This is a genomic window from Streptomyces sp. NPDC101393 (assembly GCF_044767385.1).
GTDB lineage: Bacteria > Actinomycetota > Actinomycetes > Streptomycetales > Streptomycetaceae > Streptomyces.
This window is the reverse complement of record NZ_JBIWNU010000004.1, coordinates 466,121-522,357: the sequence shown is the minus strand read 5'-3', so window position 1 is coordinate 522,357 and position 56,237 is coordinate 466,121. Positions and strand designations below refer to the sequence as shown.

Genomic DNA, 56,237 nt, shown 5'->3' with positions numbered 1-56,237 from the left:
GGCAGCGCGAAGGACGGCAGCGGCAAACTGGTCACGGGGCTGGGGGATCTCGACGCGGGTGCCGGGCGCCTCTCCAAGGGCAGCTCCGACCTCGCCAGTGGGGCGTCCACCGCGGCCGAAGGGGCGCACCGGGTGGCCGACGGTTCGGGGCAGGTCGCCCAGGGCACCCAGCAGCTGGCCGACACGGTCAACGGGGTCGTCGGCAAGGTGGGGCCGTTCATCCGGGCACACGGCAAGGAGATCGGCGAGGCGGCCCAGCTCGTCGCGGACGGTTCGCAGGCGGTCCGTGACCACCTGGACAAGCTCCCGGCCGCCGCCTCCACCGGGGCGAAGCTCTCCCGCGGCATCTCCGACCACCTGGACACGTACTACCGGCAGCGCTGCGGGAGCGGGGTGAGTCTGGAGGCCTCCTGCTCCGAGCTGAAGCAGATCAGGAACCAGGCGGCGACGGCGGCGGACAAGGCCGAAGAGGTCAGCGGGTACGTCCACGACCAGGAGAACCTCGACCGGTTGGGCCGGGATCTGGACACGCTGCACTCCCTGGCCGCCGAGCTGGCGCAGCACGGGCCCACGCTCGGCGCCGACATGGACGCCGCGGTCGCGAAGATCAACAAGCTCAACGACGGGGCGCACCAGGTCTCCGCGGGCGCCGGCAAACTGGCCGCCGGCAACGACCGGCTCGCCGGTGGCGCCGGTCAACTGGCCGACGGCGCACGGAAGCTGCACGACGGCACCGGACGCGCCGCGACCGGCATCGGCGACCTGGACTCCGGTGTGGGAAAGCTCAAGGACGGCGCGCAGACGCTGAACGGCGGCATGTTCAAGCTGTCGGACGGCAGCGGCAAACTGGCCGGCGGGCTGCACGACGGGGCGAAGCAGATCCCCGACTACGGCAAGAAGGACCGCGACGCGCGTACCCAGGTCATGTCCGATCCGGTGCAGCTCGCCTCGGACGCCGCCCACAAGGCGCCCAACTACGGCACCGGCTTCGCCCCGTACTTCATCCCGCTGTCCCTGTGGGTCGGCGCGATGGTGGCGTACATGCTGATCGCACCGCTCAACCGGCGGGCCCTCGCGATGGGGGCGCCCTCCTGGCGGGTCGCGGTGTCCGGGTGGCTTCCGGTGTTCGCCCTCGGGGTGCTGCAGAGCGCGGCACTGATGTCCGTACTGCACTTCGGGCTCGGCCTGGAGATGGTGCGGGCGGGCGGCACGGTGGGCTTCCTGGTCCTGGTGACGGCCTGTTTCTCGGCGATCGTGCAGTGGCTGAACGCCCAGTTCGGGCCGGCCGGGCGGATCCTGGTGCTGGCGCTGCTGATGCTCCAGCTGACCTCGGCGGGCGGCACCTATCCGGTGCAGACCAGCCCCGGCTTCTTCGGCGCCATCCACCCCTACCTGCCCATGAGTTACATCGTGGAGGGGCTGCGCCGGCTCATCACGGGCGGCGGCCTGGCTCCCGTCTGGCAGGGCGCCGCGGTACTCCTGGCGTTCACCGTGGGAGCGCTCGTGCTGACGTCCCTGACGGCGCGCGGCCGGCAGGTCGTACGGATGAAGGACCTCCATCCGGAGCTGAGCCTATGAGTGCGCACACCCCGGGGACCGGCACAATCGCCCCCATGGACAGCTCCAATACACGCCGCGACGCCACCCGGCGCAAACTCTTCGAGGCCGCGGTCACGCTCATCGCCGAACAGGGCTTCTCCTCCACCACGGTGGACGAGATCGCCGAGCGGGCGGGCGTCGCGAAGGGCACCGTCTACTACAACTTCGCGAGCAAGAACGTTCTCTTCGAGGAGCTGCTGCGGCACGGCATCGAGCTGCTGGCGAACTCCCTGCAGGCGGCCGCCGACGAGGTCGCCGACCGGGGCGGCAGCCGGATCGACGCGCTGGACGCGATGATCCGGGCCGGCCTGGACTTCATCTCCCGCTACCCGGCGCTCACCCAGCTCTACGTCGCCGAACTGTGGCGCACCAACCGCGCCTGGCAGTCCACCCTGATGGTGGTGCGAGAGCGGGCCATCACCGTGGTGGAGGGCGTCCTGCGGGAGGCCGTCGCGAGTGACGAGCTGAGCGAGGAGATCGACATCCCGCTCACCGCCTCGGCGCTGTTCGGGATGGTCCTGGTCGCCGCTCTGGACTGGCAGTCCTACCAGCCGCACCGGTCGATCGACGATGTGCACGCGGCGCTGTCGCGGCTCCTCCAGGGGCGGGTCAGCGGCCGGCCCGCCTAGCTTCCGCTCCGGGCCGGCCCCGGACATGCGTGCGCGCCGTACTGGTCAGGTACGGCGCGCACGGTACGGACGCCTGGTCGAACGGCGCCCGTTGAGGGCTCCGCACAAAAGAGTGCGCTGCCCTGGCGCAGATCGTTCCCCCACCGATCCGACCAGGGCAGCGATTCCCCCGTGCTCCCCGTGCTCCCCCGTGGAGCCCCCGTGTTTCCCCCGTCACGTCAGGGAGCGGGCCGTTCCGCCGCCCCGTGCCGGCGGTCCGGCACCGCTGCCCTTCCGTGGTCCCCACTCTTCCTTCCGAAGCGCTGCCGTCCCATCCGCGTACCTACTCATCTCGGGGCCTGAGTACCCGTACTCACGGCTGAGCACCCGTCCCCAGCCGGTCCCGGCCGGCCCGCGCCCTGGCCTACGATCTACGGCGTGTCCGTACTCCCGTTGGTTTTCACCAGTGGCTGGGCGAGCGGGATCAACGCCTATGCCGTCGTGCTGCTCTTCGGCCTGCTCGGCGCGACCGGCGTCACCGACGAGGTGCCCGCGTCGCTCCAGCGCCCCGACGTCCTGATCGTCGCCGCGGTGCTTTTCCTCTGCGAGGCCGTCGCCGACAAGGTGCCGTACGTCGACTCGGTGTGGGACACCGTCCACACCGTGATCCGGCCGGTCGCGGGCGCGGTCGTGGCGGCGCTGCTGGCCGGCCACAACGGCTCGCTGCCGGAGCTGGCCGCCGGCGCGGTGGGCGGTTCCACGGCGCTGCTGAGCCATTTGGTCAAGGCGGGCACCCGGATCGCGGTCAACACCTCACCGGAACCCGCGAGCAACATCGTGCTGAGCCTGGCCGAGGACCTCGGGGTCGCCGCGCTCATCGCGTTCGCGGTGTTCCATCCGGTGGCCGCGGCGGCCATCGCCGGCACGCTGCTGATCGGCGGCATCGCGCTGGTGATCTTTCTCTGGTCGCGGATCCGGAGATACCTGCGGCGCAGGCGGCAGCGGCGCGCGCAGAAGCGGCCGGCCACGACGAGCGGCGCGACCGGCGCGGTGCCACCGGGCTGAACCGCCCGCCGTGCGGGCGTTGTCAGTGGTCCCGGATAAAGTCGGCGGCATGGCACGGATTGTGGTGATCGGCGCCGGGACGGGCGCGATGGCGGCCGCGGCCCGGCTGGCCGTCGCGGGCCACCGGGTGGCGGTGTTCGAGCGCGGCGCGACGCACGGCGGCGCGATGCGGCGCTTCACCCGGGACGGCTTCGCCTTCGACAGCGGCCCCGGCCCCGCCCTGCTGCATCTGCCGGCCGTGCTCCGCGATCTGTTCGTCAAGACGGGCCGCGAGCCGCTGGAGAGCTGCGTCGAGCTGTCCCAGGTCGATCCGGCGAGCCGGCACCACTTCGCCGACGGCACCGCCGTCTCGCTGCCCAACGCCTCGCGGGCCGGCGTCATCGAGGCGCTGGACGGCGCGCTGGGCGACGGCTCGGGCGAGCGCTGGAGCGCCTTCGTCAACCGCGCCCGCGAGGCATGGGACGCCACCCGGCGCCCGCTCCTGGAGGAGCCGTTGTGGCCGGACTGGCGGGTGCTGGGGCGCGATCCGTATCCGGCGGTGCGCAGGCGTGGCCTGTTCGGCCGTGGCAAGAGCCCGACGACCGCGACCCTGGCCGAGGTTGCCCGCCGCGAGCTGGCCGACCCCCGTCTGGTCGCGCTGCTGGAGAGCCATGCACTGGCCTACGGCTTCGACCCCCGCGCCGTGCCCGTGGGCGCCGCCGTGCTGCCGTATATGGAGCAGACCTTCGGGAGTTGGTATCCGCGCGGCGGGATGCGGGCGCTGGCCGACGCACTGTTCGCGCGCTGCACCGCCCGCAAGGTGGAGTTCACCTTCGGCGCCGAGGTGACCCGCATCGTCGAGAAGGACGGCCGGGCGGCGGGCATCGAGCTGGCCGACGGCACCCTCACCGACGCGGACGTGGTCATCGCCGGTGTCTCCCCCGGCCGGCTGGCGCAGTTGCTGCGCGACGGGCTGCCGTGGGGTGCGGACGACGTCCGGCCCGACCCTGTCCGCGAAGCCCGTGCGCCGGGACGGCTGACGGTCGCGCTGGCGCTCGACGGCCCGCGCCCCCAGGGCACCGCCCATCGGACGGTGGTGCATGCGGCGGACCGCGCGGCCGAGCTGACGGCGGTGTTCGGCGACGGCAACAGCGCCGCACCCCAAGGACCGGGCCTGCGCCCGACGGTGACGGTGCTGCGCCCGGACGACCCGACGACCCGCCCCGACGATGCCCATGAGGCGGTGACCCTGACGGCGACGGTCCCCGCCCCGGGAGGGTCCCCGGAGGCCTCCCTCGCTTCCCCGGCCGCCGCTTTCGAGGCGCTGGCCGAGCGGATGACCGAGAGCGCGGAGGTGGCGGTTCCCGGGCTGCGGGAGCGGCTGCTGTGGCGGGAGGTGCTGCCGCCCGCCACCGATGAACCGGTGCCCGGCCCGGCGCTGGCCGGAGCGGGCGGGCGCTTTCTGCGGCCCGGCAACCGCACCCGGATACCGGGGCTGTACGCCGTCGGCGGCGGATCGCACCCCGGCGGCGGGCCTGCCCATGCGGGGATGTCCGGCGCGATCGTGGCGGGTCTGATCGTCAATGGCGACGACTGGCGCGGTTCGTCGTGACGGGCCGCCGCGCAGCGGCGGCCCGGCTGCGGCCGGCGCCTCAGTAGCGGTAGTGCTGCCCGTCGTACCCCTGCTCCTGGTAGGGCGGGTACGGCGGCTGTTCCGGCGGGAGTTCACCGTCGCGCTGCTGCGGGACCCAGACCCCGCCGGGCGGCGTCTCGCTGTAGCCCTGCCCGAGATTCTGCAGCGGCGGCTGTCCCGGCCCGTCGGACTGCTGCCCGCCGTAGGACGGCTGCCCGTAGGGGTCCGGCTGCGCGTACGGGTCGTAGGGGTCCTGCGGCGCGGAGTACTGCTGGGTGCCGATGTACGGGTCGGAGTAGGGCGACTGCTGTCCGAGGCCGTCGCCGTACGTCCCGTACTGGTCGGCGTAGGAATCCTGGCCGGCGGCGGGCCCGCCGTAGCCGCCGTATCCATAGCCGTTGCTGCCGCCGGCGCCGTCGGGGGCGGTGGGGTTGCCGTAGGCGTCGTAGCCGGACGGTTCGGGGTAGCCCGTCTGCGGGTTGCGGGCGTCGGGGCTGTAGATGCCGTATTGCCCGGTCTCGTCGGGCAGCGGCTGGGGGGCGTAGACGGCGGTGGCGTCCTCCTGCCCCGCGTAGCCCTGACCGCCGTAGCTGCCCTGGCCCGCGAAGGACTGCTGGGCGAAGACGCTCCGGTCCTGCTGGTCCTGATACGGGTCCTGGCCGGCATAGCCGTCATTGCCGTCGTAGGAGCCCTGCCCGGCGTACGTGGCCTGGCTCTGGAAGCCGTTGGCGCCCTGATAGCCGTTCGGGTCGGGGTAGCCGCTCTGCTCCTGGTAGGCGTCCTGGCCGGTGTACGTGTCCTGCCCCGCGTACGTGTCCTGCCCCGCGTAGGTGTCCTGGCCGGCGTAGGTGTCCTGGCCGTCGCCGTCGGCGGGTGCCGGGCCCGCCTCGAGGTCGGAGACCTGCAGGGTCGGCTCGGCGGCGGGCGCGCCGTTTGAGCGTGCCCGGCGCCGCCGGCTCTCCCCCGGCTTCCCGCCGAGCGCCCAGCCCGTCGAGAAGCCGCGGCGGAAGGAGAGCGTCACATTCGTCTGGCCGACGGCGAAGGCGATGGCGCCCACCGCGATCACGATCACCGAGGGGATGATGACGCCGACGACGACCCCGATGAAGCCGGTGAAGGCCAGCAGACGCCAGCGCAGCCGCGCCTTGTACTGGAGCAGGACCTCACCCAGCAGCCACAGCGCGACGGCGCCGAACGCGATGTAGAGGACCGTCCAGCCCATATACGCCCCTCTTCCGCCGCTCTTCGGCCACCGTCGTCAGGACTGCTGGTGCAGACCCAGATTCTCGTAGATTTCCAGCGTCGCCGTGGAGTGGTTCAGGGTAATGAAGTGCAACCCGGGAATGTCCTCGGCCATCAAGCGCGCACACAGTTCCGTGGCGTACTCGATGCCAATGGAGCGTACAGCGGCCGGGTCATCCTTGACCGCGAGGATCCGGTCGGCCAGCTCGGGCGGGAAGGCCGCGTTGGAGAGCTGGGCGAAGCGTTCGATCTGGCGGACGTTCGTGACCGGCATGATCTCAGGGATGATCGGCGTCGAACAGCCCGCGGCGGCGACCCGGTCGCGCAGCCGGAAGTAGTCCTCGGGGTAGAAGAACATCTGGGTGATCGCGAAGTCGGCACCCGCGCGGCACTTGTCGACGAAGTGCGCGACGTCGGAGTCCCAGTCGGCCGAGCGCGGGTGCATCTCGGGGAAGGCCGCGACGCCGACGCAGAAGTCGCCGGATTCCTTGATCAGCCGGACCAGGTCGGCGGCGTAATCGACACCGTCGGGGTGCCGCACCCAGTCGCCCAGGGGGTCGCCGGGCGGGTCGCCGCGCAGGGCCAGCATGTTGCGGATACCGGCGTCGGCGTACTGCCCGATGATGTTGCGCAGATCGGCCGTGGAGTGATTGACGGCGGTCAGATGCGCGACCGGGGTGAGGGTGGTGTCAGTGGCGATGCGTTCCGTGGCGCGCACCGTTCCCTCACGGGAGGTGCCGCCGGCTCCGTACGTCACGGAGACGAAGGTCGGCGAGACCGCCTCGATCCGGCGAATGGCGTTCCACAGGGTCCGCTCGCCCTTCTCGGTCTTCGGGGCGGCGAACTCGAACGAGTATGACTGCTTGCCGGAAGCCAGCAGCTCACGCACGGTCCGTGCGTGATCAGTCCTGGTGGAAGCTGTACCTAGGGCCATACGGGCAGGTTAACCACCGGTCGGGCACACACCAACCGGCACCGGCGTTATGCCTGGTTCGCCGGGTTGATGTCCACGCCTTGGACACCTTCCGGACAGCGCCCCGTCCGGAAATCGGCACCGGCCCGGGAGGCCCGAGCCGTCCGGTCCGGTCCGCGGGATCAGGCCTCCCGGGCCCGTACGCGCTTCGCCAGGTCTGCCGCCGCGGCCGCCGGATCGTCCGCCTCGGTGAGCGCGCGGACCACCACGACGCGGCGGGCACCGGCATCCAGCACCTCGTCGAGATTCCCGGCGTCGATGCCGCCGATGGCGAACCAGGGGCGCTCGGGTGCGCGCGAGGCGGTGTAGCGGACGAGGTCGAGTCCGGGGGCGTGCCGGCCCGGCTTGGTGGGGGTCGGCCAGCAGGGGCCGGTGCAGAAGTAGTCCACGCCCGGCTCGGCGAGGGCGGCGTCCACCTCGGCCTCGGCGTGGGTGGAGCGGCCGATGAGGACGTCGGCGCCGAGGAGCGCGCGGGCGGCGGGGACGGGCAGATCGCCCTGGCCCAGATGCAGCACATCGGCGCCGGCCGCGTGCGCGACGTCCGCGCGGTCGTTGACGGCCAGCAGCTTGCCGTGCCGGCGGCAGGCGTCCGCGAAGACCTCGAGATGCGTGAGCTCCTCGGCGGCCTCCATGCCCTTGTCGCGCAGCTGGACGATGTCCACGCCGGAGGAGAGCACCGCGTCCAGGAACTGCGGGAGGTCGCCCTGCCGCGTGCGGGCGTCCGTGCACAGGTAGAGCCGGGCGTCGGACAGGGCCTGTCGTGCGGTGGTCATCGGGCGGCTTCCCCCCAGGTCGGTGGTGTACGGGCCGGGCCTTCCGGCCCGTACACCCCTCAGATGCGAATGCGGTTACGGATGCTGCGGTTGCTGGTGCGGTTGCCGATCAGGAGGCGCACGCACCGGGCGCGTCAGACGGCGAGCGCCTGAGCCCGGCGCTTCACCTCCGTGCCGCGATTCTCGCGCAGCGCCTGCGCCGGCGTGCCGGGCAGGCTGTCATCCGCGGTGAAGAGCCACTCCAGCATCTCGTCGTCGGCGAAGCCGTCGTCGCGCAGGAGGTTCAGGGTCCCGGTGAGGCCCTTGACGATCTTGCCGTCCTGGATGAAGTCGGCAGGGACGTGCAGCGCCCTGTTCTCGCCACGGCGCACGGCGATCAGCTGGCCCTCCTTGACCAGCTGCCGGACTCGCGTCACCGCGATGCCGAACTCTTCGGCGATGTCGGGGAGGGTGAGCCAGGCGGGGACGAGTCCATCGATGTTTGCGTCAATCTCGGTCACAGGACAAGCCTGCCACCTCGCACTGACAGCCGGTAGCCGGGCATCGCCATCCGATGCCGCAGGCACACCGGCGGGTGACACCGGATGGCCGCCCGGTGACCCCGGCGGCACACGCCGGCACACGCCGGCACACGTCGGCACGGACAGTGCAGGGAGCGGACAAAGCAGGCAGGGCGGGCAGCGCGGCGCACCCGCCTACCGGACCGCCGACTTCAGCGGCACCGAAGCGTCCGCCGCCCGCTCGCGGTCGAGGGTCACGCCGCGCTCGATGAGCTTGCGCCCCTGCGCCAGATCCCGGGGCCGCCCGACGGCCAGCAGCGCCACCAGCCGGCCGTCCCGCAGCCAGATCACCGTCCAGGCGGCGCTCCCGGGGTCGCCGCGCCAGACGATCTCGTCGGCGCCCGAGTGGTGGCCCGCGTACTGCACGAACCGGCCGAACTGCTCGGACCAGAAGTACGGGACCGGGTCGTAGACCAGCCCTTCGGCCGGGTCGCGGGTGATGTTCTCGGCGACGATCCGGGGGCCCTGGAGCGCGTTGTCCCAGTGGTGGACCAGCAGTCGGCGGCCGTAGCGGGTGGACGGGAAGGAGGCGCAGTCGCCGACCGCGTAGACGTCGGGCACGGAGGTGCGCAGCTGCTCGTCGGCGAGTACGGAGCCGTCCTCGATCGACAGTGCGACGCCCGAGCCGACCAGCCAGCCGGTGGCCGGGCGGGCGCCGATCCCGACGACCACGGCGTCGGCGGGCAGCGTCACACCGTCCGCGAGGGTCACCGTGCCCTCAGCCAGGGACGCGACCCCCACGCCGGTGCGCAGATCGGCGCCGGAGTCGGCGTACCAGTCGGTCATGTAGGCGGAGACCTCGGCGGGCAGCGCGCCGGCCAGCGGGCGGTCCGCGGCCTCGACGACGGTGACCGAGCAGCCCGCCTCGCGCGCGGCGGTGGCGAACTCCGCGCCGATCCAGCCGGCGCCGACCACGACGATCTCGTGGCGGGCGGCGAGCACCGGGCGCAGCCGTTCCGCGTCGTCGAGGGTGCGCAGCAGGTGGACGCCGGGCAGCTCCTCGCTGCCGGGCAGCAGGACCGGGTCGGCGCCGGTCGCCAGCACGGCGTAGTCGTACGGGACGGGGCCCTCGGCCGTCTCGATGACGTGGTCGTCCGGCCGCAGGGCGGTGACCGGGCGGCTGAGGTGCAGTTCGATGCCGAGGGAGGCGAAGTCGACGTCGAAGGTGGAGCCGTCGGCCTTGCCGAGCAGCACGGCCTTGGACAGCGGCGGCCGGTCGTAGGGCTGGTGGGGCTCGTCGCCGAGCAGCGTGATCGCACCGCGCCAGCCTTGTTCGCGCAGCGCGACCGCGGTCTGCACCCCCGCGATTCCCGCGCCGGCGATCACGACGCGTGGCGTGTGGTCAGGGGCCTGGGGAGACTTGCTCTGCTCGCTCACACGATCACTGTAGGACGGTGTGTCTCGCCGCTCGCAGCAGCGCGCAAGGAGATCTCTGACACAGCGTCATGGTCGCTCACCCGCGAGCGGCGCCCCCGGGGCGGCTCCGGGCGGTCCCTTACGGCACGTCGCGGGCCCGTATTAGGGTGAGGGATACACGCACTCGCGGGAGCCCGGACGCACCGGGCTGAGAGGGAGGCTGGCCGGCCTCCGACCGTACGAACCTGATCCGGGTCATGCCGGCGAAGGGAGGAGCTGGACGCCCATGCCTCCACCTGCCTCATCATCATCGTCATCGACATCTGCCACCGGGCAGCCCGATGTCCTCGTCATCGGGGGCGGCATCATCGGCCTGGTCACGGCGTGGCGGGCGGCCGGCCGAGGGCTGCGGGTCGCTCTGGCCGACCCCGCGCCCGGTGGCGGTGCCGCGCAGGTCGCGGCCGGCATGCTGGCCGCCGTCACCGAGCTCCACTACGGCGAGCAGACCCTGCTGGGCCTCAACCTCGCCTCCGCACGGCGCTATCCGCAGTTCACGGCGGAGCTGGAGGAGGCGTCCGGGCAGCGGATCGGCTACCGGCGGTGCGGCACCCTCGCCGTGGCGCTGGACGCCGACGACCGCGCCCATCTGCGCGAGCTGCACGCGCTGCAGACCCGCTCGGGCCTGGACTCGCAGTGGCTGACGGGGCGCGAGTGCCGCCGCCTGGAGCCGATGCTGGCCCCCGGGGTCCGCGGCGGGCTGCGGGTGGACGGCGACCACCAGGTCGACCCGCGGCGGCTGGCGGGCGCCCTGCTGATCGCCTGCGAGCGTGCCGGGGTGCTCTTCCACCGGGTCCGGGCGGAACGGCTGACGGTCGCCGGCGGCCGCGCCACCGGCGCCGGACTCTCCGACGGCACGCTGCTGTCGGCCGGTCAGGTCGTGCTCGCCGCCGGCAGCCACAGCGGGCAGCTGGCCGGGGTGCCCGAGGAGGTGCTGCCACCGGTGCGGCCGGTCAAGGGGCAGGTGCTGCGGCTGCGGATCCCCGAACCGCCCGCGGGCGGCCCGCCGTTCCTGTCGCGCACCGTACGCGCCGTGGTCCGCGGCACGCCCCTCTACCTGGTGCCGAGGGAGACCGGCGAGCTGGTCGTCGGCGCCACCAGTGAGGAGCTGGGCTGGGACGTCACCGTCACCGCCGGCGGGGTCTACGAACTGCTGCGGGACGCCCATGAGCTGGTCCCCGGCATCACCGAGCTGCCGCTGGTGGAGACCTGCGCCGGGCTGCGTCCCACCTCGCCGGACAACGCGCCGCTGCTCGGCCCGACCGCGCTCGCCGGTTTCCAGCTGGCCACCGGCCACTTCCGCAACGGGGTGCTGCTGACCCCGGTCACCGGCGACGCGATGGCCGAGGCGCTGACCTCGGGCCGCCTCCCGGAAGAGGCCCGCCCCTTCTCCCCCGCACGTTTCTCCCCCGTGACGTCCCCGGGGGCCGAACCCGTCCGTGTCCCAGAGGAGCAGCCCGTATGAGCGTCACCGGCGCCCCCGCCCTGTCCGTCTCCGTCAACGGCGAGAGCCGTGAGATCCCCGGCGGAATGACTCTCGACCGCCTCGTCGCGACGCTCTCCAAGGCGCCGGGCGGGGTGGCCGCGGCGGTCAACGAGACCGTCGTGCCACGCGCCCAGTGGCCCACCACCGCGCTCGGCGACGGCGACCGCGTCGAGGTGCTCACCGCTGTCCAGGGAGGCTGATCCCCCATGACCCTCCACTCGATGACGGATACGGCGACCGCCGGGGGCGCGGCCCCCGAGGCCCGCGACGCCCTCACCATCGCGGGCACCGCCTTCCGGTCCCGGCTGATCATGGGGACGGGCGGTGCGCCCAGCCTCGACGTCCTGGAGCGGGCGCTGCTCGCCTCCGGTACGGAGCTGACGACGGTCGCCATGCGGCGGCTGGACCCGACCGTGCAGGGGTCGGTGCTGTCCGTCCTGAAGCGGCACGGGATCCGGGTGCTGCCCAATACGGCGGGCTGCTTCACGGCCGGCGAGGCGGTGCTCACCGCCCGGCTCGCCCGGGAGGCGCTCGGCACGGACTGGGTGAAGCTGGAGGTCGTCGCCGACGAGCGGACCCTGCTGCCCGACCCGATCGAGCTGCTGGACGCCGCCGAGACCCTGGTGGACGACGGTTTCACGGTGCTGCCGTACACGAATGACGATCCGGTGCTGGCCCGCAAGCTGGAGGACGTGGGCTGTGCCGCGATCATGCCGCTGGGCTCGCCGATCGGCTCCGGACTCGGCATCCGCAATCCGCACAACTTCCAGCTGATCACCGAGCGGGCGCAGGTCCCGGTCGTGCTCGACGCGGGCGCCGGCACCGCTTCGGACGCCGCGTTCGCCATGGAGCTGGGCTGCGCGGCGGTGATGCTGGCCTCGGCGGTGACCCGCGCGCAGGAGCCGGAGCTGATGGCCGAGGCCATGCGGTACGCCGTCGACGGCGGCCGGCTCGCGTTCCGGGCCGGCCGGATCCCGCGCCGCCACTTCGCGCAGGCGTCGTCGCCCACCGAAGGGGTCGCGGACCTGGATCCGGAGCGGCCGGCGTTCTGAGCACCCACCGCCCCCGGGCGCCCCTGGCGGGCGTTCCTGTCACCGTTCGGCTTCAGTACCGGCCCGGTGGCGCCCGGGGCGTTCGACCTGTCGGTGGTTGCTCGTAGACTCGTCTGCCGTGGATACGACCCTTCAGGACCCGCTCGTGGGCCAGCTGCTCGACGGCCGTTACCGCGTCCAGGCGCGCATCGCCGCCGGCGGCATGGCCACGGTCTACCGGGCCATGGACACCCGGCTCGACAGAGAGCTCGCGCTGAAGGTGATGCACCCCGCCCTCGCCACGGACGCGGCGTTCGTCGACCGCTTCATCCGCGAGGCCAAGTCGGTCGCCCGCCTCTCGCACCCGAACGTCGTGGGCGTCTTCGACCAGGGCACCGACGGCACGTACGTCTATCTGGCGATGGAGTACGTCGCGGGCTGCACCCTGCGCGATGTGCTGCGTGAGCGGGGCGCCCTGCAGCCGCGCGCCGCGCTGGACATCCTCGAACCGATCCTGGCGGCGCTGGGCGCCGCGCACCGCGCCGGCCTCGTGCACCGCGACATGAAGCCGGAGAACGTCCTGATCGGCGACGACGGCCGGGTCAAGGTCGCCGACTTCGGTCTGGTGCGCGCCGTGGGCAACAACACCACCGCCTCCACCGGCTCCCTCCTGGGCACCGTCTCCTACCTCGCCCCCGAGCAGATCGAGAACGGCGTCACGGACGCCCGGGTGGACGTCTACGCCTGCGGTGTCGTGCTCTACGAAATGCTGACCGGCGGCAAGCCGCACACCGGCGGCTCCGCCGCCCAGATCCTCTACCAGCACCTGCACGAGGACGTCGCCCCGCCGTCCGCGCATGTGCCCGGTCTGGCGCCGCAGCTGGACGCGCTGGTCGCGCTGGCCACCTCCCGTGATCCGCTGCAGCGGCCGCAGGACGCGGTGGCGATGCTGTCCGGGGCGCGTGCGGCCCGCGCGGAGCTGACCGATGTCCAGCTGGACGTCGTCCCCCCGCAGGCCAAGGAGGTCCCGGCCGAGGATGGCGACGGCTCCGAGCGTACGGACGTGCTGCCGCGGACCGGCGGGGTGCAGCTGCCGCTGCCCGGGGCCGCCGAGGGCGAGCTCAACCGCACCAGCCGCTTCGAGGTGCCGCCGGGCGATGCCCCGCCGCCCTCGGAGCGGACCACCCGGCTGCGCCCGGTGCCCGCGGCGCCGGTGCGGACGGGCCTGATCCAGCGCCACCGCATCGCCACGATCGTGGCGGCCGTGCTGCTGGTTCTCGGTGTCGGCGCCGGGGTCTGGTACATCAACTACGGCCAGTTCACGACCGTCCCCGCCGTCTTGGACATGTCGCAGGCGAAGGCCGAGAAGACGCTGCACGACGAGGGGCTGGGCGTGAAGGTGGCGCGCGGCTTCAGCTCCAATGTGGAGCGCGGCCATGTGATGGCCACGGACCCGGCGACCGGCGGGCAGATCCGCGGCACGGGCACGGTCACCCTCACGGTCTCCCGCGGCCCCGACATCGTCACGGTCCCGGACCTGTCCGGCACCCCGCTCGCGAACGCCAAGCGCAAGCTGACGGACCTGGGCCTGACGCCCGGCACCGTGCACCGCGCGTTCAACGAAGAGGTCGCCAGGGGCACGGTGATCCGCACCGACCCGGCCGCGGGCAGCAAGCGCCGGCCGGACACCGCGGTGGGGCTGACCGTCAGCCGCGGCGCCGAGCTGGATGTCCCCGGAGTGGTCGGCGACGAGCGGGCCGATGCCGCCGCCGAGCTGCGCGAGGCCGGGTTCAAGGTGAAGTTCGCGAGCGCGCCGGTGTTCTCCCCCGAGGACAAGGGGACCGTCGCCCGGCAGTCGCCCGGCGAGGACGCGACCAGGGGGGAGGGCGACACCATCACCCTCACCCTCTCCAAGGGGCCGGAGATGATCACGGTCCCGGACGTCACCGGTGACAACGTCGAGGACGCCAAGAAGAAGCTGGCCGGCCTCGGCTTCCAGGTCGAGGTGAAGAAGCCCTTCCTGTTCCCGCAGGACGAGGTCGACAGCCAGTCCGTCGAGGGCGGCGAGCAGGCGCCCAAGGGCGACACGATCACCATCAGGCTCAAGGGCGCGCTGTAGCGGGCGAGGGCCGTCCGGCCGGTGCCGGACGGCCCTCGCGCACCTGGCACCCTGGGTGGGTGAGCAGCTCCCCCTCCCCGCAGCGCGCCGAGCAGCGCGCCCGTGCCCGTAATCCGGTCGGCGGCCATGTGCCGGTGGCCGGCGGCCTGGCCAGGACCGGCCTTCCGTACGCCCGCGAGATGGGCGGCGAGACCGTGCAGGTCTTCGTGGCCAATCCGCGCGGCTGGGCGACGCCGCCCGGCAACCCCGAGCAGGACGAGGCCTTCCGGGCGGGCTGTGCGGAGGACGGCATCCCGGCGTATGTGCATGCGCCGTATCTGATCAACTTCGGCTCGCACACCGAGGCGACCGTCGACAGGTCCGTGGAGTCGCTGCGGCACTCCTTGCGGCGCGGCCGGGAGATCGGGGCGCTCGGGGTCGTCGTGCACACCGGCTCGGCGACCGGCGGGCGCCCGCGCGAGGTGGCGCTGGCACAGGTCAGGGAACGGATGCGCCCGCTGCTCGACGAGCTGACGCGGGACGACGACCCGTGGCTGCTGCTGGAGCCGACGGCCGGGCAGGGGGCGTCGCTGTGCGCCCTGGCGGAGGATCTCGGGCCGTATTTCGAGGCTCTGGACCGGCATCCGAAGCTGGGGGTCTGCCTCGACACCTGCCATGCCTTCGCGGCGGGCCACGACATGGCGGCGCCGGGCGGGATGAAGGCGCTGCTGGACGAGCTGGTGGAGGTCACGGGCGAGGGCCGGCTGAGGCTGATCCACGCCAATGACTCGAAGGACGTGGTCGGCGCACACAAGGACCGGCACGCGAACATCGGCGCCGGGCACATCGGCGCGGACCCGTTCGGCGAGCTGTTCGGCCATCCGGCGACCGACGGTGTGCCGCTGGTGATCGAGACGCCGGGCGGCAAGGAAGGGCACGCGGCCGATGTGGCCCGCCTCAAGGAGCTGCGCGCGGGCGCTTCCCTCACTCCTTGATTGGTACCCCATGGGGGTATACGGTTCCTGCGGTCGGGCAGGAACCGATACCTCTCGCTGGGGGCACCTCATGAAGCAGCCGCATCACGGGCACGACGAGCACGAGCACCCACGCGCGCAGCGTTCCGGCAGCCGCCCGGTCAGCTGGGCGACGGCAGCCAGGGCCACCCTGCACTGCCTCACCGGCTGCGCCATCGGCGAGGTCCTCGGCATGGTCATCGGTACCGCCCTGGGCTGGCACAACATCCCGACGACGATCCTCGCGATCGCGCTGGCCTTCGTCTTCGGCTACTCCCTCACGCTGCGCGGAGTGCTCGTGGCCGGCGTGGACCTGCGCACCGCGATCCGGGTCGCGCTGGCCGCCGACACCCTCTCGATCGCCGTCATGGAACTGGTTGACAACGGCGTGATCGCCCTGGTCCCCGGCGCGATGGACGCGCAGTTGTCACAGTGGCTGTTCTGGGCGGCGCTGGCGTTCTCGCTCGTCCTGGCGTTCCTCGTGACCACGCCCGTGAACCGCTGGATGATCGGCCGCGGCAAGGGCCACGCCGTGGTGCATCAGTACCACCACTGACCCGGGGCGGCGGCCCGCCTCAGAGCTCCGGGCCGTCGCCGGGCCCCTCCTGGTAGGAGTAGCGCTGTTCCTGCCAGGGGTCGCCGAGGTTGTGGTAGCCGCGCTCCTCCCAGAAGCCACGGCGGTCCGCCGTCATGTATTCGATGCCGCGGACCCACTTGGGGCCTTTCCAGGCGTACAGATGCGGAATGATCAGCCGGACCGGGAAGCCGTGTTCGGCGGTGAGGAGTTCACCGGAGCGGTGGGTGGCGAAGAGGCACTTCTCCGCGGCGAAATCTTCCAACCGCACATTCGAACTGAATCCGTACTCGGCCCACACCATCACATGGGTGACATCCGGCGCGGGCGGCGCGAGGTCCAGGATCGTCTGTGTGCGCACTCCGCCCCATTCGGCGCCGAGCATGCTGAATTTCGTCACGCAGTGCATATCGGAGACGACCGTGGTGTACGGCAGCGCGGCGAATTCCTCATGCGTCCAGCAGTGCTTGCCGCCGTCCGCGGTGGCACCGAAGGCCCGGAATTCCCAGCGCTCGGGGCGAAACTTCGGGACCGGTCCGTAATGCGTCACCGGCCAGCCCCGCTGCAGCCGCTGCCCCGGAGGCAGCTGGGATTGCTCCTCTTCGCGGCTTTCCGGCTGACCCATGCCCTCCATGTTGTCAGACCGGAAGGGGTGCCGATGACCAGGGAGCCAGCGATTAGGGCAACTCATACTAAGCGTGCACTTACTGGACGGCCCGCTCCGCGCGGTGCAAGGATGCGCCGCACCTGCCCAGTTCTCGCGCGGAAGGAGCCCGCTGCCATGCAGGGCGACCCCGAGGTCATTGAATTCCTCAACGAGCAGCTGACTGCCGAGCTGACCGCGATCAACCAGTACTTCCTGCACGCGAAGATGCAGGAGAACTTCGGCTGGACGAAGCTCGCGAAGTACACCCGCAGCGAGTCGTTCGACGAGATGAAGCATGCCGAGATCCTTACGGACCGCATTCTCTTCCTCGAAGCGCTGCCGAACTATCAGCGGCTGTTCCATGTGCGCGTGGGCCAGACCGTCACCGAGATGTTCCAGGCGGACCGCCAGGTCGAGGTCGAGGCCATCGACCGGCTCAAGCGCGGTATCGAGATCATGCGCACCAAGGGCGACATCACCTCGGCGAATATTTTCGAGGACATCCTCGCGGACGAGGAGCACCACATCGACTATCTCGACACCCAGCTGGAACTGGTCGAGAAGCTCGGAGAGGCGCTCTACATCGCCCAGCTGATCGAGCAGCCGAGCTGACCCCGGGGAACCCCCACCGGCCTGGCGCGCGACAGACCCTAGGCGGCTTCCGGGAGGGCCACCGGCAGCACCGGTGCTTCTTCGGCAATGTCTGCGATCAGCGGTTCGGGCGCGCCGCTGTCGATGAGTTCGCGCCGGGGGCACTCACCCCGGCCGAGCAGCGCCTGGATGCGGCGCACACAGCCGCCGCAGTCGGTGCCGGCCTTGCAGGCGGAGGCGATCTGGCGGGGCGTACAGGCGCCCGTGTCCGCGTGGTCGCGGACCTGCTGCTCGGTGATACCGAAGCATGAGCAGATGTACACGCGGTTCACCCCCGAGGAGGACGGATCGTCGACTTGGCTGATCTTGAGTGAGGTTACCCTTACCTTACCTGGATCGGCGGCTGTCGCACAACGCAGTGGGGCGCGGATCACAGGATCCGCGCCCCCTCTGTGTCTTACCGGCTCACTGGTCGCGGTACATCTCCGCCACCAGGAAGGCCAGGTCCAGCGACTGGCTGCGGTTGAGCCGCGGGTCGCAGGCGGTCTCGTAGCGCTGGTGCAGATCGTCGACGAAAATCTCGTCGCCGCCGCCCACGCACTCCGTGACGTCGTCGCCGGTGAGCTCGACGTGGATGCCGCCCGGGTGCGTGCCGAGGGACTTGTGGACCTCGAAGAAGCCCTTGACCTCGTCCAGCACATCGTCGAAGCGACGGGTCTTGTGACCCGAGGCCGCCTCGTAGGTGTTGCCGTGCATCGGGTCGCAGATCCACGCGACCTGGGCACCGGAGGCGGTGACCTTCTCGACCAGCTCGGGGAGCTTGTCGCGGACCTTGTCCGCACCCATGCGGGTGATGAAGGTCAGCCGGCCCGGCTCACGGTCCGGGTCGAGGCGCTCGATGAGCGTGAGCGCGTCCTCGGGCGTGGTGGTCGGGCCGAGCTTGACGCCGATCGGGTTGCGGATGCGCGAGGCGAACTCCAGATGCGCACCGTCGAGCTGACGGGTGCGCTCGCCGATCCAGACCATGTGGCCGGAGACGTCGTAGAGGTTGCCGGTGCGCGAGTCGACGCGGGTCAGCGCCGACTCGTAGTCGAGGACCAGCGCCTCGTGGGAGGAGAAGAACTCGACGGTCCGGAACTCTTCCGGGTCCACGCCGCAGGCGTTCATGAAGTTCATCGCGCGGTCGATCTCGCGGGCCAGTGCCTCGTAGCGCTGCCCGGAGGGCGAGGACTTCACGAAGTCCTGGTTCCAGGCGTGCACCTGGCGCAGGTCGGCGTAGCCGCCGGTGGTGAAGGCGCGTACGAGGTTGAGCGTCGCCGCGGAGGCGTGGTACATCCGCTTCAGCCGCTCGGGGTCCGGGATGCGGGCCGCCTCGGTGAACTCGAAGCCGTTGACGGAGTCGCCGCGGTAGGTCGGCAGCGTCACGCCGTCGCGGGTCTCGGTCGGCTTGGAGCGCGGCTTGCTGTACTGGCCGGCGATCCGGCCGACCTTGACCACCGGGACGGACCCGGCGTAGGTCAGCACGGCGCCCATCTGGAGGAGCGTCTTGAGTTTGTTCCGGATGTGCTCGGCGGATACGGCGTCGAAGGCCTCCGCGCAGTCGCCGCCCTGAAGCAGGAACGCCTCACCACGGGCGACTGCCCCCAGGCGCTCGCGCAGCTGGTCGCACTCGCCCGCGAAGACGAGCGGCGGATAGGACTCGAGCTCCGCGATCACATCGCGCAGAGCCTCTTGGTCCGGCCAGTCAGGCTGCTGCGCCGCGGGCAGGTCTCGCCAGGTGTGTCCACCGGCGTGGGTTTCAGCGTTCACGGTCACAGGCCCAACATTACGGGGTACCCCAGGGGCGTCCTCGCGCCGCCCGGACTGTGAGACGGACTCCCCCCGAAAACGAGACCCGCGCCGGGCGGCGGCGGGCCGCCCGCTCACTCCGGGAGCGAGTCGTCGGGGGCGCCGTGGGCCAGCGCCGCCAGGGTGGCCAGCGCCTCGGAGAGCAGTTCCCGCGGCGGTCCGGCGAGCGCGATCCGGACGGCGTTCGGGGCGGGGCCGGCGCCCTGGGTGCCCTCGGCGGCGACCGCGAAGGCGGCGGCCGGGGTGACGGCGATGCCGCGGCGGGCGGCCGCGGCGAGGAAGGTCTCGGCGCGCCAGCGGCCGGGCAGCTCCCACCAGGCGAAGTAGGCGCGCGGATCGGCGCGTACCGAGAAGCCGGCCAGCCGTTCGGTGACCAGCGCCTGGCGGGCGGCGGCGTCCGTGCGCTTGGCGGCGACGATCCGCTCCAGGCTGCCGTCGGTCATCCAGCGGGTGCAGGCCTCCAGCGCGAAGCCCGTGGCGGTCCAGCCGCCGGAGCGGAGCGCCGCGTCGAGCCGGTCCGTGTGCGACCCGGGTGCCAGGACGAGGCCGACGGTCAGGCCCGGGGCCAGGCGTTTGGAGAGGCTGTCGACGAGGATCACGCGGTCGGGGGCGAGGGCGGCGAGCGGGGGGCGGGCGGCGGCCGCCGGATCGTCCGCCGGGCCGTCCGGCGTGTGCAGGAAGGCCCAGATGGCGTCCTCGACGGCCCACAGGTCCAGCTCGGCGAGGGTGGCGGCGAGCGCATGGCGGCGGTCGGCGGACATCGTGGTGCCGAGCGGGTTGTGGAGGGTGGGCTGGACATAGAGGGCACGCAGCGGGGCTGCCCGGTGGGCGGCGCGTACGGCGTCCGGGCGCAGCCCCTCCTCGTCGGTGGCGAGCGGCACGAGGGTGATGCCGAGCCGGGCGGCGATGCCCTTGGCCATCGGGTAGGTGAAGGCCTCGACGCCGAGGCGTTCGCCGGGCGGAACGAGGGAGGCGAGCGCGCCGGCCATCGCCTGCCGGCCGTTCCCGGCGAAGCGGAGGTGGCGGGGGTCGGGGCGCAGGCCGGCGCCGGTGAGCAGGGCGGCGGCGGCACGGCGGGCGGCGGGGGTGCCGGCGGGGGCGACGGGTCGCAGCGCGGCTTCGAGGGCGTCGGGCCGCAGCAGGGGGGCGAGGCCGGCGGCGAGCAGCGCGGACTGCTCGGGGACGACGGGGTAGTTGAGTTCGAGGTTGACGCGGGCGGCGCCGTCGCCGGGGGCGGACGGTTCGGCCAGGGCGGGGCCGGGTGCATGCTGGGCGGCGCGTACGTAGGTGCCGCGGCCGACCTCGCCGACGGTCAGGCCGCGGCGGGCGAGTTCGCGGTAGACGCGGGTCGCGGTGGAGTTGGCGATGAGGTGGGCGCGGGCGAAGGCGCGCTGGGTGGGGAGGCGGTCGCCGGGGCGCAGCCGGCCGGCGGCGATGTCCGCGGCGACGGTGTCGGCGATGCGCTGGTATTCCTCGGCGCTCACGGTCGGGTCCTCTCGTCGGCTGCCGCCTCGCTCGGTGCCCGGGGGCGCGGCACTGCGTACGGCGCGGCCGGCCGCGCGGCATTGCCTCACATTACACCGAGTGCAATTTTGCTATTGCACCGAGAGAATGCCTCTCATAGGGTCGGGACGTCAACATCCCGGCGCCGGCCAGCGGCGTCAACACCCATGGAATCGGGGCGAGTTGCGTTGAGCACCACTGTCGTCGGGGGAATCACCGTCGGATACGAGGACCGGGGCTCGGGGGCGCCGCTGGTGCTCGTGCACGGCCATCCGTTCGACCGGACGATGTGGGCGCCGCAGATCGAGACGTTCGGGGCGGCGGGCGCGCAGGAGGACGGCCCGGGGTGGCGGGTGATCGCTCCGGACCTGCGCGGTTACGGCGCGTCGACGGTCGTCCCGGGCGTCACCCCGCTGGAGACCTTCGCCCGCGATATCGCCGCCCTCCTGGACTCGCTGGGCCTGGCGGAGCAGCGGATCGTGCTCGGCGGCCTGTCGATGGGCGGCCAGATCGCCCTGGAGTTCGCCCGGCTCTTCCCCGGGCGGCTGCGCGGGCTGCTGCTCGCCGACACCTTCGCGCAGGGCGAGACCGCCGAGGGCAAGGCCGCCCGCAACGCCACCGCCGACCGGCTGCTGCGCGAGGGCATGGCCGGCTACGCGGACGAGGTGCTGGACAAGATGGTCGCGCCCGCCAACCTCGTCCGGACCCCGGAGACCGCCGCGCACGTCCTGAGGATGATGCGCGGCACACCGCCCGAGGGTGCGGCGGCGGCCCTCCGCGGCCGCGCCGAACGCCCCGACTACACCGGCCTGTTGGGCCGGATCGCGGTCCCCACGCTGGTGGTGGTCGGGCGGGACGACACCTACACGCCGGTGTCCGACGCGGAATTCCTGCACCGGCGGATCCCGCATTCCGCGCTCGCGGTCATCGAGGGCGCCGCCCACCTGCCGAATCTGGAGCGGCCCGGCGCCTTCGACACGGCGCTGGCGGACTTCCTGGCCGCGCTGCCCCCGGCGGCTCCCGCCGAGCGGGTCGGGTAGGGTGCCCAGCATGTACGCGCAACCGGCCATGAACATGAACTGGTGGTGGACCGCTCTTTCGGCGGCCCACTGATTCGCGCGCACACCACACACTCCGCGAAGGCCGCCCGAGGGGCGGCCTTCGGCGTTTCCGGCGGCTCCCCTCCCCAGGCCCATCCCGGCCCCACTGGAGGGAACCGTCATGCACCGCGAGCCACCCGCCCGCACCGACGCCGCCGCACTCGTGACGCGGCTGCTCGACCCTGCCTGCCCGCCGTTCGCGCTGCTGCGCCGCCGCTCCCCGGGCGCGGACCCCGCCACCGTCGAGGTGCTGATCGGCGAGGTGACGGAGGTCGAGCGGCTGGCCGACATCCCGCTCGGCGAGGGCGCACAGGACGCTCCGGTGACCGACGCGCTCGCGCTGGTCCCCTTCCGGCAGATCCGCGAGCGCGGCTTCCGGGCCCACGACGACGGCACCCCGCTCGCCGTGCTGCGCCCCGAGGAGACCCTCGAACTGCCCCTGGACGCCCTGCTGGCGGCCCTTCCCCCGCATGACGTGCAGGTGAGGGACGGGGCGTTCGACGTGGACGACGAGGCGTACGCGGAGATCGTCGGGCGGGTGGTGCGGGACGAGATCGGCAGCGGCGAGGGCGCGAACTTCGTCATCCGCAGGACCTTCGAGGGCGCGATCGCGGACTTCTCGGCGGCCGACGCGCTGGCACTGTTCCGCCGGCTGCTGGACGGGGAGCGGGGCGCGTACTGGACGTACGTCGTCCACCGGCCCGGGGTGCGCACCCTGGTCGGCGCCAGCCCCGAGGTGCATGTGCGGATGACCGGCGGGACCGTCGTGATGAATCCGATCAGCGGCACCTACCGCTACCCGGCCGAAGGCCCCACCCCCGAGAGCCTGCTGGCGTTCCTCGGCGACCGCAAGGAGGTCGAGGAACTGTCGATGGTGGTGGACGAGGAACTGAAGATGATGTGCACCGTCGGCGACAGGGGCGGGGTGGTGATCGGGCCCCGGCTCAAGGAGATGGCGCATCTCGCGCACACCGAGTACGAGCTGCGCGGGCGGTCCACCCTCGATGTGCGGGAGGTGCTCAAGGAGACGATGTTCGCGGCGACGGTCACCGGATCGCCGGTGCAGAACGCCTGCCGGGTCATCGAGCGGCACGAGCCGGCCGGCCGCGACGGGCGGGGCCGCGGCTACTACGCGGGGGCGCTCGCGCTGATCGGCAGGGACGCCGGCGGCGCGCAGACCCTGGACTCCCCCATCCTGATCCGTACCGCCGACATCGGCGCGGACGGCGCGCTGCGCGTCCCGGTCGGCGCCACGCTCGTGCGCGCCTCCGACCCGCACAGCGAGGTCGCCGAGACGCATGCGAAGGCGGCCGGGGTGCTGACCGCGCTGGGCGTACGGTCCGCTCCGGTGCGCCCGGCGGCGGCCGGGGAGACGCCCCGGCTGGCCGACGATCCCCGGGTACGGGCCGCGCTGGACGCCCGCCGCGCCGACCTCGCGCCCTTCTGGCTGCGGATGCAGACCACCGAGCCGACGGCCGCGCTGCACGGCCACGCCCTGGTCGTGGACGCCGAGGACACCTTCACCGCGATGCTGGCGCATCTGCTGCGCACCTCGGGGCTGACCGTCACCGTCCGCCGCTACGACGAGCCGGGGCTGCGCGAGGCCGCCGTCGCCCACCGGGGCCCGGTCGTTCTGGGCCCGGGGCCCGGCGACCCGTCCGACGCCGCCGACCCCAAGATGCGCCTGCTGCGCTCGCTGACCGCCGAGCTGGTCGCCCACCACCGGCACGGTCTGCTCGGCGTCTGCCTGGGCCATGAGCTGATCGCCGCCGAGCTGGGGCTGGAGATCGTGCGCAAGGACGTACCGTTCCAGGGCGCGCAGGAACGGATCGACTTCTTCGGCCGGGCGGAGACCGTCGGCTTCTACAACACCTTCACGGCCCGCTGCGACGACACCACCGTAACCGAACTGGCCATGCACCGGGTGGAGTTGAGCCGGGACGCGGACACCGGAGAGGTGCACGCCCTGCGCGGTCCGGGCTTCGCCGGGGTGCAGTTCCACCCGGAGTCGGTGCTGACTCTGGACGGCGCCTCGGTCACCGCGCAGCTGCTGGCAGCTGTCCTCGTGTGACCAGCATGTTCGCGTTGGTGCGGCCGGCCAGGTAGTCCTGGACATTGCTGACGGTGGCCTCGATGATCTGGCCGACCGCGTCCTTCGTGAAGTACGCCTGGTGCGAGGTGACCAGGACGTTCCCGAACGTCATCAGCCGGGCGAGGGTGTCGTCGTCGATGACGTCCAGGGACCTGTCGGGGAAGAACAGCCCGGCCTCCTCCTCGTAGACGTCCAGACCGACGCCGGTGAGCCGGCCGGCCTTGAGGGTCTCGACCAGGGCCGCGGTGTCGACGAGCCCGCCGCGGCTGGAATTGACCAGGATCGCGTCGTCCTTCATCGCGGCGAGCGCGGCGGCGCCGACGAGATGCCGGGTGTCCTCCAGCAGCGGGACGTGCAGCGAGATCAGGTCCGCCTCGGCGAACAGCTGCTGACGGCTGACGTACGTCATGCCGAGCGCGGCGCAGGCGGGGTTCTCGGTGACGTCCCAGCCGAGCAGGTTCATGCCGAAGCCATGGGCGATCCGGGTGAACGCCTCGCCGATCCTGCCGGTGCCGAGCACACCCGCCGTACGGCCGTGCAGATCGCGGCCCAGGAGGCCGTCCAGCCGGAAGTCGAAGTTGCGGGTGCGGTTGGCGGCCCGGAGGATCCGCCGGTCCACCGCCAGCGCGAGCGCCCAGGCGAACTCCGCGACCGCGTGCGGCGAATAGGAGGAGACCCGGCCGATGGACATACCGAGGTCGGCCGCGGCCTCCAGGTCGATGGTGTGGAAGCCCGTGGAGCGCTGGGCGATCATCTTCGTGCCGCCGGCCGCGAGGGTCTGCAGCACCTCGGCGCTCAGATCGGCGTTGACGCCGGCGGAAACGATTTCGTAGCCGTGCGCGATGGGAGCGGTGTCGCGGTTGAGGAAGACCTCCAGGCTGCGGACCTGGTGGTGGCCCTCGAAGGCCCGCTCCAGCAACGGCCGCTCGTCCGCCTGCACCCCGAAAGCGACGATCTCCACGATTTCTCCCGGCTGGTCCCGATCCCCCCGGAAAGTGAGCGATAGGCCGAATATACGGCCCATCGCTCGGCGGTGCCCCGCGGCCGGGGCGGGCGACCGGGCCGGCAGCCGGGCGGCCGGCCCCGGCCCCGGCCTCAGCCGAAGAAGACGCCGACCTCGGAGTAGAGCGCGGGGTCGACGGTCTTCAGCTTCGCGGTCGCCTCGGCGATCGGCACCCGGACGATGTCCGTGCCGCGCAGCGCGACCATCGTGCCGAAGTCGCCGTCGCGTACCGCGTCGATGGCGTGCAGCCCGAAGCGGGTGGCCAGCCAGCGGTCGAAGGCACTGGGGGTGCCGCCGCGCTGGGTGTGCCCGAGAACGGTCGTCCGGGCCTCCTTGCCGGTACGCGCCTCGATCTCCTTGGCCAGCCACTCCCCCACGCCCGACAGCCGGACATGCCCGAAGGAGTCGGTGGTCCCGTCCTTGAGCACCATCTGGCCGTCCTTGGGCATCGCGCCCTCGGCGACGACCACGATGGGGGCGTAGCGGACCTTGAAGCGGGACTCGATCCAGCCGCAGACCTGGTCGATGTCGAAGCGCTGCTCGGGGATGAGGATGACGTTCGCGCCACCGGCCAGGCCGGAGTGCAGCGCGATCCAGCCGGCGTGCCGGCCCATCACCTCGACGACCAGGACCCGCATATGGGATTCGGCGGTGGTGTGCAGCCGGTCGATGGCCTCGGTGGCGACGCCGACGGCGGTGTCGAAGCCGAAGGTGTAGTCGGTGGCCGAGAGGTCGTTGTCGATGGTCTTGGGGACCCCGACGCAGGGCACCCCGAATTCGCCGGAGAGCCGGGCGGCCACGCCCAGCGTGTCCTCGCCGCCGATCGTGATCAGCGCCTCGACCTCCTGCTTGGCGAGCGTCTCCTTGATCCTGCGGACACCGTCCTCCTCCTTGAGGGGATTGGTCCGCGACGAGCCGAGGATCGTGCCGCCACGGGGCAGGATGCCGCGCACCGCCTGGATGTCCAGCGGCACCGTGTCGCCCTCCAGGGGGCCGCGCCAGCCGTCCCGGAAACCGACGAAGTCGTATCCGTACTCCTGGGTGCCCTTGCGGACGACGCCCCGGATCACCGCGTTGAGACCGGGGCAGTCGCCACCGCCGGTCAGTACTCCGACCCGCATCGCTGCTTCACCTACATCCCGTCAGGGCCGCGCATACGGCCGTGAATGAGCCGACCCCGGTCACGCTAATGGTGATCTGGGTCACTTCGGGATGGGGCGTTCGGCGATTTCGGGTGATATGCCGGGGAGTTGGCGCGAAGCGTTCACCCGTACGAGCGGACCGGGACACGTCGGGGCGCACGCAGACGCCCGCCTCGGGCTCCCGTGCGGATCAGGCCGGGGCCGGTCCGGCCTGATCCACACGACAGGTCCTAGGCGTCGTCGAGCCCGCGCTCTATCGCGTACCGCACCAGCTCCACGCGGTTGTGCAACTGCAGCTTGCCGAGGGTGTTCTGGACGTGGTTCTGCACCGTGCGGTGCGAGATGACCAGCCGCTCGGCGATCTGCTTGTACGAGAGGCCCTTGGCGACCAGCCGCAGCACCTCGGTCTCCCGGTCCGTCAGCTGCGGCGCACCCGGCGTGTCCGCCGTCGCCGGGGCGGGCTCCGTCGCCAGCCGGCGGTATTCGCCGAGCACCAGGCCGGCCAGGCCGGGGGTGAACACCGGGTCGCCGACGGCGGTGCGCCGCACCGCGTCCAGCAGCTCCTCGGTGCTCGCCGACTTCAACAGATAGCCGGTCGCACCGGACTTGACCGCCTCCAGCACATCGGCGTGCTCGCCGCTCGCGGAGAGCACCAGCACCCGCAGCGACGGATCGGCGCCCACCAGCTCCTTGCACACCTGCACACCGGGCAGCTCCGGCAGATTGAGATCCAGCACCAGCACATCGGGCGCCACGGCCTGCGCCCGGCGCACCGCCTGGAGGCCGTCCCCGGCCGTCGCCACCACGTCGAGACCGGCCTCGGCCAGGTCCCGCGCGACCGCATCCCGCCACATCGGGTGGTCGTCGACCACCATCACCCGCAGCGTCTCCTGCTCACCCACGCTCGCTCACCTTCCCCCGTCCGGCACCCTTCGGCACGGCGCCCTTGGGTACCTTCAACTCCACTTCGGTGCCCTGGCCGGGGACCGAGACCCACGCGGCGCTGCCGCCCAGATCCCGCAGCCGGCCGCGGATCGATTGGGCCACGCCGAGGCGGCCCTCGCGCTCGGCGTCGGCGAGCCGGCCCTCGGGGATGCCGGGGCCGTCGTCGCGCACCGTCACGATCACCGCGTCCGGTTCGTCCTCCACCAGGATCCACGCATGGGCGTCGGCCCCCACGTGCACCCGGACATTGTCCAACGCGGCACTGACAGCCGCGGTCAGCTCCGCCGCCACGCCGTCCGGCAGCTCGACCGGGGCGCCCGGTTCGGAGAAGGTGACGCCGGCTCCCGCGTACGACGCGAGCAGCACCCGGACGTCGCACGGATCGCCGGCCTCCTCCGGGAGCACTCCGGCCCCGGACGGCGCGGGCGCAGCGCCGGTGGCCGGGCCCTGCTCCGTGGCCCGGCGCGGCGGCACCAGCCCGCTGGAGACCAACGTGCGCAGCGCCACCTCCTGTTCGCCCGCCATCCGGCCGAGTTCGGCGGCCTCGCCGCCGATCGCGGCGCCGCGGCGCTGCACCATCGCCAGCACCTGGAGCACGCTGTCGTGGATGTCGCGGGCCAGCCGCTCCCGCTCCCGGGTGGCGGCCTCGATCTGCAGCGCGCGGGCGAGGGTGCGCTCACTGGCGCGGGCCACCTCGACGACGTAGCCGATCGCGACACTGGCCACCCACACCAGAACGACGTTGTGGACGGTGTCGCGGGCGAGCTCCTGGCGTTCCACGAGATTGGCGACGGCGACGGCGCTGGAGGCCACCGCGGCCCAGCGCCAGCCGCCCTTGATCGCGAAGCCCAGGACGGCACCCGCCGTCCAGATGGACGGCAGAGTGGGCCCGCCGTCCATGATGCGGGCCTGGGTGTCCACGAGCCGGGTGATGAGGATGCCGCCGACGGCGAAGGCGAGGTCGGCGACCAGGAACCGCCGGGTGCACCGCTCGGCGGATGTCGTGTTCCGCCAGGTCAGCAGCATCCAGACGGTGAGCACACCCATGTAGGCGGCGGCGCCCAGGGGGTGGGCATAGCGCTGATAGGACATCCCGACCAGGACGAGGACGTAGCCGAGGGTGAGGATGCGGTAGCCGGTGAGCGCCCGCCACAGCGGGAGCTCGACGGACATCCGCAGCTCTTTCGGGGGCTTGCCGCCGCCCCTGGCGGTCGTGCCGCCGCCCGCCGTCCGTATCTCCGCGTCCGTCATGCCGGCCCCCACCCCTCGCCGGGCGCGCCTACGCCCCGGTCTCGGCCCTGCCCGTCGTGTCGGCGGCGGCCCCGGCCTTTCCGGCCGTCCCCGCCTCGGCCTTCTTCTTCGCTTCCGCCGCCTTGGCCTGATCGGCGATCTGCCGCTTCGCCGCCGTCGCGTAGATGTCGACGTACTCCTGGCCGGACAGCTTCATGATTTCGTACATGACCTCGTCGGTGACCGACCGCAGGATGAAGCGGTCGCCCTCCATGCCCTGATAGCGGGCGAAGTCCAGCGGCTTGCCGATGCGGATGCCCGGCCGGATCATCTTCGGCACGACCTTGCCCGGAGGCTGCACCTTCTCGGTGTCGATCATCGCGACGGGGATGACCGGCGCTCCGGTGGCCAGCGCCACCCGGGCGAGCCCGCCGGGCTTGCCGCGGTAGAGCCGGCCGTCCGGGGAACGGGTGCCCTCCGGGTAGATACCGAACAGCTCACCGCGCTCCAGCACCTCGATACCGCTCTTGATCGCCGCCTCGCCCGCGCCGCGGCCGCCGGAGCGGTCCACCGGGAGCTGGCCGACGCCCTTGAAGAACGCGGCCGTCAGCTTCCCCTTCACGCCCGGGGAGGTGAAGTACTCGGCCTTCGCGATGAAGGTGACCTTGCGGTCGAGCACCGCCGGCAGGAAAAACGAGTCCGAGAAGGACAGGTGGTTGCTCGCGAGGATCGCCGGACCCTCGGCGGGGATGTTCTCGATGCCTTCCACCCAGGGCCTGAAGGCAAGCTTCAGCGACCCGCCGATGGAAAACTTCATTGCGCCGTAGATCAACCGACTGCCTCCTGTGTGTGACGCAAAGACCTTAACCTGCCCTGACCTCCCGCTCGCCGCGACGGGGCGGCAACGGGCACCGGGCGGCCCCCGGCAGCCCCGTGACCGGCCCTGCGGCCGTCTTCGCACCTACCCCGGCGCCGCCGCTCCGCGTACGCTGGGGTAACTCGCCAGCCCCCCTCATCGATCGGAGTCCCCCGGTGCCGCTCCTTCCCGGAGCCGAGCCGTTCCGCCGTGACGGCGGAGAGGTCGGCGTCCTTGTCTGCCACGGCTTCACCGGCTCCCCCCAGTCCGTACGCCCCTGGGCCGAATATCTGGCCGACCGCGGGCTGAGCGTCTCCCTGCCGCTGCTGCCCGGCCACGGCACCCGTTGGCAGGACATGCAGGTCACCACCTGGCAGGACTGGTACGCCGAGGTGGACCGCGAACTGCGGGCGCTGGCCGGGCGCTGCTCGAAGGTGTTCGTCTGCGGCCTGTCGATGGGCGGCGCGCTGGCGCTGCGGCTGGCCGCCAAACACGGCGACACGATCAGCGGGGTGGCCGTGGTCAACCCGGGCAACAAGGTCCATGACGCGGCGGCGCCGCTGCTGCCGGTGCTGCGGCATGTCGTGCGGACGACCAAGGGGCTGGCGAGCGATATCGCCAAGCCCGGTTCGCAGGAGGTCGGTTACGACCGGGTGCCACTGCACGCCGCGCATTCGGTGCGCCGCTTCTTCCAGCAGGTCGACTCCGAACTCCCCGCCGTCACCCAGCCGTTGCTGGTGATGACCAGCCCCCAGGACCATGTCGTGCCGCCCGTCGACTCCGAGCGGATCCTCGCCCGGGTGTCGTCCACGGACGTGCGGCAGACGCTGCTGGAGCGCAGCTACCACGTCGCGACGCTCGACCACGACGCCGAGCGGATCTTCCAGGACACCTTCGCCTTCATCACCCGGCTCGCGCCGGAGGCAGGGGCGGACGCGGCCTTGGAGGGGACGGCGGCCAGTGGCGGAGCGTAACCCCCGCGACCCCCGGGACCCGCTGGACGAGGAGGCCGCCTGGGCCGAGATCGTGGCGGGCTACGGCGAGCAGCCGCAGTTCCCGGCCCTGGACGACGAGACGGACGCGACAAGCGGGACGGGCGGCACCGGCGACGGGCTGCGGCCCGCGACCGCCGCTGCCGCGGCGGCGAAGGAGTCCGGCGCGGAGACGGAGAAGGCCCCCGAGCCGGGCGCCGAGGCCGGCCCCGCGGGGGACGACGACACTGCGGCGAACGACACCGGGGCGGCCGGCCCCGCCGGTCCCGCGAAGCCCGGCGGCTTCGTCGTCTACGCACCCGGGGTCGGGCCGCGCAGCTGGACCCCCTCCGAGCCGTCCGACGACGACTTCGACGAGAGCGACGAGGGCCACTTCACGCCGCCCGAACCGCCTCCGCTGCCGCGCCCCGACGTCACCACGAAATTCGCCTGGCTCGCGGTCCTCGGCGGCCCGCTGCTGCTGATGGTGCTGGTGCTGTTCCAGCAGCCGGTGACGTGGTGGAGCACCCTGCTGGGCATCGGCGGCTTCCTCGGCGGCTTCGCGACCCTGGTCGGCCGGATGAAGCGGGACGACGAGGACGACGACATGCCGGGCGGCGGCGCGGTGGTGTGAGCTGCCCGGTGGTACCCGGCAGCGCCGGGCTCAGGCCCCTCGCGCCGGGATCCGCAGCGCCGCCAGCACCGGCAGATGGTCCGTCGCGGCCCGCAGATCCGCCTCCCGTACGCCCGGCAGGCCGTGCGGGACACCGCAGCCCAGCACCTCGACGCCGTCGGTGGTGAACACCGCGTCGATGCGCTGATGCGGTTGCCGGGGCGTGGAGGTGTATTCGCCGCCCCACGGCTGTGCCGCCCAGGCGTCCGTGAGCGTGCCGGTCAGCCGCTGGTAACTGCGGCCGTCCGGCCGCTCGTTGAGGTCGCCGCCGGCGACCGCGCAGGGCACGTCCAGCCCTTCCAGCGCCTCCAGCAGCAGCCCGGCCTGGCTGGGGCGCTCCTCGTCCGACAGGCTGAGGTGGCAGCTGAGCACCCCGAGCCGGGCCGCCCCGAAGCGGACGACCGCGGTCGCGAATCCCCGCTGGTGCAGCCCGGGGGTGCGCGGGAGCAGGATGTCCTGGGTGCGCTCCACATGGGCGCGCAGCGAGGAAAGGATCATCGGGCCCGCGGCGGTGGCGCCGCCGGTGACGTACACCAGGCCGGATGCGCGGGCCAGCCGTTCGGCGGCCTTGCGCCAGCGGAAGAACCGCGGCGCCTCCTGGATCAGCACGAGATCGGGGGCGCAGGCCCGGATGACCCGGGCCAGCGCCTCCTGATCGTCGCGCAGGGAGCGGATGTTGTAGCTGAGCACCCGGACGACCGCGGAGCCGTCCGCTTCCGTGCCGGACGCGGTCAGGGCCCGGTGCTCAGCCAGCATCGCGGTCAGCCCTGGCGTGCCAGGTCGGCGGCGCCGACGAGACCGGCCTTGCCGCCGAGTTGGGCGGCGAGCACCTGGGCGTGCGGACGCCACTGATTGCCGACCAGCCAGCGGCGGAAGGACTTGCGGATCGGGTCGAGGACCAGCTCGCCCTCGTCCGAGACGCCGCCGCCGACGATGAAGGCGGACGGGTCGAAGAGCGAGGCGAGGTCGGCCAGGCCCGCGCCGGCCCAGCGGGCGAGCTCGCGGAAGGAGTCGATGGCGACCGGGTCGCCCTGGCGGGCGGCCTCGGAGATGTGCTTGCCCTGGATGCCTTCGGAGGTGCCGTCGCCCAGTCCGAGCAGGACCGCGGCGTTCTCGGGGGTGGCGAAGGCGCGCTGGCGGGCGTAGCGCAGCAGGGCGCGCCCGGAGGCGTACTGCTCCCAGCAGCCCTGGCTGCCGCAGCCGCAGAGCAGGCCGTCCGGGACGACCCGGATGTGGCCGAACTCGGCCGCGACGCCGAAGCGTCCGCGGCGGAGCTTGTTGCCGATGATGATGCCGCCGCCCAGGCCCGTGCCGAGCGTGATGCAGATGACGTCGCTGTGGCCCTGGCCCGCGCCGAACTTGTACTCGCCCCAGGCCGCGGCGTTGGCGTCGTTCTCGACGACGACGGGGAGGCCTACGCGCTGTTCGACCTTGTCCTTGAGCGGTTCGTGGCGCCAGTCGATGTTGGGCGCGAAGAGGACCGTGGCCCGCTTCTCGTCGACGTAGCCGGCGGCGCCGATGCCGACGGCCTCGATCTGGTGGTCGGCCCCGACCGTGCGGACCGCGTCGGCGATGGCCTCCGTCAGCGCGTCGGTGGCCTGCGGAGTCGGTACCTGGCACGTCTCAAGGATCGAGCCCTCTTCGTCGACCACGCCGGCCGCGATCTTCGTGCCGCCGATGTCGACGCCGATGGTGAGTCCCATGTGTCCCTCAGTTATTCGCTCGAACCCCGCCGGGGACAACCGTACCGGAGGCGGCGGCCGCTCCCCGGCCGTTGCGGCGACGGGGGATCAGTCGAGATCGATGCGCTCGGTGCCGGTGGGGCCGTCGTCGTCGCGCGGGTCGTCGCCGCGGGAGGTGCCGTCGGAGCCGCCGGGGCGGTCGGCGGCGTCCTCGCGGGTCCAGCGGCGCTCGCTGCCCTCGACGGCCGAGCGGTAGGCGGCGAGGAGTTCGGTGCCGGCCGCCGCGAGGTGGTCGAAGATGTCCGGGTTGCGCTCGATGACCGGCTCGACGGCGGCCTTGGCCTGCCGGAACAGCTGGTTGACGGCGCCCTGTGCGGCGATCCCGCCGAGCGCACCGGGCAGCTGGATGCCGCTGAGCTTGTCGGTCACGGCGTCGGCGAGCTTGCGCAGCTCCTCGGCGGCGGTGCCGGGCTGCGGGCCGAATTCGGTACGGCGGCGCGCCTTCTCGGCCGCGAGATCCTCGGCGCACGCCGTTTCCCAGGCGTCGGCGTCGTGTGCGGCCGTGCTGTCGGCGGGACGCTCGGTGGCATCACTCATGTGGGACTCCGTGGGCTGCGACGAGGCGCGGGTTCGGCGAAGCGGTCGTGCGGATCGCTCCGGAAAAGGGACTCACCCCCGACGTTACCCGAACGGTGGTATGGCGTTCAGGGACTCTTGGGCCACAGTCCGGGGTCGGGGGTGAACCGGATGTCCAGTACGCCGTCCCGCAGCCCGGCGCCGGAGACGGTGCAGCGGCGCAGCGCGGAGGGGAGCGTACGGATCCGGCGGTGGCGGCCGACGGAGACGACGATCTCGTCGCCGCGGCGCACCAGCGCGAGGCCCTCGCGCGTGGCTCCGGGCAGCGGCACCCGCCACAGCAGGATGCCATCGGTGGCGAGCCGGTCCTCGACGGTCCAGGGATCGCGGCCGGCGGATTCCGCCGTCCCGCCCGGCCCGGCCGTCTCCGGCGTCCCGTCGAGCAGTGCGGCGAGGTCGTCGACGCCCTGCGGGTCGCGGCCCAGGTGCGGCACCTCGTGGACGGGGACATCGGCCGATTCCTCGCGCAGGGCCTTCAGCGCCGTCTGCTGGCTGCCGGAGAGCGCGGCGAGGAACGGGTCGGCGGAGCCGGTCGGCAGCAGGCGGTTGACGAGGACGGAGTCGGTGCGGCGGCCGTGCAGGGCGAGGCCGGCGCGGATGGTGCGCAGGTTCGCTGCGGCGACCGGACCGGCTTCGGTGACCAGGCGTACGGAGGTGTCCGGGGCGTCGATCACCCGCTGGACGGCGGCGAGTTCGTCCTCCCAGCGCTCGGCGGCCTCGTACAGCTTCTGGGCGGGCATCGGGACGCCGGCGAGCTGGGCGAGGACGGGGCGCAGCGCGCGGGCGGCCTGGCGTTCGGCCGGCAGCAGGCGGCGCAGGTAGCGGCGTACCTGGGCGGGCAGGGCGAGGAGCCGGATCGTTTCCTCGGCCGGTGGCATGTCGACGACGACGGTGTCCCAGTCGTCCGAGGCGTGCTCGGTGCGCAGGGCGTGCAGCAGCGCGAAGGCCTCGGAGCCGGGGATCTCGGTGAGTTCGTCCTCGTCGAGAGGGGCCGCGCCGAGCAGGTCGAGGGCGGTTCCGGCGCGCTCCTGGAAGGCGAGGAACTCCTGGCGGAACCGGTCGCCGGGGTCGACCCGGCGGGCGTGCAGGCCGGGGGCCACCGGGGTGGCCGAGGCGGCTTCGGGGCGTGCGCCCAGCACCACTTCCGGAGCGCTGCTCTCGGTCGTGAGCAGCAGTACGCGCTCCCCCCGCCGGGCGCCGGCCAGGGCGGTCGCGGCGGCGAGCGTGGTGCGGCCCGCACCTCCGGGACCCGTGACGAGGAGGATGCGCACGCTCAGAGCTTCTTGGCCTCGTCGGCGGGCCGGGTCGCCTCGGCGGGGTCCGCCGGGGACGCCTCGCCGGACGGCTCCTGGGGGCCGCTCTCCACCCGCTTCTTCAGCCCGGCCAGCGCACGGTCGATGATGACCTTCTCGGCCTTGCGCTTGATCATCCCGAGCATCGGGATCTTGACGTCGACGGTGAGCTGGTACGTCACCTCGGTGCTCGCGCCGCCGCCGCGCGGGGCGAGGCGGTAGGAACCGTCAAGGACGCGCAGCATCTGCGACTTGACGAGCGACCAGCTGACCTCGTTCTCCCCGGTCCAGGTGTACGCGAGGGTGTGGTCGTCCTTGATCGCGCCGGCGTCCAGCACCAAGCGCACCTGCTCGGCGCGCCCCTGGTCGTCCTTGCCGAGCACCTCGGCCTCCTTGACCTCTCCGGTCCACTCCGGATAGCGGTCGAAGTCGGCGATCACTCCCATCACCTCGGCGGGTGCCGCCTCGATCGTGATGCTCGAGCTGGTGTGTTCGGCCATCGCCGTGACTCCTCCATGCCGATTCATGCCGGTCCGCCGACTCGCGTCAAGCTCGGTGTCTGTGCTGGTGTCTCTGCTGCTGAAGGCTACCGCGCGGCGGACGGCGGGCGGACACCAGCAGGCCCGCCGCGACGGGGCCGGGGCCGCGGCCGGCGGCCTCACCACTCCAGGGCGTACGGCGTCCCGGTCGCGTTGAAGTGCCCGACATTGACGCATTCCGTGCGGCCGATCCGGACCCGCCTGGCGAGCGGTTGGTGGACGTGGCCGAACAGGGCGTAGCGGGGCCGGGTGGCGCGGATGGCGTCCAGCAGCGCCCCGCTGCCGCGTTCGAAGCGCCGGGCGACGGTGTCGTAGCAGAGCTCGGGGACGTCCGGCGGAATGTGGGTGCAGAGCACGTCCACCTCGCCGACGGCCTTGATCTTGGCGGCGAACTCCTCGTCGCTGATCTCGTAGGGGGTGCGCATCGGGGTCGTCAGGCCGCCGCCGACGAAGCCGAAGACGCGGCCGCCGATCTCCACCCGCTGTCCGTCAAGGACCGTGGTGCCCGGCCCGGCGTATTCCGGCCACAGGCGGGGAATGTCGACATTGCCGTAGGTGGCGTACGTGGGCGTCGGGAAGGCGGCGAACAATTCGGCGTACTGCTTGCGGACGGCGCCCTCGATGACCGACTCCCGGCCCGGTCCGTTGCGGTCCAGCTCGCCCCACAGGTCGCGGCCCAGCTCCCGGGCCTCCTCGAAGCGGCGGGCGGTGCGCAGCTCGACCAGCCGGTCGGCGTTCCGGACGCCGAACAGGTCGGGGAAGATGCCGCGCGAATGGTCGGCGTAATCGAGGAAGAGCACCAGGTCACCGAGGCAGACCAGGGCATCGGCGCCGACTCCGGCGCTCGCCAGGTCCCGGCTGTTGCCATGGACGTCACTGACCACATGCACACGCATGGCGTCACCCTAGATCCCCCGGGCCGCCACCGGGAGGGCGCCCCGGACCAGCGGTTACTTTCGGGTCACCAAAGGGCTGGTCTAGTCTGCGCGAAGCATCCCCACGGCGTGTCGCCCAGCGTGTGACGCATCAAACATCTGGCCGCGACCCCCTATCCCTATAGCAATACCGATGGGTAACGTCCGGGCAGTCCAATCCCCCCTGTGCATGATCATGGACCGCCGCCGGTGTACACACAGCGTCGTGGCGCCGGCGCCAATGAGGAGCAGCAGTCTTGCGCGAGTTCAGCCTTCCGGCCCTGTACGAGGTCCCCGCGGACGGCAACCTGACGGATCTGATCCGCCGAAATGCCGCGCAGCACCCTGATGTTGCGGTCCTGGGACGCAAGGTGAACGGTCAGTGGCAGGACGTCACCGCCACCACCTTCCTCGCCGAGGTCCGCGCCGCGGCCAAGGGCCTGATGGCCTCCGGCATCCAGCCCGGCGACAGAGTTGGCCTGATGTCGCGCACCCGCTACGAGTGGACGCTGCTGGACTTCGCCATCTGGAGCGCCGGCGCGATCACCGTCCCGGTGTACGAGACGAGTTCCGCCGAGCAGATCCAGTGGATCCTCGGCGACTCGGGCGCGGTCGCCTGCCTGGTGGAGAGCCCCACCCACGAGGCCACCGTCGAGTCGGTCCGCGACCGGCTGCCCGGCCTGGAGAACATCTGGCAGATAGAGCGGGACGCCATCTCCCGGCTGCGCGCCGCGGGCGACGGCATCACCGACGAGGAGGTGGACGCGCGCAGCGCCCTCGCCGACGCGGACTCCCCCGCCACGATCGTCTACACCTCGGGCACCACCGGCCGCCCCAAGGGCTGTGTGCTCAGCCACCGCAGCTTCTTCGCCGAGTGCGGCAACATCGTCGAACGCCTGCGGCCGCTGTTCCGCACCGGCGACTCCTCGGTGCTGCTCTTCCTCCCCATCGCGCATGTCTTCGGACGGCTGGTGCAGGTCGCCTCGGTGATGGCCCCCATCAAGCTGGGCCACGCCCCGGACATCAAGCACCTCACCGACGAACTCGCCTCCTTCCGGCCGACGATGATCCTCGGCGTGCCCCGGGTCTTCGAGAAGGTCTACAACTCGGCGCGCGCCAAGGCGCAGGCCGACGGCAAGGGCAAGGTCTTCGACAAGGCGGCGGACACCGCGATCGCCTACAGCCGCGCGCTGGACAGCCCCGAAGGCCCGTCGCTCGGCCTGAAGTTCAAGTACAAGGTCTTCGACCGGCTGGTCTACGGCAAGCTGCGCGCCGTCCTCGGCGGCCGCGCCACGCACGCCATCTCCGGCGGCGCCCCGCTCGGCGAGCGGCTGGGCCACTTCTACCGCGGTATCGGCTTCACCGCCCTGGAGGGCTACGGCCTGTCGGAGTCCTGTGCGGCCACCGCGTTCAACCCGTGGGACCGCCAGAAGATCGGCACCGTCGGCCAGCCGCTGCCCGGCTCGGTGGTGCGGATCGCCGACGACGGCGAGGTGCTGCTGCACGGCGAGCACCTGTTCACCGAGTACTGGAACAACGAGGCGGCGACCAAGGAAGCGCTCTCCGACGGCTGGTTCCACACCGGTGACATCGGCACCCTCGACGAGGACGGCTACCTCGCCATCACCGGGCGCAAGAAGGAAATTCTGGTCACCGCGGGCGGCAAGAACGTCGCGCCGGCCGTGATCGAGGACCGCATCCGGTCGCACGCCCTGATCGCCGAGTGCATGGTCGTCGGCGACGCCCGGCCGTTCATCGGCGCGCTGATCACCCTCGACGAGGAGTTCCTGCCGCGCTGGGCCGAGGAGCACGGCCATCCGGTCGGCATCAGCCCGGCCGAGATCGCCGACGATCCGGAGCTGCTGGCCGCCGTGCAGCGGGCGATCGACGACGGCAACGCGGCGGTCTCCAAGGCCGAGTCGGTGCGCAAGTTCCGTATCCTGCCGACCCAGTTCACCGAGGAGTCCGGCCACGTCACGCCGTCGCTGAAGCTCAAGCGCAATGTCGTGGCGAAGGACTTCGCCGAGGACATCGAGGCCATCTACCGCGGCTAGCCGAGCGGTCGGCCGACGAAGGCCGGGTGCGATACGAGCGGGGTACGGCCGTCGGGCCGTACCCCGCTCGCGTCGTGGAGCAGCGCTCTCGCCGGCGCCCTACAGCAGTTCCCGCAGCCGTTCGGCCAGCAGGTCCCAGCGCCACTTCTCCTCGACCCAGGCCCGTCCGCGCTCGCCCATCGAGCGGCGCAGCGCCGGGTCCTTGAGCAGCGTGACGATCCGCTCGGCGGCGGCGGACGGGGAGCCGCCGGGGACCACCCAGCCGGTCTCGCCGTCCAGCACCGCGTCCGGCGCACCGCCCGAATCGCCCGCCACGACCGGCAGTCCGGTCGCGGACGCCTCCAGGTAGACGATGCCGAGACCCTCGACGTCGAGGCCGCCGCGGCGGGTGCGGCACGGCATCGCGAAGACGTCCCCGGCGCCGTAGTGGGCGGGCAGTTCCTCCCAGGGGACGGCGCCGGTGAAGCGGACCGCGTCGCCGACGCCCTTCTCCAGGGCCAGCGCGTGCAGCTCCTTCTCGTACGGGCCGCCGCCGACGACCAGCAGCACCGCGTCGGGCACCGCGGCCACGATGGCGGGCATCGCCTCGATCAGGGTGTCCTGGCCCTTGCGCGGCACCAGCCGCGAGACACACACCACCACCGGCCGGTCCGCGAGCCCGAGCCGGGCGCGTACGGCGGCGCCGCCCGAACCGGGGTGGAAGGTCTTCTCGTCGACGCCGGGCGGGAGTTGGGTCATCCGCGCGGCGGCCTCGGGGGTGAGCGCCGCGGCGATCCGCGAGCGGGTGTACTCGCCGAGGTAGGTGAGGGTGTCGGTGCCCTCGCCGATCCGGCGCAGCAGCTGCCGGGCGGCGGGCAGCTGCGCCCACCCCGCCTCGTGCCCGTGGGTGGTCGCCACGATGCGGCGGGCGCCCGCCGAGCGCAGCGCGGGCGCCATCAGGCCGAGCGGCGCCGCGGCACCGAACCACACCGACGCGCAGCCGTGCTCGCGCAGCAGCCCGGCCGCCCGCCGGGTCACCCGGGGCGTGGGCAGCAGCATCGTCGTACGGTCGCGGATCACCGGGAACGGCTGCTCGGCGTCGAAAGCCGCGGTGGCCTCGGCGCCTTCCTTGCCGCGCTTCCAGGTCGAGGCGTAGACGACGACCTGGGAGGGGTCCAGGCGCAGCGCCATGCTGTGCAGGAAGGCCTGGATGCCGCCGGGCCGGGGCGGGAAGTCGTTCGTGACGATCAGGGTCTTGTGCACGATGGTCTCTCGGCGGTCGGGGCGGCGGGCGGTCCGCGCCGGTGATCGCTGCCGACCGGAAGACCGCGGACACGCCCGGGGCGGTTCGGCCCGACAGTACCGGGTCACCGGTCTGCCGCGGGGGCGGCGGCCGCACCCGGCCCCGGTCTCCTCTACGGTCGTGACCAGCCGCCACCGGCATCGGACAGCCGGACACGACCAGCGATCGGACAGTGATGGAGCACACCGCCGGCCACGCCGGTGACCGGGAACGTACGACCGGCACAGCGCCGCCGCCGACGCGCGGCGGCCCCGCCCGCGCGCGGGTGTGGCCGGCGGTCGCGGTCTGGGCGGCGACGCGCGCGGTGATCCTGCTGTGCGTGACGAGGGTGCTGGTGCTGCCGGGGCCGGACGTCGCCGGCGATGTCTCGGCGATCTACCAGGGCTGGTCCGAGGTCCTGAAGACCGGCACCTTCCCCCTGGACGACGTCACGTGGCAGTACCCGCCGGCCGCCGCGCTGGCCATCCTCTCCCCCGGGCTGCTGCCCTTCCTCGACTACACGGCGGGCTTCTTCGCGGTGGTCCTGGTCGTGGACGCCGCGGCGCTGGTGCTGTTCCTGCGCGCGGGCCGCCGCCCCGGCGGCCGGCCGGCCGGTGTGTGGGCGTGGATCGCGGGGGTCGCGCTGCTCGGCCCGACCGCGTACGCCCGCTACGACCTGATGGTCGCCGCGGTCGCCGCCGCCGCGCTGCTGGCCGCCGCCCGCCGGCCCCGGGTGGCGGGCGCCCTGGTCGCGTTCGGGGCGCTGCTGAAGGTGTGGCCGGCGCTCGTGCTGTGCGGGGCGGCGGTACGCGGCCGGCGGGCGCGGGCGCTGTGGCTAAGCGCGGCGGGCACCGCGGTGGCCCTGACCCTGGGGTTCATGGCTGCCGCGCCGGGCGCGACGGCTTTCCTGGCCTTCCAGCGCGACCGGGGTACGGAGGTCGAATCGCTGGGCGCGATGGTCTTCCATGTGGCCCGGCACTTCGGCTGGTCCGGTCAGGTGCTGCTCAACTACGGCTCGGTGGAGTTCCTGGGCCCGATGGTCCCGCTCGTCTCCATGATCGCGCTCGCGGGGACCTCCGCCGCCGTGGGCTGGCTGCTGCTGTGGCGGCTGCGGGCCAGGGAGCTGACCGCCGCCACGCTCTGCGACGCCGCGTTCACCGCGACCCTGCTGTTCACCACCACCAGCCGGGTGATCAGCCCGCAGTACATGCTCTGGCTGGTGGGTCTGGCCGCGGTCTGCCTGAGCGCGCGGGCGAGCCGGCAGGCGCTGCCCGCCGTCCTGGTACTCCTCGCGACCGGGGTCACGCTGCTGGAGTTCCCCGTCTGGTTCGCGCACGTCGTGGCGAGCGACGGGCAGGGCATCGCCGTACTGGCGCTGCGCAACGGCCTGCTGGTCGCCGCCTCACTGCTCGCCTGCCGCCGGCTGTGGGTGTCCACCGGCGCGGGCCGCCGGCCGGGGCGCGAGCCCTCGCTCAGCGCAGCTGACCCTTCACGTACGCCCGCCACTGCCGGGTGAACTCCGCGAGACCGACGCCCAGTTGGGTCCGCATCGCGCGGTCCATCCGGTCCGCGCGGGCCGGTTGCCCCTTGCCGTTGGCCGCCGCCGGCCCGCCCGTGGCGGGTGCACCGGTCGCCGCCGCCCGCTGCGCCTCCATCGGTGCGCCCGCGCTCCCGGCGGGCGCACCGGTCCGCCCCACTTCCCGGTAGAAGGCGATCAGCTTGGCCTCGCCCCACTTGTCGGCGATCATCCGGCAGGCCAGCCAGCCGCCTTCGTACGCCTTCGCCAGCCGGTCCGCGCCGGAGGTGAAGCCGAAGTCCTCGTCGGTGGGCAGCCGGGCCGGCGGCGCGCCGGTCGCGACGGCCCGGGAGAGTTCCGGGGCGGCGACGGCGGCCTTGCGCTTGGTGCCGCGGTAGGCGACCCAGTCGGCGAGCCCCTCGGACAGCCACAGCGGGGTGGCGGCCGTGGTGACCGTGCGGGTGGCGACATGCGTGGTCTCGTGGGTGAGCACGACCTTGCGGCCCATGTCGTTGAGTTCCTCGTACGCGTCCGGATTGACGATCACGCGGTCGGCCGGGGCCTTCGCCGAGGCTCCCGCCTCGCCGGTGGTGACGGCCGCGATCCCGGCGTAGCCGGACGGCTCACCGCTGCCCAGCAGCTGCGCCATCCGCCCCACGGTGTCCGGCGCCTCCACGATGACCTTGCGCGACCACGGCCCCTTCCAGGCGGCGGAGACGGCGGGCACCGCCGCGTCGACCCGGTCGGCCAGGTCGTGCAGCCGGGCCGCCTCGCCGGCACCGCCGAGCACCAGGCTGTGCCGGCCGCGTACCAGCCGGACCGGGCCCTGGTCCCACAGCTGCCGGGTGCCGGTCTTCCCGGCCGCCTCACCGTCGGTGTCGGAAGAGATCCGCCAGCGCCCGTCGCGCTCCTTGAGGGTCAGGTACTGGACGGCGCTGACCGGCGCGGTGTCGTAGCCCTCAAGGCGGTAGCTGAGCCGGACCTTGGCGGCCAGCCGCTCTCCGGTGCCGCCGTCCGGGAGCGGGAAGGCGCCGGTCGACAGGAGGTCGTAGTGCCAGTCCGCGAGCGGCACCGCGGCGAGGTTGCCGAGCACCTTTTTCTGCTGGTCGCGGTAGCCGGTGGCCTGCGGGTCGACGGAGGCGAGGAAGCCCGCGGCGTCCCGCTTCCGGACCGCCTGGGCCCGTTGGTCCAGCATCTCCTGGACGTCGGGGAAGCCGGTGTCCGACGGCGCCGCCGGCGTGCAGCCGGCGAGCAGCGCGAGGGCCAGGACGGCGCCGCCCGCCACCCCGGCTCCCGACGGCGGCCGCCGCGCCGCGCGTTGATCCGACATGCGGCCGATCGTATGTGCGGCCCGCGCGGGGCAAAAATGCTGGGCGGCGTCTCAGGGCCGGGTGATGGACGAGATCGGCATCATGCCGACGGGGTCGTAGCGCACCCGCGCGCCGGGATAGGGGGCGTGCACGACCTGGCCGTTGCCGACGTACATGCCGACGTGGCTGGCGTCCGAACGGTAGATGACCAGGTCACCGGGTTGCGCCTGGCCGAGCGAGACCTGCCGGCCGGAGCCGCGCTGGGCCTGGGACGTCCGCGGGATGGAGACGCCGGCCCGGCCGTAGGCCCATTGGGTGAGACCTGAGCAGTCGAAGGACGAGGGGCCGGTGCTTCCCCAGGCGTACGGGGAGCCGACCGCGGCGCGGGCCGCGGCGACGGCCGCTGCGGCCCGCCCTGAGGCCGCCACACCGCCGAGGAGGTCCGGGAGGCCCCCGTCGCGCCCGCCGCCCCTGGAGGCCCGGTCAAAGGCCGCCCTGGCGTCCGCCGGGAGCGCGTGCAGCATCCGGCGCGCGGTGGCGAGCTTGCGCTGGACGTCCTTCTTGTGGCGCGCGACGTCCCTGCGGCCCGCCTCCAGGGAGGCCAGCCGCGCCGCGGTCTCCCGGCGCCGCTGGTCCAGCACCCGCCCGGCCGCGCGCAGTTCGCGCAGTTCACCGGCCTGGGTGGAGCCGATCCGGTTCAGCGCGGCGGCCTTCTCCAGGTAGCTGTCCGGCTGTTCGGACAGCAGGAGCTTGACGGTGGGGTCGATCCCGCCGCCCCGGTACTGGGCCGCGGCCAGCGCGCCGATCCTGCCGCGCAGCCGGTTGACCCGTTCCTGGGCGCGTGCGGTGCTGTCCTGCAGGTACGCCACCTGCTCGCGCAGTTCCCCGGCCCGCTCGTGGGCGCCGTTGTACTTCTCGGTGGCCCGCTCGGCCTGCTCGTAGAGCGCGTCGACGCGGGAGGCCGTGGTGTCCCCGCCGGTGGGGTCGGCGGCGGCCGGTGGAGCGGACAGCGTGGCGGCCGCTGTCGCCAGGGCGGCCGACAGGACGGTGACACCGGTGAGGGTGACGGGGCCGGGCTGCGAGGTACGGCGATGGGAGACCACGAGAGCCGCACTCCTTCCGTGTGCAGCCCCTGCCGCCCGGGAGGGCGTCGGTGACCGGCAGCTGCGAGGGCAGACAGTAACCGTGGCGGGACGCACCGGCCAAAGACCTCCGGCCGTACGCAAAAAGCCGCCCCGCCGGTGACTGTGCAGGTCACCGGCGGGGCGGTAAGTCAGCGGCGCGGGCCGCAATTCGCCCGTTCGGGCGGCAGATCCGGCGCATCCGGACGTCCGGAAGCGCCGGGGCGGTCGGTCAGACCCGCACGCCGTACATGAACGGCATGTTGCCGATCGACTCGTAGCGCACCGCGGCACCGGGCTTGGGCGCGTGCAGCACCTGGCCGTTGCCCGCGTAGAGGCCGATGTGGTGCAGGTCGCTGTAGAAGAGCACCAGGTCGCCCGGCTTGAGCGCGCTCTGCGAGCTGATCTGGGTGCCGGCGCTGGCCTGTGCCTGCGAGGTGCGCGGCAGCGACTGGCCGGCCTGCTGGTAGGCCCACGAGGTCAGACCCGAGCAGTCGAACGAGGAGGGGCCGGTCGCGCCCCAGACGTACGGGGACCCTATCTTCGACTGGGCGGCGGCCAGGGCGGCCGCCCCGCGCTGCGAAGCCGGCACGTCGTCACCGAGGTTGACCCGGTCGTTGCTGCGGTTGGCGCGGTCCTCCTTGGCCTGCAGCGCGGCGCGCTCCTTGGCCGTGAGGGTGTTGAGCAGCTCCTGCGCCTTGCCGAGCTTGTCCTTGATGTCGTCTTTCTTGTCACCGAGCGCCTTGCGGGTCTCGGTGAGGTCCTTGATCTTGCTCGCGGCCTCCGCACGCTCCTGGGCGAGCCGGCGCTGCTTGTCCGCGATGGTCTTCAGCTGCTCGGCCTGCTTGCCGCTCAACTGGTCGATCGTGGCGGCCTTCTCCAGGTACGTGTCCGGGTCGCCGGAGAGGAAGAGCTGGACGGACGGGTCGATGCTGCCGCTGCGGTACTGGCCGGAGGCGACGGCGCCGAGACCCTTGCGCAGCTGGTTCAGCTCCCCCTGGCCGCGGGCGACCTTGTCCTGGAGGCCCTCGACCTCCTTCTGGAGCTTCTCCTGGTCTTCCTTGACGCCGTTGTACTTCTCGGTCGCCTGCTCGGCCTGCTCGTAGAGCTTGTCGACCTCGGACTTGACGTCCTTCTTCGACTGCTGCGGGTCGGCCTGCGCGGCCTGGGACGAGAGGGCGACCGCCGCGGCGGCGGTCGCGGTGAGCACGGTGACGCGAGTACGGCTCGGCTGCTTGGGTCGACGGTGGGACGCCACGAAGGCGAGCTCCTTCTTCCTCCAGCCGCCTACCGGGAAGTGGGGGGGGTGAGACCCCGGCTCCGCGTGAACGCCGCGGACTCGGCGGTTCCTTCACTGTTCATCCCGGTTGGATGATCACCTGCATGAAGGTTCGAGGCCTGACCTTAGTAACCGAGTTGTGATCGCTTCAAATCCTCACGGGAAAAAACTGCGTCACCGACCCCATCCTTTACCAACATCACACAGGCAGTAAGCGCCATTTGACGCTCAGATACGAATCGGCGCCGTTTTTCCCGGCGTCAGGTACGGGCAAGTCGCTTGAGAAGCAACGCCGATGCGACCGGCCGCGCGCCGGCCTTCGCCACACCGTCGGCCACTTCCCGGTCCGTGGAGACCACGACCACCGGACGGCCGGGCGGTTCGGCCCTTACCAGCTGACGAATCAACTCATCGGCCGTTACGCCCGGTTTGCTGAACAGCACCCGCACCCCGCGCGGCGGCGCGAGCAGCACCGGCGCCGCGAGTTCCGCACCGTCGAAGACACACGTCATCTCCGCCCCGGTCTGCGCCGCCAGCACCGCCAGCCCGCCCAGCAGCCGCAGCCGCTGCTTGTCCAACGGCATCGTCGGATAGCCGGTCTTGGTGACGTTGTAGCCGTCCACGACCAAGTGGGCCTGCGGCAGGGCCAGAAGCTGGTCGAGCAGCGCCGGATCCATGTCCGAGAGCGCGCGGGTCGCGATGTCCTTCGGTGTCATCCGGCCCGGCTCGACCGCCTCGACGGTGTCCGCCGGATGCACATTGGCCGGCGGCAGCGCCAGCTCGCGGCGCAGCCCCTGCGCGGCGTCAAGGACGGTGTCCAGCAGCAGCCGCAGCCGCATGTCCTCGACGCTGCGCCCCTCGCGGGCGGCCCGCCGGCTGGTCTCCAGCGCCCCCTCGACCTCGCCGACCCGGGCCTTGAGCCGGCGCAGCTCGCTGTCCGCCGCGGTCTTCTCCGTCGCCGCCCGGTCCCGGGCCTCCGCCAGCGCTGCCTCGGCCTTGCGCACCGCCGCCTGGCCGCGCTTGACGTCGCTCAGCGCGCTGCGCAGCTTGCGCTGCAGCGAGTCGTTCTCCTTGCGGGCGGCGTCCAGGTCCACGCGGACGCGGTCGACGTCCGTACGGGCTTCCGTACGCGCCTGCGCCAATTCCTCGCGCAGCCGGGCCAGCTCCCGCTGGGCCTCCTCGCCCGCCCGCTCGGCGCGGGCCCGCTGGGCCTCCTCACCGGCTGCGGCGACGAGCTTGACCCAGCCGTCGGGGCGCATCACATAGGCCGCCGCCGCGACATCCAGCGGGTCGGCGGCGGCGGGCGGCGTGCCGTGGTCGAGGGCCTCGGCGAGTTCCGGCTGGGATTCGCGCAGCTTGCCTGCGATCCGCTGCCGGAAGACCGCGTCGCTCTCCAGCGCCGAAGCCATCGCATTACCGGCGAATTTGGCCCGACGGGTCGGGGTGAAACGGGCGTACTGCCGCAAGGGGGGCGGCAGTTCGGCGATCGTCAGACCGCCGAACGACTCCGCGGCGAGCGCCACGACGCGGCGCCGTACGCCCTCGGGCAGCGGACGGTCGAGCACTTCTTCGGCCGCACCCTCGGGTGCGTCGTCATGCTCCGCCCCCGGCTCCCCTTCTGGACGCTCCACCACGGCTGCATCGCTCCGTTCTCAGGCGCTCGCGCCCGGCCGGTCGACCAGCTCGATCTGGTCGACCGCGTTGCACCAGCGGCAGCGCACGGACTCGATGCTCTCACTCAGGACGTCGCGCTCCTCCACCTTCGGCTCCCCGGCCAGGTCGAGGTGGACGTACTCCACGACCTTGGACTGTCGGGTCACGTCGAAACGGGTGAGGTTGCCGCACAGGGTGCAGCGCCACCGGGTCTCGGCCGTCGGCAGGGGAAGCGCCATCGTGTCGTCCTCTTTCGTGCTCGTGCTGCGGTGGCTCACGCGGTGCGCCGTCGGAACGCGGAGGTACGCAAAGTACTGCCTGTAACCCTACGGCCTGATGGGGGGCCGGTGCGGGCCGTGCCCAGGAGCCGGGACGCGGCGAGGCACTCTGTCCCGATTGCCCGCATTGAGTCATGATCACTTCATGATGGCGCCGTCTCCCTCCCCTGGCTCCTCCCCTTCCTCGCCCCGGCCCCCCGCACTCCCCCGGCCCGCGCACCCGGCCCGGTCGCTGCGGGCGGTGTTCTCACGGATGACGAACGTGCTGATCGGCCTGTGCTGCGCGGTCTTCGTGATCGGGCCCGCCTCCGGTCTCAACCGGATATACGGCACCGGCGACGCCCTCATGCAGGCCCAGACCGCCTACTTCGAGCGCTGGGGCGTGATCCCGCTCGACCTGTGGAGCGGCTCCGTCGCCGCACTGGCCACCCCGCTCACCGCGCTGTTCGTCCACGGCAGCTGGCTGCACCTGCTCGGCAACATGCTGTTCCTCTACGTGTTCGGCGCGATGGCCGAGGCGCGGATGGGCCGGCTGCCCTTCACCGTCTTCTACCTCGTCACCGGCTATCTGGCGCTCCTGGGCTACGCCGCCGCGCACGCCGCCTCGGGACAGACCCTGGTCGGCGCGTCCGGCTCGATCTCCGGCGTGCTCGGCGCGTTCCTCCACCTCTTCCCCAAGGCCCGCGTCACCAGCGTCTTCCCGTTCCTCTTCTTCCTGCCGTTGCGCTTCCCCGCCTGGATCGTGCTGCTGTTCTGGTTCTTCCTCCAGTGGCAGGCCGCCCAGGACGACCCCAACGGCCCCGGCGTCGCCTACCTCGCCCATGTGGTGGGCTTCGCCCTCGGCTTCCTCTACGCGTGGGTGCGCTACGGGCGGGATACTGTGGGGGCCACCAGGGTGAACGAAGCGGCGACCGAGGGAGAGAGCCAGCAGTGATCACGTCGATCGTGCTCATCAAGACCAGCGTGGACCAGATCCCGGAGATCGCCGAGAAGATCGCCGCGCTGGAGGGCGTCAGCGAGGTCTACTCCGTCACCGGTGCGCACGACCTGATCGCGATGGTGCGGGTCGCCGCCCACGACGACCTCGCCGATGTCATCCCCGGCCAGATCAGCAAGGTGCCCGGCGTCTCCTCCACCGAGACGCACATCGCCTTCCGCACCTACTCCCAGCACGACCTCGAAGCGGCCTTCGCGATCGGGCTCGACGCGTAGGCACTGCTCTTTTTGGGGCTCCCCCACATTTTCGGCTGTCCCGCCGTAGCGGTTGATCGTGGTTGATCGCCATCGCGCCCGCGGCGGGCCGGTGCCGCCGCGCGGGGGCTGCCAGGCCCATTGGGTGTGGTGAAGGACCGGTGGGAGTGGCACGTCAGGGTCCGGGCCCCGGCGCGTGCGAAGGCAGCCGCGCCCGCCCCCACCGGCCCGCCGCGGGCGCAAGGGGAGCAACCCCCGCGGCGGGACAGCCGGCGACGTGGGACGTCAGCCCGCGCTGCGCGCGGGGACGCAACGCCCGTCCTCGGTGCGGTAGTTCCACCGGGCCCCGTCCGCGACGAGTTCCTTGACGGCCCGCACGAACCGCTCGATGTGCTCGTCGGGCGTCCCCGCCCCGAAGCTGACCCGGATGGCGTTCAGCGACCGCTCACCGGGCGCCGCCTCCGGGGCGCCGCACTCGCCCTGCTCGCCCGGCTCGCCGCCCAGGAGGGTGCGTACGAGCGGGTGCGCGCAGAACAGGCCGTCGCGCACGCCGATGCCGTACTCCGCGGACAGCGCGGCCGCGAAGTGCGAGCTGTTCCAGCCCTCGACGACGAAGGAGATGACGCCGACCCGCGGGGCGTCGTCGCCGAAGAGGGAGAGCACGTTCACCTCGGGCACCTCGGCCAGGCCCGCCTGGACCCGGGCGATCAGCGTCCGCTCGCGGGCGACCAGATCGTCGAACCCGGCCTCGGTCAGTGCCTGGCAGGCAGAGGCGATGGAGTAGGCGCCGATGACATTGGGCGAACCGGCCTCGTGCCGGGCGGCGGTGGTGTGCCACTCCACGTCCACGCCGCCGTCCGCACGCCGCGCGACCTTGCGGCTGGCGCCGCCGCCCGCGAGGTACGGGTCGGCGTCCTGCAGCCAGTCCGCGCGGCCGGCCAGCACCCCGGCGCCGAACGGCGCGTACAGCTTGTGACCGGAGAAGGCGACCCAGTCGACGTCCAGCGCGTCGATGTCGACGGGGTGGTGCGGGGCGAGCTGCGCCGCGTCCAGGACGATCCGCGCGCCATGGGCGTGCGCCGCGGCCGCCAGCTCCTTGACCGGCCACAGCTCACCGGTCACATTCGACGCCCCGGTCACGCACACCAGCGCCGGGCCATAGGGCTCGCGCTCCGCCAGCGCCTTCTCCAGGGTGTCCACGGCCTGCTGGTGGGTGCGCGGCGCGTTGAGGTACGTCACCTCGGTGTCCGGGCGCTGTTCCCACGGCAGGAGCGAGGCGTGGTGCTCGGTCTCGAAGACGAACACCCGGGTGTGCGCCGGGAGCGCGGCCGCCAGCAGGTTCAGCGAGTCGGTGGTGGAGCGGGTGAAGACCACCTGGTCCTCGGCGCGGCAGCCGAGGAAGTCCGCGATCGTCCGGCGGCTGTTCTCGAACAGGTCGGTGGAGAGCTGCGAGAGGTAACCGGCGCCACGGTGCACGCTGCCGTAGTACGGCGCGTAGCCGGCCACGTCGTCCCAGACCCGCTGCAGGGCGGGCGCGCTGGCCGCGTAGTCCAGCGCGGCGTAGTCGACCTCTCCACCGGTCACGAGCGGGACGAGGACATCCCGGCCCAGAACCGGCAGCGGGGCACAAACGGAACGGTCAGCGGCAACGACGGAAACAGACATGGCGAACTCCCGTGAGAGACAAGCGAATGCGCTGCGAAAAGGGCGCACGGCAGCAGGCCGCGGCGGCGCAGCAGAAAGAAAAAGGGGGCGGAAAAGGGGCCGTCAGGCCCTATCGCATTCGCTGAATCATGAAGAGATCTCCCTCGAGGACCAGGATCCCTGGCGAGGGATCCGCGCTTGCCGCAGACCTCGCTGCCTGCGGCCTGGTCATCACCCGGGGCACCCCGCCACGGAAGGAGGGTTGCCGGACAGCGGGCCGGGGCCATATCGCTGTCACTCGTGACCTGGGCAGAATCATGCCACACGAGCAAAAAGGCGCAAGGCCCGGTCCGTATGACGGACTGAGCCCTGCGTCACACCCTGCGTCACCGGCCGCTCATGTGTACCGGCGGTTCAGCGGCACCGGCGGTTCATGCGTTGCTGGCCGCCACCCAGCGCTCCAGCGCCCGCTTGGCCGCACCGGAGTCGATCGAGGCGGCCGCCTTGCCGAGGGCCGCCCGGATCTGCTCCGCCAGCGGTGCGTCGCCCGGCTCCAGCGCCACCAGCGCCGCCGCGGAATTCAGCAGCACGGCATCACGCACCGGGCCCGTCTCCCCGTCCAGCAGCCGGCGCGCCACATCCGCGTTGTACGACGCGTCGGCGCCCCGCAGCGCCTCCACGGGCACCAGGGGAATGCCGACGTCCCGCGGGTCGAATGCCTCCGCGCGCACCACGCCGTCCCGTACGACCCACACCCGGGACGTCGCGGTGGTCGTCAGCTCGTCCAGACCGTCGTCACCGCGGAACACCAGCGCCGACGAGCCGCGCTCGGCCAGCACCCCGGCCATGATCGGCGCCATCCGGGCGTCCGCGACGCCCGTCGCCTGGGCGCGGACCTTGGCGGGATTGGTCAGCGGGCCCAGCACATTGAAGGTCGTGCGGATGCCCAACTGACCGCGGGCGTTGGCGACATGGCGCAGCGAGGGGTGGAACTTCACCGCGAAGCAGTAGGTGATGCCCGCCTCCTGCGCGACCTCGGTGACCCGCCGCGGGGTCAGATCGAGATTGACGCCCAGCTTCTCCAGCACGTCGGAGGCGCCGCTGGCCGAGGACACCGCACGGCTGCCGTGCTTGACGACCTTCGCGCCGGTGCCGGCCACCACGATCGAGGCCATCGTGGAGATGTTGACGGTCTTCGCGCCGTCGCCGCCGGTGCCGACGATGTCCACGCTCGGACCCGGCACCTCGATCAGCCGGGCGTGCTCGTACATCGCGCGCACCAGCCCGGTGATCTCCGCGACGGTCTCGCCCTTGGCCCGCAGCGCCACCGCGAACCCGGCGATCTGCGCGTCGCTGGCCTCGCCCCGCATGATCCGGTCCATCGCCCACGCGGTGTCCGCGGCGTCGAGGTCACGGCCTTCGAGCAGGGCGTCCAGCATGCCCGGCCAGGTGTGGGCCGCCACGCTGTCGCCGCCGACCGGGGTCACAACGTTCATGGTCCACACTCCTGGTTTGTCTCTGCTTATGACGTCACCCTACCGAGCCCCGGACATGCCGGAGGGCCCCGTCCACATTGGGTGATCCCCTGCCCGGCCGAAGCCGGGAACGTGGGGAAGGACGGGGCCCTCTGGGTGGCGTTACACCCTGCTCGGCGCCCTGGGGGCGCCGCGGGGATCAGTGGTGGCCGTGGCCGCTGGTGATCTCCTTGTACTCCTCCGCCGTGGGCTTCGGAATGACGTTGTCCTCGCCGTAGTACGACTTGGAGAGCTTGGCGCGCAGCTTCCGCGAACGCGACACCTTGCGCTCGACGCCGTTCTCGTCGACCTCCGGGCCGAGCTCCAGGGGCTTGGGCTGCTCGTGCTGCGTGAGCACGTGCAGCTGCTCCTGGTCGAGCGGCTCGTGGACCTCGACGAACTCACCGTGCGGCAGGCGCTTGATGATGCCGGACTCGCGTCCGTGCAGCACCTTGTCCTTGTCCCGCCGCTGCAGACCCAGGCAGATCCGCTTGGTGGCGATGAAGGCGAGCACCGGCCCGACGAAGAACCCGATCCGGACGAACCAGGAGATCGAGTTGAGCGACAGGTGGAAGTGCGTGGCCCACAGGTCGTTGCCACCGCCGATGAGCATCACGAAGTACGCGGTCAGCCAGGCCACACCGAAGCCGGTGCGGGTCGGGGCGTTGCGCGGACGGTCGAGCAGGTGGTGCTCGCGCTTGTCACCGGTGATCCAGGACTCGACGAACGGGTAGACCGCGATCGCGACCAGAACCAGCGGGAAGATCACGATCGGGATCAGCACACCGAAGTTGACGGTGTGGCCCCAGAAGTTCCACTCCCAGCCCGGCATCACACGCACCAGACCCTCGGCGAAGCCCATGTACCAGTCGGGCTGGGCGCCGGTGGACACCTGATCGGGCCGGTAGGGGCCGATCGCCCACACGGGGTTGATGCTGGCGACCGCGGCGATCACCGAGATCACGCCGAAGACCAGGAAGAAGAAGCCGCCCGCCTTCGCCATGTAGATCGGCAGCAGCGGCATGCCCACGACGTTCTTGTTGGTCTTGCCGGCACCCGGGAACTGCGTGTGCTTGTGGTAGAAGACCAGGATCAGGTGCGCCACCAGCAGGCCGAGCATGATGCCCGGCAGCAGCAGCACGTGCACCGTGAAGAACCTCGGGATGATGTCGTGCCCCGGGAACTCCCCGCCGAAGATGAACATCTGCAGGTACGAACCGACCAGCGGCATCGCCAGGATGACTCCCTCGATGAACCGCACGCCGGTGCCGGAGAGCAGGTCGTCGGGGAGCGAGTAGCCGGTGAAGCCGGTGAACATGCCCAGCACGAACAGCAGGAAGCCGAACAGCCAGTTGACCTCACGCGGCTTGCGGAAGGCGCCGGTGAAGAACACCCGCATCATGTGGACCATCATCGCGGCCAGGAAGACCAGCGCCGCCCAGTGGTGAATCTGCCTTATAAGGAGACCACCGCGGACGTCGAAGCTGATGTCCAGCGTCGACTCGAAGGCCTGCGTCATCCGCACCCCGTGCATGGGCACGTAGGAACCGTGGTAGGTCACCTCGGCCATGCTCGGGTGGAAGAACAGCGTCAGGTAGACACCGGTCAGGATGATGATGATGAAGCTGTAGAGCGCGACCTCACCCAGCATGAAGGACCAGTGGTCCGGGAAGATCTTGCGCATGTTGGACTTGGCGAGGCTGTAGATGCCCAGCCTGCCGTCCGCCCAGTCAGCGACCCGCTCGCCCGCGGGCGCCTTGCCGCGGCGCGGGGTTGCCGCGCCAGTCTCGTTACTCATCCGCGCTCCCAGAAGCTCGGGCCGACGGGCTCCTCGAAGCCGCTTGCGGCCTCAAGGAAGCCGTCCTTCACCGTGATGTGCAGCTGCGGCAGGGCATGGCCCGCCGGACCGAAGATCACGCGGGCGCCGTCCGCCAGGTCGAAGGTCGACTGGTGGCACGGGCAGAGGACGTGGTGCGTCTGCTGCTCGTACAGGCTGATCGGGCAGCCGACGTGGGTGCAGATCTTCGAGAAGGCCACGATGCCGTCGTGCGACCACTCGAGTTCGTGCTTGTCCTTGATCTCCTGCGGCTGAATCCGCACGAGCATCAGGGCGTCCTTGGCGATCTTCTCGGCGAAGTCCTCGCTGTCGTCCTCCAGGCCCTCGGGCTTGGCGAACGTCAGGGAGCCGACGGCGATGTCCTCGGGACGCAGCGGGAGGTTCGTCGACTGGTTGACCAGCCGGATGCCCTTCCGCCAGCCGGTGGTGCGCAGCTTCGTGCCCGGCAGCGGACCGAGGTCGCGCAGCAGGACGACGCCGGAGAGCGGCACCAGGGCCAGCGCACCGAACATCGTGTTGCGGATCAGCTTGCGGCGCCCGAACCCGGACTCCTTGGCACCCTGCGCGAAGTCGGCCAGAACTTTGGCCTTGACCTCGGGCTCGGCCTCGATCGGGTGCCGGTCGTCGGCGACCTCTTCGTCCGACATCAGCGTGCGGGCCCAGTGGACCGCGCCGGCGCCGATGCAGAAGAGCGCCACACCGAGCGTCAGGCCGAGCGCGAAGTTCAGCGCGCTGACGTGACCGAACGGCCAGATGTAGACGATCTTGTCGATCGGGAAGATCACGTACGAGGCGATGAAGCCGACCGTCGCGAGCATGGACAGCAGGAAGAGGAAGGCCACCGCGCGCTCGGAGCGCCGGGCCGCCTTCTCGTCGATGTCCTGGACGCGGTGTTCGTGGGCCGGCAGACCCGGGTCGGCGAACGGGTTCTCCGCCGGCTTCACCACACCGTCGTGAGCCGTCTCCCGCTCACTGGGAAGGGTTTCTTCTGGCACGTCTTCGTGTCGTCCAGTCTCACTCATGACTTCTTGGCCTTCGTAGTCCGGGCTGCGACCCAGATGGCGACACCGATCAGCGCGCCCATGCCGGCGATCCAACCGAAGAGGCCCTCGCTGACCGGTCCCAGGCCGCCGAGGTCCAGGCCACCGGGGCTCGGGGTGTCATCGCCGTTGACCGCACCGAGGTACGCGACGATGTCCTTCTTGTTGTCCTTCGACAGCGAGCCGTCGCCGAAGTTCGGCATGTTCTGCGGGCCGGTCTCCATGGCCTCGTAGATGTGCTTCGGGTCGACCCCGTCGAGCTCCGGTGCGTACTTGCCGTTGGTGAGGGCGCCGCCCTTACCGGTGAAGTTGTGGCACTGCGCGCAGTTGGTGCGGAACAGCTCGCCACCCTTGCCGATGTCGGCGCCGTCGGAGCTGTACTGCTCCTTGCCCGGAACGGTGGGGCCCGCGCCCAGCGACGCGACGTACGCGGCGAGCTGGTCGATCTCGGCCTGGTTGTAGATGTTCTTCTTCGCCGGGACCTGGGCGCCCGGCTGCTGGGCCGGCATACGTCCGGTGGCCACCTGGAAGTCGACGGCTGCGGCGCCGACGCCGACCAGGCTCGGTCCGTCGGAGGTGCCCTGACCGCCGGTGCCGTGGCAGCTTGCGCAGCCCACGGCGTAGAGCTTCTTGCCCTCCTTGATGGCAAGAGACTGGGCGGCGTCATCGGCCTGAGCCTTGTCCGCCGGCGCGAACGCGGCGTACAGCCCCCCAGTGACCGCCAGCGCGAAGAGTAGGACGACGAGCGCCGCCAGCGGATGGCGCCGTCGTGCGGAGAGCTTTTTCACGGATTACCCCGGTGTCAGGATTTTCTGCGTCGATGCTTTGGCTATGTCTGAAATGCGGGTCCGGTCAGGACCGGGTTACCGGATCAGGTAGATCGTGGCGAAGAGGCCGATCCAGACGACATCGACGAAGTGCCAGTAGTAGGACACGACGATGGCCGCGGTGGCCTGCGTGTGGGTGAACCTCTTGGCCGCGTACGTCCTGCCCAGGACCAGCAGGAAGGCGATCAGACCGCCCGTCACATGCATGCCGTGGAAGCCGGTGGTCAGGTAGAACACGGATCCGTACGGCCCGGAGGAGAGCGAGAGGCCCTCTTCCTTGACCAGATCGGTGTACTCGAAGACCTGACCGCCGATGAAGATCGCCCCCATGATGAAGGTGATCACGAACCACGTCCGCAGCTTCTTTACGTCGCCACGCTCGGCCGCAAAAACACCGAGCTGGCACGTCAGAGAGCTGAGCACCAGGATCGTTGTGTTCGTCGCGGAGAACGGAAGATTCAGCGCATCGGCGGATTCCTTCCAATACTCGGCTCCGGTCACCGATCGGAGGGTGAAGTACATCGCGAAGAGGGCCGCGAAGAACATCAGCTCGGAACTCAGCCAGATGATGGTTCCGACGCTGGTGAGGTTCGGCCGATTGACCGACGGGTGCGCGTGCCCGGTTTCTACTGTCGTTGCTGTCGCCACGACCGACATTATGTCGGTCGCTTATCCCGCCCTCACTCCGGGGGGTGCCGTTCGGTGTGTCAAGGGCGTATGCCCTGCTCGTACGGGCCCTTCCCACGGTCGCTCGAAGGGGGGAAGTACGGCCGCGGCGTGGGGCCCCGGACGCCGCGCCGACCAGTCCTGACGGCGCGTTGGGCAGATCTTCGATCCGTCCGAACCCTCCTGCGCGCCCCCCGTGCGGGAGTAGCATCCGCGCAAACGTCCCACCCGATGCTGTGCCGCTACGAAGCGTGGAGGAACGATGCAGGCGACTGCCACGGTGCTGGTCTACAGCGACAACGCCAACACCCGCGAGCAGGTCCGGCTGGCGGCCGGCCGGCGGCCCGCCGCCGATGTTCCGCAGATCGAGATCCTGGAGTGCGCCACCCATCCCGCCGTCCTGGAGGCCCTGGAACAGGGCGGCATCGACGTCTGCGTGCTGGACGGCGAGACGGCGCCCCTGGGGGGTATGGGCGTCTGCCGGCAGATCAAGGACGAGATTTTCCACTGCCCGCCGGTGCTGCTGCTCATCGGCAGGCCGCAGGACGCCTGGCTGGCGACGTGGAGCCGCGCGGACGCCGCCGTGACCCATCCCGTGGACCCGGTGGCGTTCGCGGACTCCCTGGCCGCACTGCTGCGTACGAAGCACCTCACACAGGCCTGAGCGGCCGCCTGAGGGCCCCTCAGACCTGCGGGCGCAGCCGGGCAGCATCCGCGGGTTCCCGCTGCTGCTCGGCGGCTCCTGTGGTGTCGGAGGCCTTGTTCTTCAGGGCGCTGCCGTCGCGCCATTCCTTCCAGGGCATGTTCCAGTCGCCGAAGCCGTTGTCGAACGGCGTCATCTTCTCGCCGCCGCTGTTGATGACCGAGACGAGGTCGCCGACGCGGACGGTGTTGAAGAACCACTGGGCGTTGCCGGTGGACATGCCCGTGCAGCCGTGGCTGACGTTGGCGGCGCCCTGCGATCCGACGGACCACGGCGCGGCGTGCACATACTCACCGCTCAATGTCACCCGGGTGGCCCAGTAGACCGGCAGGTCATAGGAATCCGAACTCCCGGCGGCGATGCCGACCGTGGCACTGCGCATACGTACGAAGCTCTCCTTGCCGAGCACGACCTTGACGCCGTTGCGCGTGGAGAAGCCGGGCTTGCCGGTGGTGACGGGGATGGTGTTGATCTCCTCGCCGTTGCGCAGCACCGTCATCTGGTGCGAGCCCGCGTCGGTGATGGCCTCCACCCGGTCGCCCGTGGTGAGCTTCACGGGCTTCGCGGGGCCTCCGTAGAGCCCCTTGGAGATCTTCAGGCCCTGCAGGTTGCTGTGCACCGAGATCGTGGCGT

General features: G+C 71.9%; 53 protein-coding genes and 2 riboswitches (2 of these 55 running past the window's edge). Of the genes, 20 read left to right on the top strand and 33 right to left on the bottom strand.

Going from position 1 to position 56,237, the window contains the following annotated elements; all coding sequences use genetic code 11:
* From ACIRQ7_RS15790 to ACIRQ7_RS15775, 4 genes are all read left to right on the top strand, one after another.
* Positions 1-1,578: the 3' portion of a YhgE/Pip family protein gene (locus ACIRQ7_RS15790; protein WP_404262854.1), read on the top strand. The gene continues 630 nt to the left of window position 1, outside the view; the window shows 1,578 of its 2,208 coding nt (coding positions 631-2,208); its start codon lies beyond the left edge, outside the window; it ends in the stop codon at positions 1,576-1,578.
* Between the two features lie 35 nt (positions 1,579-1,613).
* Positions 1,614-2,228 (top strand): TetR/AcrR family transcriptional regulator, encoded by a 615-nt coding sequence (locus ACIRQ7_RS15785; protein WP_403670891.1) that lies wholly within the window; start codon positions 1,614-1,616, stop codon positions 2,226-2,228.
* Between the two features lie 417 nt (positions 2,229-2,645).
* Positions 2,646-3,272, top strand: coding sequence for a DUF4126 domain-containing protein (locus tag ACIRQ7_RS15780; protein WP_404262851.1), 627 nt, complete (start codon positions 2,646-2,648; stop codon positions 3,270-3,272).
* A gap of 49 nt (positions 3,273-3,321) precedes the next feature.
* Positions 3,322-4,863 (top strand): phytoene desaturase family protein, encoded by a 1,542-nt coding sequence (locus ACIRQ7_RS15775; RefSeq protein WP_404262849.1) that lies wholly within the window; start codon positions 3,322-3,324, stop codon positions 4,861-4,863.
* Positions 4,864-4,903: 40 nt separating this feature from the next.
* On the opposite strand, the gene ACIRQ7_RS15770 is transcribed toward ACIRQ7_RS15775, so the two are convergent.
* The 5 genes from ACIRQ7_RS15770 to ACIRQ7_RS15750 form a co-directional block, all read right to left on the bottom strand.
* Positions 4,904-6,106, bottom strand: a complete 1,203-nt coding sequence (locus tag ACIRQ7_RS15770; RefSeq protein WP_404262848.1) for a hypothetical protein — start codon at positions 6,104-6,106, stop codon at positions 4,904-4,906.
* 36 nt (positions 6,107-6,142) lie between these two features.
* Positions 6,143-7,060: a methylenetetrahydrofolate reductase [NAD(P)H] gene (metF, locus tag ACIRQ7_RS15765; RefSeq protein ID WP_401475940.1), complete on the bottom strand. Its 918-nt coding sequence runs from the start codon at positions 7,058-7,060 to the stop codon at positions 6,143-6,145.
* A 161-nt stretch (positions 7,061-7,221) separates the two neighbouring features.
* Positions 7,222-7,872, bottom strand: coding sequence for a thiamine phosphate synthase (gene thiE / locus ACIRQ7_RS15760; protein ID WP_404262845.1), 651 nt, complete (start codon positions 7,870-7,872; stop codon positions 7,222-7,224).
* 134 nt (positions 7,873-8,006) lie between these two features.
* Positions 8,007-8,372 (bottom strand): Rv2175c family DNA-binding protein, encoded by a 366-nt coding sequence (locus ACIRQ7_RS15755; RefSeq protein WP_401475946.1) that lies wholly within the window; start codon positions 8,370-8,372, stop codon positions 8,007-8,009.
* Between the two features lie 195 nt (positions 8,373-8,567).
* Positions 8,568-9,809 (bottom strand): NAD(P)/FAD-dependent oxidoreductase, encoded by a 1,242-nt coding sequence (locus tag ACIRQ7_RS15750; RefSeq protein ID WP_404262843.1) that lies wholly within the window; start codon positions 9,807-9,809, stop codon positions 8,568-8,570.
* Positions 9,810-9,964: 155 nt separating this feature from the next.
* Positions 9,965-10,078: riboswitch (TPP riboswitch) on the top strand.
* Between ACIRQ7_RS15750 and thiO the strand changes: the two genes are divergently transcribed.
* The 6 genes from thiO (at position 10,075) to ACIRQ7_RS15720 (ending at position 16,029) form a co-directional block, all read left to right on the top strand.
* Entirely contained in the window at positions 10,075-11,310 is a 1,236-nt protein-coding gene (gene thiO / locus ACIRQ7_RS15745; RefSeq protein WP_404262842.1) for a glycine oxidase ThiO, read from the top strand. It overlaps the preceding riboswitch by 4 nt.
* Positions 11,307-11,531 (top strand): sulfur carrier protein ThiS, encoded by a 225-nt coding sequence (gene thiS / locus ACIRQ7_RS15740; protein ID WP_401475954.1) that lies wholly within the window; start codon positions 11,307-11,309, stop codon positions 11,529-11,531. Before thiO ends, thiS begins: the two co-directional genes overlap by 4 nt.
* Positions 11,532-11,537: 6 nt before the next feature.
* Positions 11,538-12,383 (top strand): thiazole synthase, encoded by an 846-nt coding sequence (locus ACIRQ7_RS15735; protein WP_401475957.1) that lies wholly within the window; start codon positions 11,538-11,540, stop codon positions 12,381-12,383.
* 118 nt (positions 12,384-12,501) lie between these two features.
* On the top strand, positions 12,502-14,481 hold the full coding sequence (pknB, locus tag ACIRQ7_RS15730; RefSeq protein ID WP_404262840.1) for a Stk1 family PASTA domain-containing Ser/Thr kinase: 1,980 nt from the start codon (positions 12,502-12,504) through the stop codon (positions 14,479-14,481).
* A 59-nt stretch (positions 14,482-14,540) separates the two neighbouring features.
* On the top strand, positions 14,541-15,455 hold the full coding sequence (locus ACIRQ7_RS15725) for a deoxyribonuclease IV (protein ID WP_404262839.1): 915 nt from the start codon (positions 14,541-14,543) through the stop codon (positions 15,453-15,455).
* A gap of 70 nt (positions 15,456-15,525) precedes the next feature.
* The gene (locus tag ACIRQ7_RS15720; protein ID WP_404262838.1) at positions 15,526-16,029 is read left to right on the top strand and encodes a DUF4396 domain-containing protein; all 504 of its coding nucleotides are present in this window, start codon (positions 15,526-15,528) and stop codon (positions 16,027-16,029) included.
* Between the two features lie 19 nt (positions 16,030-16,048).
* Here the strand turns inward: ACIRQ7_RS15720 and ACIRQ7_RS15715 are convergent, their stop codons facing one another.
* Positions 16,049-16,672 (bottom strand): sulfite oxidase-like oxidoreductase, encoded by a 624-nt coding sequence (locus tag ACIRQ7_RS15715; protein ID WP_404262836.1) that lies wholly within the window; start codon positions 16,670-16,672, stop codon positions 16,049-16,051.
* A gap of 156 nt (positions 16,673-16,828) precedes the next feature.
* Between ACIRQ7_RS15715 and bfr the strand changes: the two genes are divergently transcribed.
* Positions 16,829-17,305 carry a bacterioferritin gene (bfr, locus tag ACIRQ7_RS15710; protein ID WP_401475971.1) on the top strand — a complete coding sequence of 159 codons (477 nt, stop codon included), beginning with the start codon at positions 16,829-16,831 and terminating at the stop codon, positions 17,303-17,305.
* Between the two features lie 38 nt (positions 17,306-17,343).
* Here bfr and ACIRQ7_RS15705 read toward each other — a convergent pair whose 3' ends face one another.
* From ACIRQ7_RS15705 to ACIRQ7_RS15695, 3 genes are all read right to left on the bottom strand, one after another.
* The gene (locus ACIRQ7_RS15705) at positions 17,344-17,616 is read right to left on the bottom strand and encodes a bacterioferritin-associated ferredoxin (protein ID WP_401475974.1); all 273 of its coding nucleotides are present in this window, start codon (positions 17,614-17,616) and stop codon (positions 17,344-17,346) included.
* 133 nt (positions 17,617-17,749) lie between these two features.
* On the bottom strand, positions 17,750-19,099 hold the full coding sequence (locus ACIRQ7_RS15700) for a class II 3-deoxy-7-phosphoheptulonate synthase (protein WP_404262834.1): 1,350 nt from the start codon (positions 19,097-19,099) through the stop codon (positions 17,750-17,752).
* A 107-nt stretch (positions 19,100-19,206) separates the two neighbouring features.
* Positions 19,207-20,616 carry a PLP-dependent aminotransferase family protein gene (locus tag ACIRQ7_RS15695; protein ID WP_404262832.1) on the bottom strand — a complete coding sequence of 470 codons (1,410 nt, stop codon included), beginning with the start codon at positions 20,614-20,616 and terminating at the stop codon, positions 19,207-19,209.
* Between the two features lie 207 nt (positions 20,617-20,823).
* Between ACIRQ7_RS15695 and ACIRQ7_RS15690 the strand changes: the two genes are divergently transcribed.
* On the top strand, positions 20,824-21,675 hold the full coding sequence (locus ACIRQ7_RS15690) for an alpha/beta fold hydrolase (RefSeq protein WP_404262831.1): 852 nt from the start codon (positions 20,824-20,826) through the stop codon (positions 21,673-21,675).
* Positions 21,676-21,856: 181 nt separating this feature from the next.
* The gene (locus ACIRQ7_RS15685) at positions 21,857-23,806 is read left to right on the top strand and encodes an anthranilate synthase family protein (protein ID WP_404262830.1); all 1,950 of its coding nucleotides are present in this window, start codon (positions 21,857-21,859) and stop codon (positions 23,804-23,806) included.
* Here the strand turns inward: ACIRQ7_RS15685 and ACIRQ7_RS15680 are convergent.
* The 5 genes from ACIRQ7_RS15680 to ACIRQ7_RS15660 form a co-directional block, all read right to left on the bottom strand.
* On the bottom strand, positions 23,772-24,788 hold the full coding sequence (locus tag ACIRQ7_RS15680) for a 2-hydroxyacid dehydrogenase (RefSeq protein WP_404262829.1): 1,017 nt from the start codon (positions 24,786-24,788) through the stop codon (positions 23,772-23,774). The two genes, ACIRQ7_RS15685 and ACIRQ7_RS15680, sit on opposite strands and share 35 nt — an antisense overlap.
* 134 nt (positions 24,789-24,922) lie before the next feature.
* The gene (locus ACIRQ7_RS15675; RefSeq protein WP_401475991.1) at positions 24,923-25,951 is read right to left on the bottom strand and encodes a 6-phosphofructokinase; all 1,029 of its coding nucleotides are present in this window, start codon (positions 25,949-25,951) and stop codon (positions 24,923-24,925) included.
* A gap of 251 nt (positions 25,952-26,202) precedes the next feature.
* Entirely contained in the window at positions 26,203-26,847 is a 645-nt protein-coding gene (locus ACIRQ7_RS15670) for a response regulator (RefSeq protein WP_403671077.1), read from the bottom strand.
* Between the two features lie 19 nt (positions 26,848-26,866).
* On the bottom strand, positions 26,867-28,168 hold the full coding sequence (gene macS / locus ACIRQ7_RS15665; RefSeq protein WP_404262828.1) for a MacS family sensor histidine kinase: 1,302 nt from the start codon (positions 28,166-28,168) through the stop codon (positions 26,867-26,869).
* A gap of 28 nt (positions 28,169-28,196) precedes the next feature.
* Positions 28,197-28,964 (bottom strand): lysophospholipid acyltransferase family protein, encoded by a 768-nt coding sequence (locus ACIRQ7_RS15660; RefSeq protein ID WP_404262826.1) that lies wholly within the window; start codon positions 28,962-28,964, stop codon positions 28,197-28,199.
* Positions 28,965-29,179: 215 nt separating this feature from the next.
* Between ACIRQ7_RS15660 and ACIRQ7_RS15655 the strand changes: the two genes are divergently transcribed.
* A complete protein-coding gene (locus ACIRQ7_RS15655; protein ID WP_401476000.1) occupies positions 29,180-29,977 on the top strand; it encodes an alpha/beta hydrolase in 798 nt (265 codons plus the stop codon).
* Entirely contained in the window at positions 29,964-30,608 is a 645-nt protein-coding gene (locus ACIRQ7_RS15650) for a hypothetical protein (RefSeq protein WP_404262824.1), read from the top strand. Before ACIRQ7_RS15655 ends, ACIRQ7_RS15650 begins: the two co-directional genes overlap by 14 nt.
* Positions 30,609-30,638: 30 nt before the next feature.
* Here the strand turns inward: ACIRQ7_RS15650 and ACIRQ7_RS15645 are convergent, their stop codons facing one another.
* From ACIRQ7_RS15645 to ACIRQ7_RS15620, 6 genes are all read right to left on the bottom strand, one after another.
* Entirely contained in the window at positions 30,639-31,403 is a 765-nt protein-coding gene (locus ACIRQ7_RS15645) for an endonuclease/exonuclease/phosphatase family protein (RefSeq protein WP_404262823.1), read from the bottom strand.
* A gap of 5 nt (positions 31,404-31,408) precedes the next feature.
* Positions 31,409-32,350: an ROK family glucokinase gene (locus ACIRQ7_RS15640; RefSeq protein WP_401476009.1), complete on the bottom strand. Its 942-nt coding sequence runs from the start codon at positions 32,348-32,350 to the stop codon at positions 31,409-31,411.
* An 87-nt stretch (positions 32,351-32,437) separates the two neighbouring features.
* Entirely contained in the window at positions 32,438-32,926 is a 489-nt protein-coding gene (locus ACIRQ7_RS15635) for a DUF5304 domain-containing protein (RefSeq protein WP_404262821.1), read from the bottom strand.
* 107 nt (positions 32,927-33,033) lie between these two features.
* On the bottom strand, positions 33,034-34,236 hold the full coding sequence (locus ACIRQ7_RS15630) for an ArsA family ATPase (protein ID WP_404262820.1): 1,203 nt from the start codon (positions 34,234-34,236) through the stop codon (positions 33,034-33,036).
* Positions 34,237-34,238: 2 nt separating this feature from the next.
* On the bottom strand, positions 34,239-34,757 hold the full coding sequence (locus ACIRQ7_RS15625) for an SRPBCC family protein (RefSeq protein ID WP_401476018.1): 519 nt from the start codon (positions 34,755-34,757) through the stop codon (positions 34,239-34,241).
* A gap of 158 nt (positions 34,758-34,915) precedes the next feature.
* Positions 34,916-35,692: a metallophosphoesterase gene (locus ACIRQ7_RS15620; RefSeq protein ID WP_404262818.1), complete on the bottom strand. Its 777-nt coding sequence runs from the start codon at positions 35,690-35,692 to the stop codon at positions 34,916-34,918.
* Positions 35,693-35,967: 275 nt separating this feature from the next.
* Here ACIRQ7_RS15620 and ACIRQ7_RS15615 point away from each other — a divergent pair, with 275 nt between their 5' ends.
* Positions 35,968-37,764, top strand: coding sequence for an AMP-dependent synthetase/ligase (locus tag ACIRQ7_RS15615; RefSeq protein ID WP_401476024.1), 1,797 nt, complete (start codon positions 35,968-35,970; stop codon positions 37,762-37,764).
* Positions 37,765-37,863: 99 nt separating this feature from the next.
* Here the strand turns inward: ACIRQ7_RS15615 and ACIRQ7_RS15610 are convergent, their stop codons facing one another.
* On the bottom strand, positions 37,864-39,006 hold the full coding sequence (locus tag ACIRQ7_RS15610; protein WP_401476027.1) for a glycosyltransferase family 4 protein: 1,143 nt from the start codon (positions 39,004-39,006) through the stop codon (positions 37,864-37,866).
* A 215-nt stretch (positions 39,007-39,221) separates the two neighbouring features.
* On the opposite strand from ACIRQ7_RS15610, the gene ACIRQ7_RS15605 reads away from it, so the two are divergent.
* Positions 39,222-40,541: a glycosyltransferase 87 family protein gene (locus ACIRQ7_RS15605; protein WP_404262816.1), complete on the top strand. Its 1,320-nt coding sequence runs from the start codon at positions 39,222-39,224 to the stop codon at positions 40,539-40,541.
* Here ACIRQ7_RS15605 and ACIRQ7_RS15600 read toward each other — a convergent pair.
* The 5 genes from ACIRQ7_RS15600 to ACIRQ7_RS15580 all read right to left on the bottom strand — a co-directional run bounded on the left by ACIRQ7_RS15600 (position 40,498) and on the right by ACIRQ7_RS15580 (position 46,143).
* Entirely contained in the window at positions 40,498-41,871 is a 1,374-nt protein-coding gene (locus ACIRQ7_RS15600) for a hypothetical protein (RefSeq protein ID WP_404262814.1), read from the bottom strand. The genes ACIRQ7_RS15605 and ACIRQ7_RS15600 overlap by 44 nt on opposite strands.
* A gap of 51 nt (positions 41,872-41,922) precedes the next feature.
* Positions 41,923-42,954, bottom strand: coding sequence for an NlpC/P60 family protein (locus ACIRQ7_RS15595; RefSeq protein ID WP_404262812.1), 1,032 nt, complete (start codon positions 42,952-42,954; stop codon positions 41,923-41,925).
* Between the two features lie 250 nt (positions 42,955-43,204).
* Complete coding sequence (locus tag ACIRQ7_RS15590) at positions 43,205-44,230, bottom strand: NlpC/P60 family protein (RefSeq protein WP_401476039.1); 1,026 nt, start codon at positions 44,228-44,230, stop codon at positions 43,205-43,207.
* 281 nt (positions 44,231-44,511) lie between these two features.
* Entirely contained in the window at positions 44,512-45,885 is a 1,374-nt protein-coding gene (locus ACIRQ7_RS15585) for an NYN domain-containing protein (protein ID WP_404262811.1), read from the bottom strand.
* Between the two features lie 18 nt (positions 45,886-45,903).
* Entirely contained in the window at positions 45,904-46,143 is a 240-nt protein-coding gene (locus ACIRQ7_RS15580) for a hypothetical protein (RefSeq protein ID WP_401476045.1), read from the bottom strand.
* A 292-nt stretch (positions 46,144-46,435) separates the two neighbouring features.
* Here ACIRQ7_RS15580 and ACIRQ7_RS15575 point away from each other — a divergent pair, with 292 nt between their 5' ends.
* Together ACIRQ7_RS15575 and ACIRQ7_RS15570 are read left to right on the top strand one after the other, a co-directional pair.
* Positions 46,436-47,116 carry a rhomboid family intramembrane serine protease gene (locus tag ACIRQ7_RS15575; RefSeq protein ID WP_404262810.1) on the top strand — a complete coding sequence of 227 codons (681 nt, stop codon included), beginning with the start codon at positions 46,436-46,438 and terminating at the stop codon, positions 47,114-47,116.
* Positions 47,113-47,394 (top strand): Lrp/AsnC family transcriptional regulator, encoded by a 282-nt coding sequence (locus ACIRQ7_RS15570; protein WP_401476051.1) that lies wholly within the window; start codon positions 47,113-47,115, stop codon positions 47,392-47,394. Before ACIRQ7_RS15575 ends, ACIRQ7_RS15570 begins: the two co-directional genes overlap by 4 nt.
* Positions 47,395-47,658: 264 nt before the next feature.
* Here the strand turns inward: ACIRQ7_RS15570 and ACIRQ7_RS15565 are convergent, their stop codons facing one another.
* From ACIRQ7_RS15565 to ACIRQ7_RS15540, 6 genes are all read right to left on the bottom strand, one after another.
* The gene (locus ACIRQ7_RS15565; RefSeq protein WP_404262808.1) at positions 47,659-49,038 is read right to left on the bottom strand and encodes an aminotransferase class V-fold PLP-dependent enzyme; all 1,380 of its coding nucleotides are present in this window, start codon (positions 49,036-49,038) and stop codon (positions 47,659-47,661) included.
* Positions 49,039-49,206: 168 nt separating this feature from the next.
* Positions 49,207-49,323, bottom strand: a riboswitch (SAM riboswitch).
* Positions 49,324-49,448: 125 nt separating this feature from the next.
* Positions 49,449-50,513 carry an anthranilate phosphoribosyltransferase gene (gene trpD / locus ACIRQ7_RS15560; protein WP_401476057.1) on the bottom strand — a complete coding sequence of 355 codons (1,065 nt, stop codon included), beginning with the start codon at positions 50,511-50,513 and terminating at the stop codon, positions 49,449-49,451.
* A 178-nt stretch (positions 50,514-50,691) separates the two neighbouring features.
* Positions 50,692-52,329 (bottom strand): cytochrome bc complex cytochrome b subunit, encoded by a 1,638-nt coding sequence (locus ACIRQ7_RS15555; protein ID WP_401476060.1) that lies wholly within the window; start codon positions 52,327-52,329, stop codon positions 50,692-50,694.
* Positions 52,326-53,390 (bottom strand): Rieske 2Fe-2S domain-containing protein, encoded by a 1,065-nt coding sequence (locus tag ACIRQ7_RS15550; protein WP_401476063.1) that lies wholly within the window; start codon positions 53,388-53,390, stop codon positions 52,326-52,328. Before ACIRQ7_RS15550 ends, ACIRQ7_RS15555 begins: the two co-directional genes overlap by 4 nt.
* Positions 53,387-54,196, bottom strand: a complete 810-nt coding sequence (locus ACIRQ7_RS15545) for a c-type cytochrome (protein WP_404262805.1) — start codon at positions 54,194-54,196, stop codon at positions 53,387-53,389. Before ACIRQ7_RS15545 ends, ACIRQ7_RS15550 begins: the two co-directional genes overlap by 4 nt.
* Positions 54,197-54,271: 75 nt before the next feature.
* Entirely contained in the window at positions 54,272-54,892 is a 621-nt protein-coding gene (locus tag ACIRQ7_RS15540) for a heme-copper oxidase subunit III (RefSeq protein WP_401476069.1), read from the bottom strand.
* 271 nt (positions 54,893-55,163) lie between these two features.
* On the opposite strand from ACIRQ7_RS15540, the gene ACIRQ7_RS15535 reads away from it, so the two are divergent.
* Positions 55,164-55,565: a hypothetical protein gene (locus tag ACIRQ7_RS15535; RefSeq protein WP_401476072.1), complete on the top strand. Its 402-nt coding sequence runs from the start codon at positions 55,164-55,166 to the stop codon at positions 55,563-55,565.
* A gap of 19 nt (positions 55,566-55,584) precedes the next feature.
* On the opposite strand, the gene ACIRQ7_RS15530 is transcribed toward ACIRQ7_RS15535, so the two are convergent.
* On the bottom strand, positions 55,585-56,237 hold the 3' portion of the coding sequence (locus ACIRQ7_RS15530) for an Ig-like domain-containing protein (RefSeq protein ID WP_401476074.1). It continues 622 nt past the right edge of the window; the window shows 653 of its 1,275 coding nt (coding positions 623-1,275); its start codon lies beyond the right edge, outside the window — the gene reads right to left on this strand; its stop codon occupies positions 55,585-55,587.

Coding starts and splice junctions, on each gene's coding strand:
- ACIRQ7_RS15670 (WP_403671077.1), bottom strand. CDS start 26,847: ATGGTGGTCGACGACCACCCGATGTGGCGGGATGCGGTCGCGCGGGAC.
- ACIRQ7_RS15785 (WP_403670891.1), top strand. CDS start 1,614: ATGGACAGCTCCAATACACGCCGCGACGCCACCCGGCGCAAACTCTTC.
- ACIRQ7_RS15605 (WP_404262816.1), top strand. CDS start 39,222: ATGGAGCACACCGCCGGCCACGCCGGTGACCGGGAACGTACGACCGGC.
- ACIRQ7_RS15540 (WP_401476069.1), bottom strand. CDS start 54,892: ATGTCGGTCGTGGCGACAGCAACGACAGTAGAAACCGGGCACGCGCAC.
- trpD (WP_401476057.1), bottom strand. CDS start 50,513: ATGAACGTTGTGACCCCGGTCGGCGGCGACAGCGTGGCGGCCCACACC.
- ACIRQ7_RS15685 (WP_404262830.1), top strand. CDS start 21,857: ATGCACCGCGAGCCACCCGCCCGCACCGACGCCGCCGCACTCGTGACG.
- thiE (WP_404262845.1), bottom strand. CDS start 7,872: ATGACCACCGCACGACAGGCCCTGTCCGACGCCCGGCTCTACCTGTGC.
- ACIRQ7_RS15575 (WP_404262810.1), top strand. CDS start 46,436: ATGACGAACGTGCTGATCGGCCTGTGCTGCGCGGTCTTCGTGATCGGG.
- ACIRQ7_RS15635 (WP_404262821.1), bottom strand. CDS start 32,926: ATGAGTGATGCCACCGAGCGTCCCGCCGACAGCACGGCCGCACACGAC.
- ACIRQ7_RS15535 (WP_401476072.1), top strand. CDS start 55,164: ATGCAGGCGACTGCCACGGTGCTGGTCTACAGCGACAACGCCAACACC.
- macS (WP_404262828.1), bottom strand. CDS start 28,168: ATGACGGACGCGGAGATACGGACGGCGGGCGGCGGCACGACCGCCAGG.
- ACIRQ7_RS15550 (WP_401476063.1), bottom strand. CDS start 53,390: ATGAGTGAGACTGGACGACACGAAGACGTGCCAGAAGAAACCCTTCCC.
- ACIRQ7_RS15715 (WP_404262836.1), bottom strand. CDS start 16,672: ATGGGTCAGCCGGAAAGCCGCGAAGAGGAGCAATCCCAGCTGCCTCCG.
- ACIRQ7_RS15675 (WP_401475991.1), bottom strand. CDS start 25,951: ATGCGGGTCGGAGTACTGACCGGCGGTGGCGACTGCCCCGGTCTCAAC.
- ACIRQ7_RS15555 (WP_401476060.1), bottom strand. CDS start 52,329: ATGAGTAACGAGACTGGCGCGGCAACCCCGCGCCGCGGCAAGGCGCCC.
- ACIRQ7_RS15565 (WP_404262808.1), bottom strand. CDS start 49,038: ATGTCTGTTTCCGTCGTTGCCGCTGACCGTTCCGTTTGTGCCCCGCTG.
- ACIRQ7_RS15735 (WP_401475957.1), top strand. CDS start 11,538: ATGACCCTCCACTCGATGACGGATACGGCGACCGCCGGGGGCGCGGCC.
- ACIRQ7_RS15770 (WP_404262848.1), bottom strand. CDS start 6,106: ATGGGCTGGACGGTCCTCTACATCGCGTTCGGCGCCGTCGCGCTGTGG.
- ACIRQ7_RS15625 (WP_401476018.1), bottom strand. CDS start 34,757: ATGGCCGAACACACCAGCTCGAGCATCACGATCGAGGCGGCACCCGCC.
- ACIRQ7_RS15640 (WP_401476009.1), bottom strand. CDS start 32,350: ATGGGACTCACCATCGGCGTCGACATCGGCGGCACGAAGATCGCGGCC.
- ACIRQ7_RS15600 (WP_404262814.1), bottom strand. CDS start 41,871: ATGTCGGATCAACGCGCGGCGCGGCGGCCGCCGTCGGGAGCCGGGGTG.
- thiO (WP_404262842.1), top strand. CDS start 10,075: ATGCCTCCACCTGCCTCATCATCATCGTCATCGACATCTGCCACCGGG.
- ACIRQ7_RS15645 (WP_404262823.1), bottom strand. CDS start 31,403: ATGCTGGCTGAGCACCGGGCCCTGACCGCGTCCGGCACGGAAGCGGAC.
- bfr (WP_401475971.1), top strand. CDS start 16,829: ATGCAGGGCGACCCCGAGGTCATTGAATTCCTCAACGAGCAGCTGACT.
- thiS (WP_401475954.1), top strand. CDS start 11,307: ATGAGCGTCACCGGCGCCCCCGCCCTGTCCGTCTCCGTCAACGGCGAG.
- metF (WP_401475940.1), bottom strand. CDS start 7,060: ATGGCCCTAGGTACAGCTTCCACCAGGACTGATCACGCACGGACCGTG.
- ACIRQ7_RS15720 (WP_404262838.1), top strand. CDS start 15,526: ATGAAGCAGCCGCATCACGGGCACGACGAGCACGAGCACCCACGCGCG.
- ACIRQ7_RS15660 (WP_404262826.1), bottom strand. CDS start 28,964: ATGAAGTTTTCCATCGGCGGGTCGCTGAAGCTTGCCTTCAGGCCCTGG.
- ACIRQ7_RS15620 (WP_404262818.1), bottom strand. CDS start 35,692: ATGCGTGTGCATGTGGTCAGTGACGTCCATGGCAACAGCCGGGACCTG.
- ACIRQ7_RS15580 (WP_401476045.1), bottom strand. CDS start 46,143: ATGGCGCTTCCCCTGCCGACGGCCGAGACCCGGTGGCGCTGCACCCTG.
- ACIRQ7_RS15775 (WP_404262849.1), top strand. CDS start 3,322: ATGGCACGGATTGTGGTGATCGGCGCCGGGACGGGCGCGATGGCGGCC.